This is a genomic window from Xenorhabdus vietnamensis, from assembly GCF_002127535.1.
GTDB lineage: Bacteria > Pseudomonadota > Gammaproteobacteria > Enterobacterales > Enterobacteriaceae > Xenorhabdus > Xenorhabdus vietnamensis.
This window is the reverse complement of the sequence record NZ_MUBJ01000002.1, coordinates 231930-289600: the sequence shown is the minus strand read 5'-3', so window position 1 is coordinate 289600 and position 57671 is coordinate 231930. Positions and strand designations below refer to the sequence as shown.

Genomic DNA, 57671 nt, shown 5'->3' with positions numbered 1-57671 from the left:
AACAGGAAATGAAGTTTGGCACCGTATCGAATCAGGTAACTATGCGCTATTTCATTTTGGAGAAAAAATAGTCTGATTTACGGTTCCAAAAGGAGTGTCGGTTTTTGGGGTTTTACGTTAACAACATATTGCCCGCCTATTACGCTAACAGTGGCTGGAATGCTATTTTGGGCAAAATACTCATAGGCGGGCTGTAATTCTTTCCAAAACAGATAATTATCGTTATTTTGATGTCGCTTCATATTTTGTGGAGTCATCTTAAAAGGGTAAATATTGATTTCTATTTCATTCTGTCCATGATGAAGTGCACTTTCTGCATACTGATATATTTCATCCATATAACGGTTGGTCATGGCATAACAACCCATTGATTTACATTCACCATGAATCATTAAATTACTGCCTGAATATCCTTTGGATTTATCAAATTTATTGGGAAAGCTCAGATTAATGGCTCGATAACCTTTCTTTTTCATAACGTAATCGGGCGGTTAGATGAAATATGAGTATTAGAACTGTAATGTTTCGTAGAAATTATGAGTAAAAGATAGCAGTGATATTCTGCTCTTGCGAAGTTATTTTTCGATTGTAATTCACTTTGTTGTAGGGAAAAGTGATGAGAGCATTCGTCTTTCCCGAGTAGTTAAGATTTAGACGAGTAATTATTTTTATTTGCTTGAGCTATGTCACTTGATTAATCAGACAGTCAGTGGGCGAGATGTTAGAATTGCCGCTGGCAAAAATTAAGAGAAAATTGTAACGATTATCGGAGTGAATAACTTGAGGCATATATCGCTCAAGGTGTTTTTTTATTACTGAAGTAGCTGCATTACCCTAAGGGAATACCGTAGGGCTATCTGTAGTATATGATTTAACTGATAAACTTGTGCAAATCTTATGATAAAAATTAAAAAAGGACTCAACCTCCCGATAGCAGGAGAGCCTGCCCAAGTTATAGAAGACGGTCCAACCATTCGCCATGTCGCTTTACTGGGCGAAGAATATGTTGGAATGCGTCCTTCTATGCTGGTTAAGGAAGGTGAGCATGTTAAAAAAGGGCAAATTCTTTTTGAAGACAAGAAGAACCCAGGGGTTGTTTTCACTAGTCCTGCAAGCGGTAAAATTGTAACCATTGGGCGTGGTGAGCGCCGTGTTCTGCAATCTGTCGTTATTGAAGTGAGTGGTGATGAGAAAGTTACGTTTGATAGCTATGAACGTGCTGAACTTACTGACTTGAGTCGTGAACAGGTAGAGAAAAACCTGCTTGCTTCAGGTTTATGGGCAGCACTGCGTACACGTCCTTTCAGTCGTTCTCCTGTTCCCGGTTCCATACCAAAGGCAATCTTTGTCACGGCAATAGATACTCAGCCTCTGGCTGCTGATCCTTTAGTCGTTATTGCAACTCAGGAAGAGGCTTTTGTTGATGGCCTGAATGTTCTGTCAAAATTGACAGACGGAAAAATCCATATCTGCCACGGCGCTGGAAATATTCCAACAACAGGAAATAATGATCAAATCACATATAACCGGTTTATAGGCCCACATCCAGCTGGTTTGGTTGGTACTCACATTCATTTCATTGAACCTGTCAGTGCCAAAAAAATGGTATGGCATCTGGGTTATCAGGATGTTATTGCCATTGGTAAACTATTTACTACGGGCGAGCTTTACACTGATCGTGTGGTATCTCTGGCAGGGCCGCAAGTTAAATCCCCACGCTTGGTGCGCACTCAGCTGGGCGCTGATTTGCTGGAGTTGACGCAAAATCAGTTGAAAGAGGGTGACAACCGTATTATTTCTGGCTCCGTATTGTATGGTACAAAATCAGATGATGCGCGCCATTACCTTGGCCGCTTCCATACGTTAGTTTCCGTTCTTGCAGAAGGTCGGGAAAAAGAGCTGTTCGGTTGGATCGCCCCGGGCATTAATAAGTTTTCCATTACCCGTACCACAATTGGGCATTTCCTGAAAAAGAAACGTTTTGCTTTCTCAACCACGACAAATGGTGGGGAACGTTCCATGGTGCCAATTGGTAACTATGAGCGAGTAATGCCACTGGATATCATGGCAACGCACCTATTGCGTGACTTGCTTGCTGGCGATACTGACAGTGCTCAGGCGCTGGGTTGTCTGGAGCTGGATGAAGAAGATTTGGCATTGTGTACCTATGTTTGCCCCGGCAAATATGAGTATGGTCCAGTACTGCGTGACGTGCTGACTAAGATTGAGCTGGAAGGGTAACTCATGGGCCTGAAAAATTTATTTGAAAAAGTAGAGCATCACTTTGAGGCCGGCGGCAAACTGGAAAAATATTATCCTCTCTATGAGGCAGTAAGCACCGTTTTCTACACGCCGGGTACAGTGACAAAAGGGCGTGCTCATGTTCGTGATGCCATTGATCTCAAACGCATGATGATCTTGGTGTGGTTATCTGTTTTCCCTGCGATGTTTTGGGGAATGTATAACGTCGGGAATCAGGCAATACCAGCCCTGACTCATTTATATAATGGAGATGCCTTACAGCAGGTTCTGTCTTCTGATTGGCATTATGTACTTGCTCAGTATCTGGGGGCGTCATTGACACCAGATGCAGGGTGGGGCAGTAAAATGCTGTTGGGAGCGACCTACTTCCTGCCAATTTATGCGGTTGTTTTTGTCGTTGGTGGTTTCTGGGAAGTTTTGTTTGCCATTATCCGTAAACACGAAATCAACGAAGGATTTTTTGTCAGCTCTATTCTGTTTGCACTGATTGTTCCACCAACATTGCCATTGTGGCAGGCTGCTTTGGGGATTACTTTCGGCGTAGTGATTGCGAAAGAAATCTTTGGTGGTACTGGTCGTAACTTCCTTAACCCCGCTCTGGCTGGTCGTGCTTTCCTGTTCTTTGCTTATCCGGCACAGATTTCAGGTGATTTAGTCTGGACTGCGGCTGACGGTTTTTCTGGTGCAACGCCTTTGTCTCAGTGGGCAACTGCGGGTGAGCACGGTTTGATGAATACCATTACCGGGCAGCCAGTTACGTGGATGGATGCTTTCATCGGTAACATTCCCGGCTCAATTGGTGAAGTCTCCACTCTGATGATTTTCATCGGTGGTGCCATCATTCTGTTTGCTCGTATCGCTTCATGGCGCATCGTTGCTGGTGTGATGATCGGTATGATTGCAATGTCTTACCTGTTTAATGCGATTGGCTCCAACACTAATCCAATGTTCGCTATGGAGTGGTATTGGCACATGGTTCTGGGAGGCTTCGCTTTCGGCATGATCTTTATGGCTACTGACCCTGTATCCGCAGCGTTTACGGATAAAGGGAAATGGGCATACGGTATTCTGATTGGTGTTATGTGTATTTTGATCAGGGTCGTAAACCCAGCGTATCCAGAAGGAATGATGTTGGCGATTTTGTTCGCTAACCTGTTCGCGCCACTGTTCGATTATCTGGTGGTACAGGCCAATATTAAGCGGAGAAAAGCCCGTGGCTAATGATAAACCGAAAAATAATGACAGCATCGGCAGAACATTCCTCGTTGTTTTTGTACTGTGCCTTGTATGTTCAATTGTGGTGGCTGGGTCGGCCGTAGGCTTGAAAGCGCAGCAGCAGGAACAGAAACTGCTGGATAAACAGCGCAATATTCTGGATGTGGCTGGTTTGCTAAAACCGGGTATGACAACTGCGGAAATCAACCAAATTTATAGCAGCCGCATTAAGCCTGAATTGCTTGATTTGAAAACGGCAACACTGGAAAAAAGCAGCGGTAATTTCGACCTGAATAATGCTCTGCGCAGTGACGAAACCAGTATCGCTTTATTACCAGATCAGGATCTGGCGAAAATTCGCCGCCGTGCCAATATGGCAGAAATTTATCTGGTTAAGGATGAGCAAGGCAAAACGATTGAACTGGTTCTGCCGGTATACGGTTCTGGTCTGTGGTCAATGATGTATGCCTTTATTGCCATTGATGTAGATGGTGTGACATCCCACGGCATTACTTACTATTCTCATGGTGAAACCCCGGGTTTGGGGGGTGAGGTTGATAACCCACAATGGCGCAAGCAGTGGGTAGGTAAAAAACTTTATAACCCACAAGGTGTTCCAGCACTTAAGATCGTCCGTGGTGGAGCCGGTGATAACCCTTACGGTGTAGATGGCCTGTCTGGAGCGACTCTGACTTCTAACGGTGTTCAGCATATGTTTGATTTCTGGCTGGGTGATAACGGTTTTGGCCCGTACCTGAAAAAAGTACGCGAGGGAGCCTTGAAAGATGGCTGATAGTAAAGAGATAAAACGCGTCCTGCTTGGGCCGTTGTTTGATAATAACCCAATTGCATTGCAGGTTTTGGGAGTGTGTTCAGCATTGGCGGTTACCACCAAACTTGAAACTGCGTTGGTTATGACCATTGCTGTGACATTAGTGACGGCATTTTCTAACTTTTTCATTTCATTGATCCGTAACTATATTCCTGGCAGTGTGCGAATCATTGTACAAATGGCGATTATTGCATCGCTGGTTATCGTGGTAGACCAAATTTTGCAGGCTTATGCTTACGAAATCTCCAAACAGCTATCGGTGTTTGTTGGTTTGATCATCACGAACTGTATTGTAATGGGGCGTGCTGAAGCTTATGCCATGAAAGCACCACCAGTTGAAAGTTTCATGGATGGTATCGGTAATGGTTTGGGCTATGGCGTCATTCTGTTGCTGGTTGGTTTCTTGCGTGAACTGTTTGGTTCAGGAAAATTGTTCGGTATGACGGTGCTGGAGTCTGTCAAAAATGGCGGTTGGTATCAACCAAATGGTTTGTTTCTGCTGGCACCGAGTGCGTTCTTCATTATTGGTATGCTGATTTGGGGTCTGCGGACTCTGAAACCTGCGCAGGTTGAGAAGGAGTAACAAACAAAATGGAACACTATATTAGTTTGTTTGTCCGCGCAGTCTTTATCGAGAATATGGCGTTATCTTTCTTTCTCGGTATGTGTACGTTTTTGGCGGTGTCGAAGAATGTTAAGACAGCTTTTGGCCTAGGTGTAGCTGTAACTGTTGTATTGGGTATTTCCGTTCCTGCCAATAACCTTGTCTACAATCTGGTACTCCGTGATGGAGCCTTGATGGATGGGGTGGATTTGAGCTTCCTGAACTTCATTACCTTTATCGGGGTAATTGCTGCACTGGTACAGATTCTGGAAATGATCCTAGACCGTTATGTTCCGGCACTGTACAACGCGTTGGGTATTTTCCTGCCGTTGATCACGGTGAACTGTGCGATTTTTGGTGGCGTTTCATTCATGGCACAGCGTGACTATAACTTCGGAGAGTCCATCGTATACGGTTTCGGTTCAGGTATGGGATGGATGCTGGCGATTGTTCTGATGGCTGCGATCCGTGAAAAAATGAAATATGCGGATGTTCCGGCAGGTCTGAAAGGATTGGGAATCACCTTTGTCACCACCGGTTTGATGGCATTGGGCTTTATGTCCTTCTCCGGTGTGCAGCTCTAAAGGCGAGAAGAATTCATGGATATAATCATTCTAGGCGTAGTAATGTTTACCCTGATTGTGTTGGTGCTGACGGCAATGATTTTGTTCGCAAAATCCAAGTTAGTGAACACAGGGGATATTAAAGTTGAAGTCAATGGCGATGAAGATAAAAGTTTTTCTGCTCCCGCTGGTGACAAATTGTTGAATATGCTTTCCAATCAGGGGATTTTTGTTTCCTCTGCTTGTGGTGGCGGTGGCTCTTGTGGTCAGTGCCGTGTGAAAATCAAGGAAGGTGGTGGTGATATCCTGCCAACGGAACTTTCCCACATCAATAAGCGTGAGGCTAAAGAAGGCTGTCGTCTGGCATGTCAGGTTAATGTTAAACAAGATCTGAAAATCGAATTGCCAGAGGAGATCTTCGGTGTCAAGAAGTGGGAATGTGAAGTTATCTCCAACGATAATAAAGCAACTTTCATTAAAGAATTGAAACTGAAAATTCCTGATGGGGAAGTCGTTCCATTCCGTGCGGGTGGTTACATTCAGATTGAATGTCCTCCACATGTTGCCCGTTATGCGGATTATGATGTGCCACAGGAATATCGTGAAGATTGGGATAAATTCAATCTGTTCCGTTATGTCTCTGAAGTCAAAGAGCCGACAGTTCGCGCATATTCAATGGCGAATTATCCGGAAGAGCATGGCATTATCATGCTGAACGTACGTATTGCAACGCCTCCGCCAAGAAACCCAGATGTTGTTCCGGGTATCATGTCTTCATACATTTGGTCACTGAAGGCGGGTGATAAGGTAACGATTTCCGGCCCATTTGGTGAGTTCTTTGCGAAAGATACTGATGCAGAGATGATCTTCATCGGTGGTGGTGCGGGCATGGCTCCAATGCGTTCTCATATATTTGACCAGCTTAATCGTTTGAGTTCCAAGCGTAAGATCTCTTTCTGGTATGGTGCACGTTCTAAGCGTGAAATGTTCTATACCGAAGATTTCGATCAGCTGGCGGCAGAAAATGAGAACTTTACATGGCATGTGGCACTGTCAGATGCTCTGCCGGAAGATAATTGGGATGGTTATACAGGCTTTATTCATAATGTCCTGTATGAAAACTACCTGAAAGATCATCCGGCACCAGAAGACTGTGAATTCTATATGTGTGGGCCTCCAGTCATGAACGCCGCAGTTATTAAGATGCTGAAAGACCTCGGCGTAGAAGATGAAAACATCATGCTGGATGACTTCGGCGGCTGATGTTTGTAACATTCTGATTTAATGATAAGCGCCCACTTTTGTGGGCGCTGACGATTCAGAAAGAGCTCAAATAAGCCAGAAAGAGTAAGTTATGCTGAGTAAAAAAATTATCCACTGGAGTGTATTGTTATTTTCGGTTGTACTGCTGGCAGCCTGTGGTGGCCCAGAGCAGCAAAACCTGAATGGGCAAACAATGGGAACGTATTACTCCGTTAAATATGTTGCTGACTCATCTTCACCTGCCCCAGAAAACCTGCAAAAAGAGATTGATCGGTTGCTGGAGGAGGTGAATGATCAAATGTCCACTTATCGGCCAAATTCTGAATTGAGTCGTTTTAATCAAAGCCGTGAAGTGAATAAACCATTTCCGGTATCTGCCGCGACAGCGAAAGTTGTCACAGAAGCCATGCGAATCAATAAGCTGACAGAAGGAGCACTGGATGTCACTGTTGGCCCATTGGTGAATTTGTGGGGCTTTGGGCCGGAAGGGCGAATGACTAAAGCACCGACGGATGAAGAGTTAGCGACTCGCAGAGGGTGGACAGGCATTAATCACTTGTCTGTTGAAGGTAATAATCTGATTAAATCTATTCCTGAACTGTATGTCGATCTCTCTTCCATTGCTAAAGGTTATGGTGTTGATGCTGTAGCTGAGTATCTGGAATCTCAGAACATTAAAAACTACATGGTTGATATTGGTGGTGAAGTGCGCACATTGGGCAACAATGGCAAAGGCAATCCATGGCGGATAGCAATAGAAAAACCATCGGATAGTGGTATGGCACAGAACGCCCAGGAGATCATTGAACCAGGCAATATGTCTATAGCGACATCGGGTGATTACCGAAATTATTTTGAACAGAATGGAGTGCGTTACTCTCACACCATTAACCCTAAAACCAGCAGGCCGATAACACATAATTTGGTTTCAATTACTGTGATAGCGCCGACCTGTATGAGTGCAGATGGATTTTCTACAGGCTTGGATGTATTGGGGCCAGAGAAAGGAATGGAAGTAGCGGAAAAGCTGAATATTCCGGTCTTTATGATTGTCAAAACCAAAGAGGGTTTTGAAGAGCGCTATAGCACGGCTTTTAAGGCATACTTGCAGAAGAAATAAAAGAAGGAGAAAGGTTATGGAAGTCTTTATTGCTGCTTTTATCTTTTTCCTATTGGCATTTGCGGGAATGGCATTGGGCTATATTTTTAAGCGCAAGAGCATTCAAGGAAGCTGTGGTGGCTTGGGAAGTATCGGCGTAGAAAAAGTTTGCGATTGTCCTGAACCCTGTGATGCGCGTAAAAAACGCATGGCAAGGGAAGCTACCCGTCAAGCACAGTTGGAAAAGAATCGTATTCTGTGATGCTGTTTTACAATCCAGCTAATTTTCGATTAGAAAAAAGTAACCCGCTGCCAGATAAACAGCGGGTTTTTGTTGTCTATTCAGAAAAGTTTATTCAAGGCATTTTGCTCAAGACATATCGAAAAGATGGCATTTTCTGTGGGCTTGGTGTAGGTAATTTTTCACTGAGCTTATTGAAATACCTAAATCTTTTGCAACCTCTTTGTAACGTAGGCCTTGTAGTTGAGTGAGTAGAAATGCCTGTCGAACTTTTGTCGGAAGTTCATCCAGCGTTTTATCTATCTTTTCTAACTGTTCTAACAGCACGAGTTGATTTTCAGAAGGACGTGATGAGATTTTGGGCAGTTCACTAATGTATTCCAGATAATTATCTTCTAGTTTTTTTCTGCGCCAGTAATTGGCAAGGGTTCTACGGGCTATCGTCATTAAAAAGGCTCTTGGCTGGCGAATATTCTCAAGATCCGAAGATTGCATCAATTTAATGAAAATCTCATGAGCGAGATCTTCGGCATGATTTGGACAAGCACTGTTTTGTTTGATCCAGTTACATAACCAGTGATGGTAATCGGAATAAAGTTTCTGGGCGATTTGACTGTGCCCAAATGTGCTTTTTTGCACCACCATGATGATATTGCCTGATGGGATAGGATAAATATGATAATGATTATTATTTGTATTTATTCGGAAGAAGTCAACGCAGCATTCTAGATCTAACCCCCTTAAAAATTAAGAGGGTTAGCGATCGAGTGGTTAAATGTCAGTTAGAACTGTTGTGAAATACTGAACTTGTAATTACGGCCAATTCCGGAAACTGCTTCTCCCAAGTACGGATAGTAATCACGATTGAACAGGTTATCGATGGTGATCCGTGCTTCAAATCCTTTCATATAAGGAGGGCGCCAGCTTGCAAACAAGCCGTGTAAGGCATAACCGCTACTTTTAGGGAATGACCAAGAAATAGCCATTGGATCATCATCCTTTGGTGAACGGTCTTGTTTACGGACAAAATCGCCTTTCCAACCCATTGCCATCTGCCATTGTGGAATCTTGAATCCCAACATGGCATGTGCAGATGTTGGTGGTATTTCTGCAATCCAGGTTTTACGACCTAGCCATGGATCGCGCATGGAAGCATCACGCTGGCCGCGCATAGTAGAGAACGAGAATTTTCCGAATAGCGTTCTACTATCATAGAACGTCTCAATTTCCAGCCCTTCAATGGTATAACCTGATAGATTGCGATAATTTGCCAGAGGCTTTTCACATGAGTTGCTCGAACCACTTTCAATCTGATCTTTACAATAAATTCCACGTCTTTTAAAAATTTCATCTGTACCGCGGTTACGGAATAGGGTGGTGCGGATTTGCAGGCTATCATCTTCAAACATCAGATTATCAAAATTGAGAATGGTTCCAAGACGAATTCCTGCCATCCTTTCAACATCAAGATTACGACTGGAACCAGGAAGACCACCTGTTGACTGTACTTCATATTGCTCATCTATTACTGGAGCACGCCATGTACGGCTGATATCTGCAAATAGTGACAGATGTTTGTTGGCTTGCCACATCATACCTAGATGGGGTGTCCAGCCAGTATAAGTTACCTTGCTATAGTCATGATTTATTTCAGGTGATTTGTTGTTATATATCGGGGCATTATTTTCTTTACCTACATTTTTGATATGGTCATAACGGACGCCAGGTGTGATGGTAACACTACCTAATTTTAGTGAATCCTGAATATAGAAACTGTAAGTTTGTTGGTCTCCAGCTGGCATATAACCAGGTTGATAATAGCCGTAATTAAATGCTGGATCGTCCTTTTTATTCTTATCGAGTATCAAAATATGGCGTTGGTTTTTATGCCAACGAGCACCCATCAATAATTCGTGTTCTACTGTGCCAATTAAAAATACACTTTTATTATTTATATCAGCTAGTTGATCAACATATTTAATCCAACTTCTTTGCCCCATAATTCCTGCAAGTGCGAGGTTAACACCTTCTATTTCAGGGCGACGATCATTTTGTTCAGTATTCGAATAGGCATAAGTCATCGTCAGATTTAGCCATGGATTATCTTCTGGAGCGATATTCCATTTGGCAGAATAGTTTTGATCGACTTGATCACGAAAAACCAGTTTTGTCTTCCATGCCTTGTCCAGACCATATTTTTTTATTTCACTGGTGGAGGGAACATTCATTTTATCCCGTTTAGCCGCCCACGGTTGCCAACCATCTGATTCAGAGCGCATGGCAGATAAACTGATAGTATGTGCGTCACTGGGATAAAAGTTGGTTTTCAATAAATAGGCGGTTTGGTTGTTTTGAGAGTACTCAAAACGGGTGCCATCAGGGCGTTTGATATTGTGTCCATCACGTTTACTGACATAGAGTAAGCCATCAACAAAACCGTTGGGATCTCTGCCATATATTGCGCCACTGTTGATCCATTGTCTGTCATTGGTGTGGTAGCTTTGTTTGACAAAACCGCCCCAATCCTCATCTGGCCGCAACAAATCGCCAGCATCTTTTGTTACAATTTTGACAGAACCACCAAATCCACCGTTGCCGTTCAGCAAATTGTGTGGCCCTTTATCAACGTCTACACGTTTGATTAATTCAGGTTCAATAAAGACGGAACCCTGACGATATTTCTCGAATCCTTTTGGCGCATCGTCCAGCGTGATTTTGATATCTTCTTGGTCTCCCATTCCCCAAATATTCAGGGTTTGCCCGCCGGGACGCGGAGAGCCTGACATCGAAACACCGGGAAGTTGGTCGAGTAATTGAGCAATGTTATCTGCCTGAGTCCGGTCAATATCCGCTTTTTTGAGCACTGAACTTCCCGCACTGGTGCTATTGTGTAAACTTTCAACGACTGAAAGTGTAGGTAATTTCATCACCTCATTTTTCTTTTCAGCTTTTTGCTCTGTTGAATTTTCGATAGCATAAACAGGGCTGGCAAAAGCTGCCCCTAATACAAATGTCCCTGAAAGTGCGCCGCTTAAGATTTTTTGAATCATGGTCGCGATTGGGCGTTTTTCTAATTTTTGACTATTATTTTTCATAAATTCCCTGAAATATGATCAAGTAAATATTCTTTAATGTAATAAGTCACTTGAGAAATCAAAACGGACAAATAAAAATGAGAATTATTTTTATTTTTTGATGGAGCCACTATTTATTGCAGATGTTTTAAGAGTAACTTATTGAAATAATTTCTAATTTTTTTAAATCTTATCAATTGCTAACTATGTTGACGTTGAGATTCTCATTTCCATAAGTGCAAGCTCTTTAAGTTCAATTTCTATAAGTACAAGGGGTTAGTCAATGAAGAAAAAGATTCTTGGTTCTCTGATCTTGGCAGGTATCGTGGCACTGATTGCTGGCTGTGATGATGCATCTAAAAAAGCAGAAAATACGGCACAGAAAGTTGAAGAAAACGCAGTGCAAATGAAAACTGACGCTGAAAAAACAGTCACGGGTATCACTAATAGTACAAAAGAAAAATCACAGGAGATAAAGGAAAACGTTTTGCGTGAAGGTCGTAGTGCGATTGATAAATCTAAGGAAGTGCAAAATCACATCACTCATTCTGCCAATGAGGTCGCTGAGAAAATGAAATCCAAGGTGGCTGATGTGCAGAATCAGGCGACCAAAACAGCGAGTGATGTGATGGATACGATGAAAGCAAAAGCAGATGATATACAGCATCAGGCTAGTGACAAGATCGATCAGATTTCAGATTCCATGAAGTCAAAGACGGGGGAAATAAAATCTGAAGCTGATAAAAAGGCGGATGATTTAATCAATAGTTTTAAAGGTGACAAGGATAAAAAAGAGGAAAAATAATTTATCATTTTAATTCAAGGTGTTGCTGATTTTAAATGGATTATGTCAGAAGGGTGATCTAAAAATGATCACCCTTAATTATTTATACAACTTAAGCTAAATTTTATTTTTCACTGGCGGACAGGTGCATTGTTGGCGACAAAATATTTTGCTTGACTTTGTGGCAGAGGTGAAATTTCTCTGATTTTATCGGCAATTTTCTCGGCCATCATGATCGTTGTGGCATTCAAATTACCGGTAATGATTGTTGGCATAATAGAGGCATCAATAACACGTAAATTCTCAATGCCATGTACACGCCCTTGGCCGTCGACGACTGCCATTTCATCCGTCCCCATTTTACAACTGCATGATGGGTGAAATGCTGTTTCGGCATGTTGACGAATAAAGGCATCCAATTGTTCATCGGTCTGGATTTCAATACCTGGGCTGATTTCACGTCCACAATATGGAGCCAGCGCTGGCTGCGCCATAATTTTCCGCGTAATGCGAATAGCTGTGCGGAATTCCTGCCAATCTTGTTCCGTTGACATATAGTTGAATAAAATACTTGGATGTTGACGTGGGTCTCGTGACTTAATTTTCACTCGACCACGGCTTGGGGAGCGCATGGAGCCAACGTGCGCCTGAAAACCATGTTGATTGACGGCATTGCTGCCGTTGTAATTAATAGCAACAGGCAGAAAGTGAAATTGAATATTTGGCCAGGTAAATTTTTCATGGGTACGAATAAAACCACCTGCTTCAAATTGATTGCTGGCACCAATGCCTGTTCCTTTGAATAACCATTCAGCGCCAATTTGGGGCTGGTTATACCATTTTAACGCTGGATAGAGGGAAATGGGTTTGAGACATTCATACTGCAAGTACATTTCAAGGTGATCTTGTAAGTTTTGCCCAACGCCGGGTAAGACATGTACCGCAGGAATAGCAAATTCATTCAATACTTCTTCTGGGCCAATGCCTGAACGTTGCAAAATCTGTGGCGATGCGATCGCTCCAGCACAGAGCAAAACTTCCTTACGCGTTTTTGCTTGTATTAAAGCTGAGCTATTGCCTTTATGAAAATTGACGCCGACGGCTGTTTTTCCTGCAAATTCGAGGGTATCAGTCAAAGCATGGGTAATGATAGTAAGATTGGCACGTGATCGCGCTTGATCCAGATAGCCACGGGCTGTACTGGCGCGGCGTCCTTTAGGGGTAACAGTGCGATCCATTGGCCCAAAGCCTTCTTGCTGATAGCCATTCAGATCATCAGTACGCGGATAACCCGCCTGGACGCCTGCTTCTACCATCGCGTGAAAAAGTTCATTATTACCCGCTTTGGGAGTTGTGACACTGACTGGCCCATCACTGCCATGATAGTCATTGTCGCCAATATCCCGTGATTCAGCTTTGCGAAAATAGGGAAGGCAATCAAGATAAGTCCAGTCTTCCAACCCCGGTTGTGCTGCCCAATGATCAAAATCCATTGCATTGCCACGGATATAGCACATGCCATTGATCAGCGAGGATCCACCAAGCCCCTTGCCGCGTCCGCATTCCATGCGTCGATTATTCATATGGGGTTCAGGATCGGTTTCATACGCCCAGTTATAACGGGTTCCCTGCAAAGGATATGCCAGCGCCGCTGGCATTTGAGTACGGAAGTCGAATCGGTAATCTGGCCCGCCTGCTTCCAATAGCAGAACAGTTACATTCGGATCTTCCGTCAAACGGGTTGCAAGCACGTTACCCGCTGAACCAGCACCGATAATAATGTAATCAAAAACCATTGTTATCTCCTCTGTTTCAGACATGGATTAAAATAGGGATTCAAAATTGCCCAGTTCCACCTGTATTGATTTGGTTTGAGTGTAATGTTGCAGTGTGATCAGTCCATTTTCCCGGCCAATACCAGAATGTTTATAACCACCGACAGGCATGGCGGCTGGAGATTCACCCCAAGTATTGATCCAGCAGATTCCGGCTTCTAGTTGGTGGATCACACGATGTGCGCGGGAAAGATCTTTTGTCACTAATCCTGCCCCCAGTCCATAATGTGTATTATTGGCACGGGCAATAACTTCATCTTCAGTGTCATAAGTCAGGATAGACATCACTGGCCCAAAGATTTCTTCCTGTGTAATCAGCATATCATCGGTACAGTCACTGAATACTGTTGGTGCAACAAATGCACCTTTCGCCAATTTGCCTTCCATCAGACGCTCACCACCACACAGCAGGCGGGCATTACTGTTTTTACCGCTGTCTATATAGCGTAAAACAGACTCCATGTGTGGGAAGCTCACCAAAGGTCCAAAATTCGTGTTGGGGTCGAGAGGTGAACCAATTCGAATGCGTTTAACACGCTCAAGAATTTTTGCTTCAAATTGTGAGAGTAGAGCCTTAGGTACAAAGACGCGTGTTCCGTTTGTACAAACCTGACCTGAACTGAAAAAGTTTGCCATCATGGCAATATCAGCAGCACGTTCCAGATCTGCATCATCAAAAATGATTAGCGGAGATTTGCCACCCAATTCCATCGTGACTTCTTTTAGGGTTGAGCCTGAAGCATTTGCCATGACTTTTTTGCCTGTCACAATCCCGCCGGTGAAAGACATTTTGGCGATTTTAGGGTGCATGGCCAGATAATGTCCTACTTCATGACCGGTTCCTGTCAAGACATTGAAAACACCATCAGGTAAGCCTGCCTCGGTGTAGATTTCAGCCAACTTCAAAGCGGTGAGGGAAGTGATTTCACTTGGTTTGAAAATCATGGCATTGCCGGCCGCCAGGGCGGGGGCTGATTTCCAGAGGGCAATCTGAATAGGGTAGTTCCATGCTCCAATGCCGGCTACGACACCCAATGGTTCACGGCGTGTATATACAAAAGAAGATTCACGTAGTGGAATTTGTTGGCCTTCAAGGGCTGGAATTAAACCCGCATAATATTCCAGTACATCAGCGCCCGTGACAATATCAACTTGCTGAGTTTCAGAAAGTGGTTTGCCGGTATCCAGTGTTTCCAATTCAGCAAGCTCATCATTGCGTTCACGCAAGATATTTACAGCTTTATGTAAGATCCGGGAACGTTCCACCGCAGTCATGGCTGCCCAAATTTTCTGTCCCTTATGAGAACTTTCTACAGCAATATCAACATCTTGTTCTGTTGCGGACTGAAATTGAGCAATAACCTCTCCAGTAGCCGGATTAATTGCATCAAAAATTGTGCTATCAGGTCCGGTATTATCGAGTTTGGTGTTATTAAAACTGGTGCTATCAGCATAAGCACCGTGGATATAAAGTTTTTGTAATCCAAAATGGGTCATAGATTCTCCTCAAGAGCCTGTCCACAGGTTATAAGCCTTAAGCCAGAACTCAAGCTATATAGGATGTCCCGAGTTTCTGTTCGATGTAATCAATGGTGATTCTGAACGTCCCTTCTATGTCAAAAGGCTTGCTACTTAATGCACTTCTCAGCCAAATGCCGTCAATCAATGCTGCAAGACCTTGTGCAGCCAGCCGTGCTTCTGCTTTTGGCATGGCACGTTTAAATTCAACACAGATATTGGAATACAAACGGCGTTCATTGACTTGTTGTAACCGATACAATTTTGGTTGGTGCATACTGCTGGCCCAGAATGCCAGCCAGGTTTTCATTGCTGCACCGCTGATCTGACTGGGATCGAAATTCCCTTCGACAATGGCCTTCAGCCTTTGAGTCGGGGTTGCATTTTCAAGCAGGCGTATTCGGCGTGCTACTGCCATTCTCAGTTGATGTAAGAGATAGCGCATGGTCGCTTCCAATAGCCCGTTTTTATCCTTGAAATAGTGGCTGATAATTCCGTTAGAAACCCCTGCTTTTCGCGCTATTTGCGCAATGGTTGCTTCCTGCATTCCAACTTCATTAACAACGATTAATGTTGCATCAATGAGTTGCTGTTTTCTTATCGACTGCATTCCAATTTTTGGCATGGTTTTATGCTCAGAAAATCAATCATTCGGCAGTATTAAACTTTTTTTTAATTGAATGTTCAATCAAAATTAAATATGTTTTATTACAATAATTTTACAAGAGGTAATTGGATTTATTTAACGTGGCTTAAATTTTATTTTTAATTCAATTGGTTATATGAATTATTCTTTTCATCCATTTTAATTGCATTAATTTCAGGAACTGCCTATGAACACCCAAGACAGTCCAAAAAACACTCAGAAGGATACTTTGAACTCTGTCGTTTTTTTCACCTCTGCTGGACTGATTATCGTATTTTCTCTATTCACTATTTTTTTCACTGATGCAACAAGTAATTGGATAAAAAACACACTGAATTGGGTGTCTAAAACTTTCGGTTGGTACTATTTACTGGCTGCGACGCTTTATATCGTGTTTGTTATTTTTGTTGCCACTTCCCGTTTTGGTTCAATCAAATTGGGGCCAGAGCAATCCAAGCCAGAATTTAGTTTGCTTAGTTGGGCGGCGATGTTGTTTGCCGCCGGGATAGGCATTGACTTAATGTTTTTCTCGGTGGCTGAACCTGTTACGCAATATATGCTGCCACCAACAGGTCAAGGAGAAACAATTGAAGCAGCCCGTCAGGCGATGGTGTGGACGTTGTTCCACTATGGCCTGACGGGCTGGTCTATGTACGCCTTGATGGGAATTGCCCTAGGGTATTTTAGCTATCGTTATAACTTGCCTTTGACTATTCGTTCGGCACTTTATCCTATTTTTGGTAACCGTATTAAAGGCTGGATCGGTCATACGGTGGATATTGCGGCAGTCATAGGGACAATTTTTGGTATTGCAACGACTCTGGGAATTGGAGTTGTGCAGTTAAATTATGGCCTGAAAGTACTTTTCGGATTACCGCAAGGGTTAGGGGTTCAGGGGGGATTGATACTACTGTCTGTGGTGATGGCAATTGTCTCTGTGACTTCCGGCGTTAACAAAGGAATTCGATTTTTGTCGGAATTAAATGTACTGCTGGCTCTTGGTCTGGTTTTGTTTCTTTTATTTGTTGGCGATACTGAATTCCTGCTCAATGGATTAGTGCAGAATGTCGGGGATTATATCAGCCGTTTCATGGGTATGACGTTGAACAGTTTTGCATTTGAACGCCCAACTGAATGGATGAATAGCTGGACACTGTTTTTCTGGGCATGGTGGGTGGCTTGGTCGCCGTTTGTGGGATTGTTCTTGGCGCGTATTTCTCGTGGCAGAACCATTCGCCAGTTTGTTATGGGAACATTAGTCATTCCATTTGTTTTTACCCTGCTGTGGCTATCAATATTTGGTAACAGTGTGCTGTATGAAATTATTCATGGTAATCGTCAATTGGCTGAAACAGTGTTGCAACACCCAGAACAAGGTTTTTATAGATTGCTGGCGCTTTATCCGGCATTCACGTTCAGTGCCTCTGTTGCCACAATTACGGGATTGCTGTTTTATGTCACATCGGCTGATTCTGGTTCATTGGTGTTAGGGAATTTCACCTCTAATCTCAGTGATATCAATAATGATGCACCGAATTGGTTGCGCGTTTTCTGGTCTGTAACAATCGGTGTATTAACATTAGGTATACTCATGACTGATGGTATTTCAGCTTTGCAAAATACTACAGTCATAATGGGGTTACCTTTCAGTTTTGTGATTTTCTTTATCATGGCAGGGTTGTATAAATCCTTGCGAGTGGAAGATTTCCGCAAGGCCAGCTCGTTGCATAGTACTTCACCTACGCTTGTACATGACAATGGTTCATTGAACTGGAAGCAGCGTCTAAGCCGTATGATGCATTTTCCTGGTACGAAAAATACTCAACGGATGCTGGATATGGTATGTCGTCCAGCTATGTTGGAGGTCGCTAAAGAGTTGGTGGTGCGTGGTGCGAAAGTTCAGTTTAATGTCCTGCTGGCAAAAGATGATAGTCGGCTGAATCCACTAGAGCTTATTGTTGATTTAGGTGATGAACAGAATTTTATCTATCAAATCTGGCCGCAGAGTTATTCTGTCCCCGGATTTACCTATCGGGCGAGATCGGGCAAGTCTCACTATTACCGACTGGAAACTTTTCTGATGGAAGGGACACAAGGTAATGATTTGATGGACTATACGAAAGAGCAAATCATTAGTGATATTCTTGATCACTATGAAAAGCATTTGAATTTTATTCACCTGAACCGAGAAGCACCGGGGCAGACTTTGATTTTTCCCAGTTGAGGGTAAATAGAAGACGAGTGAGATATAGTGGAATATAAAGAAAATTAATAAAAAATCGCCTGTATTATACGAAGTTACAGGCGGCTTTTTTACTAAAATCGATCTAATTGTATAATTCAATCTTCATTATTGAGATTTTTATCCATTTTTTGAATGATAGGCTTCAGGATAGATTTTACCATAATAACCATCCAATTGAGATTCTGACATTTTTGATATTTCTATATATTTTGGTGAGAACAAAACGAAGAATGACATTAATCCCATTAAGACAGAAAAGATGAGTAATAAAGATCTTATATCATAACTTTCTACCATGTAGGTTGCAGATACCATTCCCAATGGTATTGAAATTATACAGATAGCAAGAAATTTAGATTCCATTGTATTACGATGAGACTCAGGTGTTGCCAGACATCGGATTGAAGTGGTATTTATATTGTAAATAACCAAACCGATTCCACTGATTAGCATATAACTACATAACCCAATTAATGAGGTTGCTGTGGATATGCCAGCTATACAAGCAGCGATTGTGAAGGCTGAAATAAAAGCACCATGGGCTTTACAGAAGAATTTATTCATATATTTAATAATGATGATGCTGCCAATCATCATACCTACACCAAACGTTGCTTCGGCAATTCCCACTTGTAAAGCACTTAGCTTAAACTCGTTTATAATAATAAGTGGTGTAATATAGGTTACTAATGGAACTATAGTAAAATTAAAAAAGGAAGAAACAATAACTAAGCTTGCTTCTGTGGGATTTCTAGTAATAATTTTAATGCTTCCTATATTATTTTTATTTTGTTGCGATGGCTTTTCTTTTTGCTGGTTTTTTATAAAGTAAAAGCCAATTATTGATAAAATTGACATTAAAGAAATAAATATTAGAGCTCCATCTATTTTTAAATAGTGGATAACAATCCCCGATATTGCAGGGCCAAGGATAATGTTAACTGAATTAACAATCCCTCTATATTTAAATGAAGACTCCAATCTGTTTTTATCACTAATTTCTGGTAGGATGCTTGTGCCAATGGGTTGAATTAGTATGGCTGAAATAGAAGCGAAAATATATATAATTCCTAATGGGATATACAGGTTTTTATCTATAATATTGGCGAGAATAAAAAGTAATGAAGTTGGTATTATGCAAAATAATACGATATTTTTTTTATTGAACCTGTCACCAAGATTACTCATGAAGACAAGAAAGAATACTTGTAAAAACCATGATGAAAAAATAAACCATCCAAGTTGAAAATCTAGATTTAGTACTTCAATCATCCACCATGAAAATAACATACCGAATGCTCTTGTAGAGGATGTGAACAAAATATCAGATATTTGATATAAAAAAAATGAAATATTATTTTTCATTACTACCCTTATTTTTATTAATAACCATATTATTGATAAATTTAGCTAATGATATATATGAAATGTATTTATGTCACTGATATATTGGATTTAAGCGATAGATTAAATTGGTTATCTGTGAATTTTATGGAATATATGGCTAGTAAATTATCAATAAAAAGATATTTTATAATTTTCTTCTTAAATGTGCTGTTTATTTCGATATTTTTTGCTGTGATCTATTTTTATTAAATATTCGACAAGAAATTAACCCGTTGAATTTTGGCTGAGAAATTCACTAGAGTTTCATGATCTTTTTCTGTGTTTTTATACAGTATTTTGTGTGGAGAGATCAGATGCGAAAAATTATTCATATCGATATGGACTGCTTTTTTGCTGCTATTGAAATGCGGGATAATCCATCACTCCGTAATATCCCTATTGCTGTAGGGGGAAGAGCTGATCGAAGAGGGGTAATTAGTACGGCAAATTATCCCGCACGCCGTTTTGGGGTGCATAGTGCGATGTCTACGGCCATGGCATTAAAACTCTGCCCTCAATTGAAAGTTATTCCCGGTAGAATGGTGGTCTATAAAGAAGTTTCTCAACATATCCGGGAAATTTTTTCCCGTTATACTGAGCTGATTGAACCCCTCTCCTTGGATGAGGCCTATCTGGATGTAACGGATTGCCACCATTGTTATGGTTCTGCCACTTTGATTGCTCAAGAAATCCGTCAGGTAATTTTTGATGAATTGCAGTTAACGGCCTCTGCTGGTGTAGCACCAGTCAGATTTCTAGCCAAAATAGCCTCTGATATCAATAAACCCAATGGGCAATATATTATCTCTCCTGAGCAGGTAGAGTCTTTTGTTAAGTCGCTGCCTTTACGCAAAATTCCCGGTGTTGGAAAAGTTACAGCTAAGCGTTTGTCAGACATGGGGTTGGAAACCTGCTCTGATGTTCAACATTACGATAAGCTGGCATTACTCAAAAGTTTGGGTAAGTTTGGTTTATCACTTTGGGAGCGCTGCCATGGCATTGATGAACGACAGATTACGCCAGAACGCTTGCGTAAATCTGTTGGGGTGGAAAAAACGTTGGCTCAGGATATTCATGAGTGGCATGAATGTGTTGAACTGATTGAAAAACTTTATCCTGAGCTGGAAAAGCGGTTGGAAAAGGTAAAATCCGATCTTCGTATTGCCCGTCAAGGTATCAAATTAAAGTTTGATGATTTTCAATTGACGACACAGGAACATGTCCATCCTGTGTTGGATAAATCCGATCTAATTCAAATAGCAAAACAAGCCTGGGAAACACGTCGGGAAGGGCGAGGGGTCAGGTTGGTTGGGTTGCATGTGACATTACAAAATCCACAACTGGAACGTCAGCTTTTATTGGAGTGGTAAAGTTGGAATGATAAAGTAAAGCGTAAATGAAATGCGGATATGGAATCTCTCCCACAAGCAGATGGCAGGGGAGAGACAATATATATTTATTCTTTAGCCGGAATAGCTTTTAAGATTGCAGTGAGTAGTTGCCAATATTGGCCAACACTTTTAATGTGAACTTTCTCATCAGGGGAGTGAGCGCCTCGAATGGTTGGGCCGATAGAAACCATGTCCATATCAGGATACGGTTTTTTAAATAGACCACACTCCAAACCTGCGTGGATCACCATGATATTTGGAACCTTCCCGAACAGTTGTTGATAAGTGTCACTCACTAAATGCATGATTGGAGAATTGGCATCAGGCTGCCAGCCCGGATAGCTGCCGCTTGCGACTGTTTCTGCTCCAGACAGTTTTGCCAGAGAACGCAGTATTTCAACCACATAAGTCTTGCCACTTTCTATCAGTGAACGGATCAGGCAAATAACCTCGACTTTTTCTTCATTCATTGTCACAACGCCTACATTCAGCGAAGTTTCTACAACGCCTTTGGCGACATCGCTCATACGAATAACACCATTAGGCATGCTATTGAGCATGGATACGAAACGAGTCTGACAATCCGTTGTTAATGCTTGTGATGATACTTCGGTTTCATCCAACAAAAGAGTGAGATAGTTTTCAATGGCAGCATATTCATTTTTCAATGTTTCCAAATAGTTATCTTTCAATTGATACAGTTTTTCTATTTTATCGGCAGGAACAGCAATCATAGTAGAACCTTCACGAGGAATGGCATTGCGCAGGGTTCCACCTTGCAGGTGAATTAATTTCAATTCCAACTCATCGGCATATGCAGCCAGAAAACGAGCCAGCAATTTATTGGCATTGCCTAATCCCAGATGAATATCACCACCAGAGTGGCCACCTTTTAAGCCCTTAATGGTCAGTTGCAGGGTTTTGTAGTTAGCAGGCAAATTTTCACGGGACAATTGCAAGGTTGTGACAAAATCAATGCCACCAGCACAACCCATGTAGATTTCGCCTTCTTCTTCTGAGTCGGTGTTGATCAGAATATCAGCTTGCAACCAGCCAGATTTCAGACCGAATGCGCCATCCATCCCTGCTTCTTCGGTCATGGTCAGTAAAACTTCCAATGGGCCATGTTTGACGGACTCGTCAGCCAGTACTGCCAGAGCGGAAGCCATGCCGATACCGTTATCAGAACCCAGAGTTGTACCATCAGCCGTAACCCAGTCACCATCAATATAAGGACGGATAGGATCTGTTGCAAAATCGTGTACGGTATCGTTATTTTTCTGCGGAACCATATCTAAGTGTGCTTGAAGTACGACAGCCTTGCGGTTTTCCATGCCTTTTGAAGCGGGCTTTCTGATCAAAATATTGCCGACTTCATCTTGTTCTACATGGAAATCTTTGCTTTTTGCCCATTCAATGATATGGGATGCCAGTGCTTCTTCATGATAGGAAGGGTGAGGAATGGAGCAGATTTTGGAGAAAATATCCCATAATGGTTGAGGGGATAATGTTGATAATTCGGACACGGCGAATCTCCTGTAACTACATTTTGGTAAGATGAAAATGGTAATGTTTGATACATTAGGGTGATTACTGTCATCGGCGTTGTCCTAATGTTCATGTTATGCCTGAGAATATCATTTTATTGCTTGCGATGTGCAGTCAGAATGAGCGCTTACCTTGTTTTTACTGGTTTTTGTCTGTTCAAGTCACTATACTCTCGCGCAACCTTTTTTCCGCAAAAAAACACTTTTCTGAAATATTCTTTAGTTTCCAGGATCAAATTTTATGAGTGAAAAATATGTTGTAACGTGGGATATGTTGCAGATACATGCCCGTCAATTGGCACAACGTTTACTTCCTGTAGAGCAATGGAAAGGTATTATCGCTGTTAGCCGTGGTGGTCTTGTGCCGGGGGCGTTGCTGGCTCGTGAATTAGGCATTCGCCATGTCGATACTGTCTGCATTTCCAGCTATGACCACGATAATCAGCGTGAGTTGAACATATTGAAAAAAGCGGAAGGTGACGGCGAGGGCTTCATCGTTGTTGATGATCTGGTTGATACTGGTGGCACTGCTCAGGCAATCCGTGAAATGTATCCGAAAGCCCATTTTGTAACGATTTTTGCAAAACCGGCTGGTCGCCCTCTTGTTGATGATTATGTTGTCGATATCCCTCAAAACACATGGATTGAGCAGCCATGGGATATGGGAGTAATGTTTGTTCCGCCTATTTGTAATAAGCAATAAAGTTTTCTTTTGTCATGACTAAAAAAAACCTTTCAGAATCGTTGTTTAAGCCTCAGTTTAAACATCGTGAGACCTCTACGCTGGTAAAATATATTCGCCCACAGTTTATAACTGCCAGTGATAGTATGCTTGGTGGGAAACGCCGCGAGCGTTGGTATCGAATGATTAATTGGCTCGCTTGGATCTGGAGGGGAATAAATCCGCTGGAAATTCAAGATGTCCTCAGCCGGATTGCGGTGACAGATGCCGAGCGCAGTACTGAACATTTGTTGGATACTGTGATCGGCTATCGTAAAGGAAACTGGGCATTTGAGTGGTCTCAGCAGGCAATGCACTGGCAACAGGAGGCCTTGCATACAGAGGATACAGAAAAAGCCAGTGCATGTTGGTTAAAAGCTGCGACGCTATACAGCATTGCGGCTTATCCTCATTTGCGCGGTGATGAACTGGCAGATCAGGCCATGGCTCTGGCCAATAAAGCTTATGAAAACGCAGCGCGTTTTTCTGACTATGAATTGAAAAAATTGGAATTCCAGCTAGAAGGGGGCAAAATTGTCACTGGGTTATTGCACCTTCCTTCCCATGTACAGGGGCCTTGTCCAACGATATTAGTTTGTGCCAGCCTTGATAATGTACAGAATGATTGCTGGCGGTTATTCCGTGAACATTTTTCACCTCTTGGTTTTGCAATGTTAACGGTGGATATGCCTTCTGTTGGTTACTCCTCTAAATTTACACTGACGCAAGATACTTGTGCACTTCATCAACAAATTCTACAACAACTGCATAGTGTGCTTTGGGTTGATCATACCCGTGTCGGTGTATTTGGTTTTCGTTTTGGTGCAAATGTCGCTGTTCGTCTTGCTTATCTAGAACCGAAACTTATTAAAGGAGTATCGGTAATTGGCCCGATTGTTCATGAATTACTGCATGATGAAAAATTACAGCAGAAAATTCCGTCAATGTATATTGACGTATTGGCCAGTCGCTTGGGTATTTATCACGTTGATGAAGAGAGATTACGTTCAGAACTGAGTTGCTATTCATTGAAAAAACAAGGGCTGTTGGGACGTCGTTGTAGTGTGCCCATGCTTTCGGTGTATTGGGAAGATGATATTTTCAGCCCAAGGAAAGACTCTAGATTAATTGCGATGTCATCAATGGATGGTTCACTGCGGGCTATTTCTGCTACATCAGTTTATAGTGGTTTCAATAAGGCATTACACGAAATAAGTGTATGGATGAAAGATAAAGTTTTATAAAGCTAAATTTATTACTTGATATTTTTTAATCATTTGATACAAAGGTGTTCTGTGTATAAGGAGACCTTTGTATGACTTTACCTGCAAGTTATTCTAAAAATAGGTTGTTGAAGCGTTTTTCTGCATTAGGACCGTATGTACGTGAATTAAAGTGCAAAGATGGTTATTTTTTCTTTGACTGTTTAGCGGTTTGTGTCAGTGCAAAAGTGGCTCCGGAAAAACGTGAGTTTTGGGGATGGTGGTTAGAGTTAGAAGAGCAGGATCAGGTTTTTGTTTTCAACTATCAGATAGGTTTATTTGACAAAAATAGTGAATGGCATGCCATGGGGATCAAAAAAAAGGCTGATCTTGAGCACATTGAATCAACTTTGCAGGCATTCCACGAACGTCTGATCGATTCTTTTGATATTCTTAAACTTACGTTGATCCCATCAGAAAACACTGCCACCTTCCGAACGCAAGTTATGGCATGACTTTGCTTTTAACCTGCTTTTTTTAAATTTTGCGTTATGTCAGTTGGCATAACGCTTCTCTCCTGTTAAAACTGAGCATCGTTTTTTCAAATTAACTGTAATGGCAGAAATATGATGAATGGCAGCCAAACATTGGTTGTGAAACTGGGGACGAGTGTATTGACTGGTGGCTCTCGTCGTTTGAATCGTGCCCACATTGTGGAGCTGGTTCGTCAATGTGCTCAACAACATGAAAAAGGCCACCGTATTATTATTGTGACTTCTGGTGCGATTGCTGCTGGGCGTGAGCATTTAGGTTATCCCGATCTTCCGGCAACTATTGCGTCAAAGCAATTGCTGGCAGCCGTTGGACAAAGTCGCCTGATTCAATTGTGGGAGCAGCTTTTCTCTATTTATGGTATTCATGTCGGGCAAATGCTCTTGACCCGAGCGGATTTGGAAGACCGTGAGCGCTTTCTGAATGCACGGGATACTCTTCAGGCATTGCTCGATAATCATATTGTTCCAATTATTAATGAAAATGATGCCGTTGCGACAGCAGAGATTAAAGTGGGTGACAATGATAACCTTTCTGCGCTGGCAGCGATTTTGGGCAGTGCAGATAAATTATTGCTCCTGACCGATATCGAAGGACTTTATACCGCAGATCCCCGCAGTAACCCTGATGCAAAATTGATCTCTGAAGTGCATGACATCAGTGATGAGCTGAAAATGATGGCAGGGGACAGTGTATCCGGTTTAGGCACGGGAGGAATGGCGACAAAACTTCAGGCCGCAGGTGTGGCTGGACGTGCTGGAATTGATGTTATTATCGCTGCGGGTAACAGGCCGGATGTTATTGCTGATGTTATTGAAGAAAAATCGGTTGGAACACGTTTTCATGGACTGACCAGTCCGATGGAAACCCGCAAACGTTGGATCTTTGGTGCGCCTCCGGCGGGGGAAATCATCGTCGATCATGGTGCAGAGGCAGCGATTACGGGAAAAGGCAGTTCGTTGCTGCCAAAAGGAATCAAAAACGTTAAAGGTGATTTTTCCCGTGGTGAAGTCATTTGCATCCGCAGTTTATCAGGCAAAGATTTGGCTCATGGTGTGTGCCGTTACAACAGTGATGCTTTACGTTTGATTGCAGGCCATCATTCACAACAAATTAGCCAGATATTGGGTTATGAATATGGCGCTGTTGCGGTTCACCGTGACGATTTGATTGTAATTTAATGAATTGATCGTGAGTTGAGGATTTCACCATGCTAGAGCAGATGGGAAAAGCAGCCAAAGCAGCATCATGGCAATTGGCGCAATTAAGTACCAGCCGGAAAAATCAAGCGTTGAATCATATTGCGGATTTGCTGGAAACAGAGATTGACGTGATTCTTGCTGCCAATCAGCAAGATATGAAGCAAGCCCGTGAGCAGGAAATGAGTGAAGCGCTGCTCGATCGGTTATTACTGACGCCTGAACGGATGAATGCTATTGCCAATGATGTGCGCCAGGTCTGTCGTTTGGCTGATCCTGTAGGGCAAGTCATTGATGGGCAATTATTGGATAGTGGATTGCAATTGAGCCGTCGCCGGGTTCCCTTGGGGGTGATTGGCGTGATTTATGAAGCTCGCCCCAATGTTACTATTGATGTGGCATCTTTATGCCTGAAAACAGGTAATGCAGTGATACTGCGTGGTGGCAAAGAGACTCATCATACTAATCAGGCGATGGTTAAAGTCATACAGCAGGCTTTGGAACAAAGTGGTTTACCGGCTGCTGCGGTTCAAGCAATTAATAAGCCAGATCGTGAATTAGTGGCTGAATTACTGAAAATGGATCGCTATGTTGATATGTTGATCCCTCGTGGCGGTGCTGGATTGCATAAATTGTGCCGGGAACAATCAACTATTCCTGTGATTACTGGCGGCATTGGTGTTTGTCACACGTTTGTGGATGAAACCATCAATGTTGAAAAAGCATTAAAAATAATTATTAATGCAAAAGTTCAGCGTCCAAGTGCTTGTAATTCATTAGAGACATTGTTGGTACATGAAAAAATAGCGGCTGATTTCCTACCCATTTTGAGTACCAAAATGAAAGAACAGGGCGTGACATTACACGCAAGCAAATCAGCAATGGTATTGTTGAAAGATGGCCCTGCAACTGTTGTTGAAGTTGTAGAAGAAGATTACTGCGATGAATGGTTATCTTTGGATATGAATGTGGAAATTGTCAGTGATATCGAGCAAGCTATTGAGCACATTCGTACTTATGGCACAGCCCATTCTGATGCGATCCTGACAGACTCTTTACAGCAAGCTGATTACTTTGTACGCCATGTAGATTCAGCCGCGGTATATGTAAATGCAAGTACTCGTTTTACTGATGGTGGGCAATTTGGTTTGGGAGCTGAAGTGGCTGTTAGTACTCAGAAGTTACACTCCAGAGGCCCAATGGGGCTTGATGCACTGACAACGTATAAGTGGGTTGGTTATGGTGATTATTTGCCTCGCAGTTAACTGTATTCTACTTTAATTAGAATTTACTTAACTATGTTGAGTCACACTTAATTTTAAGTGTGACTTTTTGTTCAATCAATAATATCTTTTTACACTAGTGTAAATATTTGGTTACTATACTTTATATTTAGGCTTAATTTTACAGATTCTTCGGGAAAACAACGAAATGAAACAGACTCTATTCATCGTAGGTGCGCGAGGTGCAGGGAAGACGACAATAGGTAAGTTGTTGTCTGAAGCATTATCGTATAAATTTATTGACACTGATGAGAGTATTCAGGCTATTAGTGAAATGACGATTGCTGACCTTGTTCAACAACATGGCTGGGAATATTTTAGAAAGTTGGAGAGCCAAACGTTGAAAACAGTTAGCCAGGGTGAATGTATCATTTCAACGGGTGGAGGAATTGTGTTGTCGTCTGAGAATCGTCGATATATGCACCAAAATGGTATTGTGATTTATTTGCAGACGTCGGCAGAAGTTTTGAGTAAACGGTTATCACTCAATCCAGAAAATTCACAGCGTCCCAGTCTAACAGGAAAGTCCATCATAGAAGAAATCAAAGAAATCTTGGTTGAAAGAGAACCATTATACCAAGAGTGTGCCGATTTCACTGTCGATGCTAATCTTGCAACAGAAGATATTGTATCTTGTGTTAAATCTTATATTTTAAACCAGCAAAGTAAACTAATTTAATATATTAAGAATTTTTAAGTTTATTTTTTATTTAGCAGGGAAATCTTATATATCAGATTGCTTATACAAATTATAGTATCATTCTATTTGCTCACTTTAATTTTATTTAATTATATTTGAGATATGGATATGCTCTTAAATTTTATTCGGTTACTTATTCGTGTTTTCTTTAGAGTTACAGTTGAAGGGGATGATAAGCAGTTAAAACATCCCAAATGCATTATTACTCCCAATCATATTTCGTTTCTGGATGGCCTGTTAATTGGGCTATTCTTGCCAGTAAAGCCTGTATTCGCTATCTATTCTAATATTGCGAGCCGCAGCTTCCTCAAATTTATTAAGCCTTATGCTGATGTTGTACCTCTGGATCCTACTAATCCAATGGCAGTCAGAACATTGGTTAAAGAAGTGGATAAAGGACGCCCAATTGTAATTTTTCCCGAAGGAAGGATCACTGTGACCGGTTCCCTCATGAAAATTTATGATGGTGCCGCTTTTATTGCCGCGAAATCAGGAGCAAAAGTAGTTCCAATTCGAATTGATGGGGCAGAACAAACATTTTTTGGTCGGTTAAAAGGAATTATGAAGTTACATTGGTTCCCGAAAATCACCATCAAGATTTTATCCGCCGTTGATTTGCCAATGCCGGATGCACATGATTCAACAACACGTCGCCGTTTAGCAGGAGAGCACCTCCATGCCATTATGATGACAGTGAGGATGCAGACGCGTCCAAAGGAGACATTGTTCAGCGCTTACCTTACTGCGCAAAAACGTTTCGGTCGCTTTAAGCCCTGCATTGAGGATGTGAACTTTAAAGAAGATAGCTATCACTCATTACTGAAAAAAATATTGGGTGTCAGCCGAATTTTAGAACGCTTTACACAAGAGGGGGAACGAATTGGTTTGTTATTGCCGAATGCTACTGTGATGGCAGCTGCCGTTTATGGAGCTTCATTAAAAGGGCGAGTACCGGCTCTTCTTAACTATACGGCAGGAAGCAACGGTATTAATAATGCCATGCAGGCGGCAACCATAAAAACCATCGTAACATCCCGCCAATTTCTGGAAAAAGGGCAATTAACCCATTTGCCAGAACAGGTGACAGAGGCCAATTGGGTATATCTCGAAGATTTAAAAGATACGATCACTCGGGAAGATAAACTTTGGATATTGTGGCATTTGATTTTCCCTTCCAAAGCCATTTTGGCTTCGCAAAAACCGGATGATGATGCTTTGATCCTGTTTACGTCAGGCTCAGAAGGTGCACCAAAAGGCGTTGTCCACAGTCATGCCAGCTTGCTGGCGAACGTTGAGCAGATAAAAACGATTGCTGATTTTACCCCGCTAGACTGTTTTATGTCTTCTTTACCACTGTTTCATGCTTTTGGCCTGACGGTAGGTTTATTTACTCCGTTAATGACGGGCAGTCGCGTGTTTCTTTATCCAAGCCCGCTGCATTATCGTGTTGTACCTGAACTGGTTTATGACCGTAACTGTACTGTGTTGTTCGGAACTTCGACTTTCTTGGGTAATTATGCTCGTTTTGCTCATCCTTATGATTTTGCCCGTTTGCGCTATGTGGTGGCTGGGGCAGAAAAACTGTCAGAAAATACCAAGCGTGTTTGGCAGGATAAATTTGGTATTCGGATTTTAGAAGGTTATGGGGTGACTGAGTGTGCTCCGGTAGTGGCGATCAATGTGCCTATGGCAGCGAAACCGGGAACAGTGGGTCGAATCTTACCAGGAATGAAAGCCCGTTTATTGCCTGTACAGGGTATTGAAGAAGGTGGGCGTTTACAGCTACGTGGGCCGAATATCATGAAGGGCTATCTGCGAGTTGAAGCGCCTGAGCATCTTGAGCCACCATCTGCAGAAGATGCAGAAGGAAACAATCAAATTGGCTGGTACGATACCGGGGATATTGTTTCTATTGATGACGAGGGTTTTTGTACGATCAAAGGGCGTGTGAAACGATTTGCCAAACTTGCGGGGGAAATGGTTTCTCTCGAAGTGGTGGAACAAATAGCCACTCGTGTTTCTAGTGATGCGCTACATGCGGCTACAGCCAGAAAAGATCAAAGCAAGGGTGAAGCATTAGTATTGTTCACAACAGATATAAATCTGAATAGAAATACAATGCTGGGAATAGCCCGTGAAATGGGAATGCCGGAATTATCGGTTCCACGAGACATTCGTTATGTGAAGCAACTTCCTTTGCTTGGCAGTGGCAAACCGGATTTTGTCGCACTGAGAAAAATGGCAGAACAGGAGTAAGGAAATGAATGTTACTGTGGAAACACAACCGTTGTTAAATCGCGGAATGAAAGCAGTATTGCTGTCGCAATTTCTCTCTGCTTTTGCCGATAATGCGCTGTTTTTCGCCGTATTAGCCCAATTGAAAGCAGAGTCTTATCCAGAGTGGAGCTGGCCGGCTCTGCAAATTGTTTTTGTCCTGACTTATATTGTACTTGCCCCCTTTGTGGGGCAAATTGCTGATCGGTTTTCAAAAGGACGTGTCATGCTCTTTTCTAATGGCATCAAATTACTTGGAGCCATCAGCATCTGTATCGATATAAACCCTTTTCTGGGTTATACCCTGGTGGGAATTGGGGCAGCAGCCTATTCTCCCGCTAAATACGGAATTTTGGGTGAACTGACAGATGGTGGGCGTTTGGTAAAAGCTAATGGCATGATGGAAGCCTCGACTATTGCAGCTATTCTGGTTGGTTCGGTTGCTGGTGGCTTCCTTTCTGATGTTAATCTAGTATTGGCATTGGGGCTTTGCGCCTTATTGTATAGTGTCGCGGTTGTGTCTAATTTCTATATCCCTCATCTGGCTGTGGCCCGTGAAGGCAAAGGTTGGAATCCCAAAAAAATGTTAGTGGATTTCATGGCGGTTTGTGCTTCACTTTGGCGTAATCAGGAAACACGATTCTCACTGGTGGGCACCAGCTTATTTTGGGGGGCTGGCATCACACTACGCTTCCTGTTGGTTGCATGGGTTCCGATTGTTCTGGGAATTGATGGTAATACGACGCCGACATTAATGAATGCAGTAGTTGCTATCGGTATCATTGTTGGAGCAGGTTTGGCCGCGCGGTTTATTACATTGAAAACTGTTCGTCGCTGTATGCCTGCGGGGATCTTAATTGGATTCATGGTCATTTTTTTTGCTACTCAGCAATCAATAATATTTTCCTACTTAATTCTGATTGTCCTCGGGGTATTTGGTGGACTTTTTGTCGTTCCATTAAACGCATTACTGCAAGAACATGGAAAGCATGCGATGGGAGCAGGTAAAGCCGTTGCTGTGCAGAATCTTGGCGAAAATAGTGCCATGTTGGTAATGCTGGGGCTGTATTCCATTTCCATCATGTTCGGAGCGCCGGTTGTTGCTGTCGGTATTGGTTTTGGTGTCTTGCTTTCTTTGGCAATTGGGGGCTTATGGATTTGGGATCTGCTTCGGAAAAATTAATTTATTATAGAATTGAAGGCCTGTTATGGATGAAAAAATCCTGAATCAGCTTAGTATTGAGCTTGGAAAGAGATTAAAACAGCGAAAATTATCCGTGACCTGTGCAGAATCGTGTACAGGAGGTTGGATAGCCAAAGTTATCACAGATATTGCGGGAAGTTCAGCCTATTTTAATCGTGGTTTCGTGACTTACGGTAATGATACTAAACATGAAATGCTGGGCGTTTCACCAGAATCATTGGCACGATTTGGTGCAGTCAGTGAACAGGTTGTAAAAGAAATGGCAGCAGGGGCATTAATAGCCGCTAAGGCTGATGTTGCTGTTGCTGTCAGTGGTATTGCTGGGCCGGATGGTGGAAGTGAGGAAAAACCGACTGGCACAGTTTGGTTTGGGTTTGCCTTTCATGTTGATGAGGGCATACAGACGGTGGCATATCATCAGCATTTTTCGGGTGATCGCAATGCAGTGCGTCTACAAGCCGTCATTTTTTCTTTAAAAACCTTGTTGGAAGAAATCATAAAAAATTAGCTTGATGCTGTATGATTATACAGTATAATCATGTGGCACTTTGGTATCAGAAACAGTTTATCAGCAGTGGGGCAGCCCCTTCATTGCTTGCGAAGGAGTAAACATGGCTAACGATGAAAACAAACAAAAAGCACTAGCAGCAGCGCTGGGTCAAATTGAGAAACAATTTGGTAAAGGTTCCATCATGCGTTTGGGTGAAAACCGCTCAATGGATGTTGAAACAATCTCTACCGGTTCCCTGTCACTGGATATTGCATTGGGTGCAGGTGGTTTGCCAATGGGCCGTATTGTTGAAATATATGGGCCAGAATCTTCCGGTAAGACAACGCTGACATTGCAAGTAATTGCTGCTGCCCAGCGCGAAGGCAGAACTTGTGCTTTTATTGATGCCGAACATGCTCTTGATCCGGTTTATGCGAAAAAACTGGGTGTAGATATTGATAATCTGTTGTGTTCTCAGCCTGATACTGGTGAACAGGCATTGGAAATCTGTGATGCTTTATCACGTTCTGGTGCTGTTGATGTCATTATTGTTGACTCTGTTGCAGCATTAACGCCGAAAGCAGAAATTGAAGGTGAAATCGGCGACTCTCACATGGGTCTGGCTGCACGTATGATGAGCCAAGCTATGCGTAAGTTGGCGGGGAATTTGAAAAACTCGAATACTCTGTTGATCTTCATCAACCAGATTCGTATGAAAATTGGTGTGATGTTTGGTAACCCTGAGACTACCACTGGTGGTAATGCACTGAAGTTCTACGCATCCGTCCGTTTGGATATTCGTCGTACTGGCTCGGTGAAAAATGGCGATGAAGTTGTTGGTAGCGAAACACGTGTGAAAGTGGTCAAGAACAAGGTTGCTGCACCATTTAAGCAGGCAGAATTCCAAATTCTTTATGGTGAAGGCATTAACACTTTTGGTGAGTTGATCGATCTGGGTGTTAAACACAAAATGGTGGAAAAAGCTGGTGCATGGTATAGCTACAATGGCGACAAAATTGGGCAAGGTAAAGCCAATGCCACTATCTATCTGAAAGAACACACAGAAATCGCTTCTGAGTTGGATAAGAAATTACGTGATTTACTGTTGAATAATGCAGGCGGTTTCAATAGTGCTGCTACGGATTATGTGACAGACTATGAAGACAACGGTAATAGTGAAGAGGTGAATAACGAAGAGTTTTAATACTTTTCATTCACTTTCTATATTCAGTTGCAATACAGGATCAAACTGGCTTTTAAAAACCACATCTATATCGGGTGTGGTTTTTGTTTTTATGAGAGAAATAAACATCCTTGAAGTAATTGTATTAAAACAGGTATAACGAACAGACTTTCAGAAAATCCCTAGACGAATTACAATGTTGAAAAGCGAATGGATTTATATGGGATTTTACTTCTTACGGAAGACATTCTATCTTAACCCTACTTTAATTTGTTCGTGAGTTGAAATGGTAATGCAAGATACCACTTCAACCATTCATAAATCTGTATTTTCAGCTTGATTTCAGGACAATTATGAGCAAAAGCACCGCTGAGATCCGTCAAGCGTTTCTTGACTTTTTTCATACTAAAGGGCACCAGATAGTACCAAGCAGCTCGTTGGTGCCAACCAATGATCCAACATTGTTGTTCACTAACGCAGGAATGAACCAGTTTAAAGATGTCTTTCTAGGATTGGATAATAGATCTTATTCTAGAGCAACAACGGCTCAGCGCTGTGTTCGTGCTGGCGGCAAGCATAACGATTTAGAAAATGTGGGTTACACGGCCCGTCACCACACTTTCTTTGAAATGTTGGGTAACTTCAGTTTTGGCGATTATTTTAAACAAGATGCAATTAAATACGCATGGGAACTGCTGACCAGCGAAGAGTGGTTCAACCTGCCGAAGGAAAAACTGTGGGTTACTGTCTATGAAACAGACGATGAAGCTTATGACATTTGGCATAAAGAAGTTGGTGTTCCGACAGAAAGAGTCATTCGTATAGGCGACAATAAAGGTGCTCCATATGCGTCAGATAATTTCTGGCAAATGGGAGATACTGGCCCATGTGGTCCTTGTACGGAAATTTTTTACGACCACGGTGAACATATTTGGGGAGGTCCTCCAGGCAGCCCAGAAGAAGATGGTGACAGATATATTGAAATTTGGAACATTGTTTTCATGCAGTTCAATCGCCATGCTGATGGTACAATGGAGCCATTGCCAAAACCCTCTGTTGATACTGGCATGGGCCTTGAACGCATCACTGCAGTCTTGCAGCATGTTAACTCTAACTACGAGATTGACCTATTCCAAAACTTAATTGCTGCAGTTGCAGAAGTCACAGGAGCAACGGATCTTACCAATAAATCTTTGCGTGTTATTGCAGATCATATCCGTGCATGTGCATTCTTGATTTGTGATGGTGTTATTCCATCTAATGAAAACCGCGGGTACGTACTTCGCCGTATCATTCGCCGTGCTGTTCGTCATGGTAATATGTTGGGGGCGAAAGATGTTTTCTTCTACAAATTGGCTGCTCCATTGATCAAAATCATGGGGGTGGCTGGTGAAGATCTGAAACAGCAACAGGCCTTGGTTGAGCAGGTATTGAAAACAGAAGAAGAACAGTTTGCTCGTACTTTGGAACGTGGTTTGCAGCTTTTGGATGAAGAGCTAGCCAAACTATCGGGTGATACTCTCGGCGGCGAAACCGCTTTCCGTTTGTATGATACTTATGGCTTTCCTGTTGATTTGACTGCGGATGTTTGTCGCGAACGTAATATCAAAGTTGATGAAGCAGGTTTTGATGTGGCGATGGAAAACCAGCGTCGTCGTGCTCGTGAATCCAGTGGCTTTGGTACAGATTATAATGAATTAATAAAAGTTGATGGTCGCAGTGATTTCTGTGGTTATGAGCATAATTCACAACAAGCTGCTGTTATCGCTATTTTCCGTAATGGCCAAGCTGTTGAGCAAATTCATGAGGGTGAAGAAGCTATCATTATCCTTGATAAAACCGCTTTCTATGCTGAATCAGGCGGACAAGTTGGTGATACGGGGAAATTGTCGAATGACAATGGTGTATTTGATGTTCTCGATACACAAAAATATGCTCAGGCAATTGGTCACATTGGTAAATTGACAAGTGGTAGATTGAGCGTTAATCATACAGTTAATGCTGAGATTGATGTGATACGCAGAGATGCGATCCGTTTGAATCATTCGGCGACTCATCTATTACATTCGGCATTACGTCAGATTTTGGGAGAACACGTTGCCCAAAAGGGTTCTTTGGTAAATGATAAGTATCTGCGCTTTGATTTCTCTCACTTTGAGGCCATGAAGCCAGAACAGATCCGTCAAGTCGAAAACTTGGTGAATGAAGAAATTCGCAAAAATTCACCAGTTGTTACAGAATTAATGGAGCTGGAAGAAGCAAAAGCCAAAGGTGCCATGGCACTGTTTGGCGAGAAGTATGACGAAAAGGTGCGTGTACTTAGCATGGGCGGGTTTTCTACCGAACTATGTGGTGGTACTCATGCGAGCCGCACAGGTGATATTGGGTTGTTCCGTATATCCAGTGAATCAGGTACAGCTGCAGGAATTCGCCGTATTGAAGCCATTACGGGGCAAACTGCGCTAAGCTCTATCTATCAGCAGGCTGATTTACTGCAAGATATTGCTCATCTGGTGAAAAGTGATATCAGTAGCTTGAATGAGAAAGTGAAAACAACACTGGATAAAACGAAGCAATTGGAAAAAGAGTTGCAGCAGTTAAAATCTCAGCAAGCAGCTCAGGAAAGTTCCTCTTTGGCAAATCAAGCCAAGGAAATTCTAGGTGTTCGTTTACTGGTGACACAATTAGGTGATATAGAACCGAAAATGCTCAGAACGATGATTGATGATCTAAAAAATCAATTGGGATCAGCAATTATTGTGCTTTCTACAGTTACTGGTGATAAAGTCAGCCTAATTGTTGGTATAACAAAGGATTTGACTGCTAGAATAAAAGCAGGCGATTTAATCTCATTTGTTGCCCAACAAGTCGGAGGTAAGGGAGGAGGACGTCCTGATTTGGCTCAGGCTGGTGGGACTGATGTAGAAGCTCTTCCTTCCGCATTAAATAGTGTAGAAGAGTGGGTGACATTGCGGTTATAGTTTTGGTATTGCCGTGAAGCTGCGGCATCATGAAAGTTTTTTTATGGTGCCGAATGTTTTTTGTTGTGAAATTGTTGAAATGTTGGGCACATACTTATATTTTAGCTATTCTATAGATATAGGAAATGTGTTCAAAACTGCTTATACTTTAAGTAGATATCATTGCTTTACGTTTTCACGGTGTTTGATGGATAATAGCGGGGAAACCTAGAGACCCGACTCTTTTAAATTTTCAAGGAGCAAAGAATGCTTATTCTGACTCGTCGAGTTGGTGAAACACTCATGATAGGCGATGAGGTAACAGTCACAGTACTGGGAGTTAAAGGCAACCAAGTTCGCATTGGTGTAAATGCACCCAAGGAAGTTTCTGTTCACCGTGAAGAAATTTATCAACGGATTCAGGCAGAGAAATCTCAGCCTACAACTTTTTAATTCAAGAATGGCGTCCATGCTTTTTTAAGACTTGGGCGCTACTCTACTTTTTTTCGCTTTCTATTTTTATTACTTCCCACTTTCTTTTTTACTTCACTGTCTTATACACCTATCGCATTTATCTCTTTTTGATACCTTGATTCTATTCTCTCATGTCTTTTTATTTTCTATCTGTTGAAAAGACATCGTTCATGAGGCCATAGTGTTGAATAATAATTTTCGTAAACTTTATGACTTTTAGATGATTTCACTGTTGATAAAACAGCCCTTTAGATGCTAAACCAAGCGCTTTGGGTGTTAAGTGCGCAAACGAAAAAAAGTTGCGAAAAATTGTTTGACTTATCAGGCAGGGAAAGTAATATGTGCGCCATCGCAGCGACGAAGTGCTTGAAGAAAAACTTCTAAATAAGTATCAGAAGTAAAATTTCTAAAAGCTACAAAGTGAAAACTTATGAGTCGCAAGTTTTAAAGCGTGAGTATATAGTTTACGATTTTAAGACAAAAGGTGAGGTGGCCGAGAGGCTGAAGGCGCTCCCCTGCTAAGGGAGTATGTGGTTAAGAGCTGCATCGAGGGTTCGAATCCCTCCCTCACCGCCATTTAAAAAATGCATCCATAGCTCAGCTGGATAGAGTACTCGGCTACGAACCGAGCGGTCGGAGGTTCGAATCCTCCTGGATGCACCATTTTAAACACCGCGATTTTTAAGTATCTCAATTCTGTTTGGTCAGAAAATTATTAGCACCTGAACTGAAATAGAGAACCGACAATGCATCCATAGCTCAGCTGGATAGAGTACTCGGCTACGAACCGAGCGGTCGGAGGTTCGAATCCTCCTGGATGCACCATATTTAACACTGTGATTTTTAAGTATCTCAATTCTGTTTGGTCAGAAAATTATTAGCACCTGAACTGAAATAGAGAACCGACAATGCATCCATAGCTCAGCTGGATAGAGTACTCGGCTACGAACCGAGCGGTCGGAGGTTCGAATCCTCCTGGATGCACCAGCTTAAACCCTTACCTTAATCAAGGTAGGGGTTTTTCTTTTTTATTTCTGCTCAATCATAATATTTGTCTTATTATTTTTTGTTTGCAAATTAATCATTAATATATTGCCACCTCTATGTAATCAGCGACAACTTGGCTTCTTTCATATAAAGTAAACCTTTAGTAATAATCTTTTTAAACTCCACGGGAGGACAAATTGATCCCGGACGTATCAAAAGCATTGTCATGGTTAGAGGCAAACCCTACCGTATTAAATGGTATTTGTCGTGGCATTGAACGTGAAACATTGCGTGTTACTCCAGACGGTCATTTAGCTAAGACGGGGCATCTAAAATCACTTGGTGCTTCTTTAACGCATAAATGGATTACAACTGATTTTGCTGAATCTCTATTGGAGTTTATTACCCCTGTTGATAGTAATATAAATAGAACCATTGCTTTCCTTAAAGATTTACACACCTATACAGCTCGGCATCTGGGCAATGAAAAAATGTGGCCTTTAAGTATGCCATGTTTTATTGACGAAGAAGAAAATATCACTCTGGCTCAATATGGCACGTCTAATGTAGGCCGTTTTAAGACTCTGTATCGTGAAGGATTAAAAAACCGTTATGGCGCACTGATGCAAACGATCTCAGGTGTGCATTATAACTTTTCTCTGCCAATGAGTTTCTGGCAAGCATGGTTAGGAATTAAAGACGCCGAAACAGGAAAAGAGCAGATTTCAGATAGCTACTTTCGTTTGATCCGTAATTATTACCGCTTTGGATGGGTAATCCCTTATTTATTTGGTGCATCACCTGCAATTTGTCCTTCGTTCTTACGTGGACGAAATTCAGCACTATCTTTTGAGGAAACAGAAAAAGGGACTTGTTACCTGCCTTACGCGACTTCTTTGAGGATGAGTGACTTAGGATATACCAACAAATCGCAAAGTGATCTGAATATTACTTTTAATCATCTTCATACATATGTAGAGGGGCTTAAGAAAGCAATTCATAAGCCATCGGCAGACTTTGCGGCAATAGGTATTAAAAAAGGGGATAAATACCTACAGCTCAACACTAATGTCCTTCAAATTGAAAATGAGTTATATGCACCGATACGTCCCAAACGGGTCACAAAAGAAGGGGAGTCACCTTCAGATGCTTTATTGAGAGGTGGTGTAGAGTACATTGAAGTACGTTCTTTGGATATTAACCCTTTTTCTCCTATTGGGGTTGATGAAACCCAAATTCGTTTTCTTGACTTATTCTTGATATGGTGTGTTTTGGCTGAAGCTCCTGAAATGGGAAGTGAGGAGCTTAAATGTTGCCGTGGAAACTGGAATAAAGTTATTTTAGAAGGGCGTAAGCCTGGATTGTCTATTGGTCTTGGTTATGGAATTGAACAACAGCCGCTTAAGGTTGTGGGACAGGAGCTATTCAGGGATTTAGAGCGAGTAGCAGAAGTCTTGGATATCTGTTCAGGAACCCAATACCAATCAGTCTGTAAAGAATTGGTTAATATGTTTGAAAATCCATCACTAACGTTTTCTGCTCGTGTCTTGGATAAGATGAAATCTCAGGGGATAGTGGGTTTTGGATTGGAGCTGGCAAACCAGTATCACCATGAATTGGCTGAAGAACCTTATTCAATTCTGAATGATGAAAATTTTTCGATTGAACGTGAGGCTTCTATAGCTCGCCAACATGACCTTGAGCAACAAGATAAAATGAGTTTTGAAGAGTACTTAAAACTTCATGCAGGGCGTTAAAAAAAGAAAATGGCCACAAGTGGTGGCCGAATAAAATATCTTAGAGAATAGGGATGATAACAATTTTGCGCGTCTTCATACCTTATGACCGGCCGCAAATGAAAAGGTTTCATTTATCTGAAAAATTTTTCGTAAAAAATCTGATTCCTTAGGAGGTAGAGTAATGCCTTTATTAGATAGTTTTACAGTTGACCATACTCGTATGGCTGCACCTGCTGTTAGGGTGGCTAAAACAATGACAACGCCTCATGGTGATACCATCACGGTATTTGATTTACGCTTTTGTGTTCCCAATAAAGCAGTGATGCCAGAAAGAGGTATCCACACACTTGAACATTTGTTTGCGGGTTTTATGCGCAATCATTTGAATGGTTATGGTGTTGAAATTATTGATATTTCTCCAATGGGGTGTCGTACTGGCTTTTATATGAGCTTGATCGGTGCTCCAGAAGAATTGAGAGTGGCTGAAGCTTGGAAAGCTGCTATGGCTGATGTGCTAAAAGTTCAAGATCAGAGCCAGATCCCAGAATTAAATATTTATCAGTGTGGTACGTATGAGATGCATTCATTGAAAGAAGCTCAAGATATTGCTCAGAGTATTCTTGATGCTGATGTTCGTGTCAATCAGAACGATGAGCTAGCATTGCCAGAAGAAAAACTCGTAGAGCTACAGGTATAGATTGCTTGTAAGTGAGGAACCGGATTATGTATTAATAATATGCTGAATTCTCGCTGTCTATTCTGGTTGTAAATTTTTTGTTAGTCGACTAGAGTTAGTTTATATTTTCGAGGGCTGGTTTGTTTTGCTGGCCCTCTATGGATTACTGGATTAATATCATTTTTTAAGAATCTTCATAAGGAACTGTTTGGGGCTATTCGTTTGTTTTTATGGAATAAATAAATTTTTTTCATGAATATTGATATTCAAACACTCTGATATTTGATGATTTTTCTATTGTCGCTGAATAATTGTTAAATTATTCACTAGATTTTATGTTTTATCCTGTATCTTTATTCAGTGGTGTTACACGAACCTGTTTGATAACATTATCGTGTACTGCAAGAATCTCAAAATGGTATCCATTAATTTGCACTTGAGCATTCAATTCGGGAATTTCGCCCAGTTCTTCCAAAATCATTCCATTCATTGTTCTTGGCCCATCTTCTGGTAGCTCCCAATTGAAAGCTTTATTCAATTCACGGATATTGACTGTACCATCAACCAGAATGGTGCCATCATTTTGCGGAAGGACTTCTTCTGCCAAGGTCGGAGACATGGAAGTGGTAAAATCGCCGACAATTTCTTCCAAAATATCTTCGACAGTGATTAGCCCTTGGATATCTCCATATTCGTCAACGATTAAGCCCGCTTTTTGTTTATTGCGTTGAAAGTTAATAAGTTGGATATTTAATGGAATACTAACAGGAATAAAGTAGATTTTATCTGCGGCTTTGATCAAATTTATTTTTGTGAATTCTTTTTTCTCCATCATCAGCCGATACGCTTCACGTACTCGGAGCATACCGATAGCATCATCAAGGGAGTTTCGATATAGCACAATGCGTCCATGTGGGGAGTGTGTCAGTTGTCTGATAACAGATTTCCAGTCATTGTTAATGTCAATACCGACAATTTCATTACGCGGGATCATAATGTCACCAACAGTGACTTTCTCAAGATCTAATATTGAGATCAGCATGTCCTGATTGCGGCGTGATAGGTTAGTGTTTGATTCATTTACGATAGTGCGTAGCTCATCTTTGCTGACAGCATCACTGTTGTGGATATTAGAGGTTTTGATTCCCATACAACGCATAAACAATAAACTGATCTTATTAAATGACCAAACAAGAGGCAGCATAATTTTTTCTAGCGGGCGTAGCAGAAAGCTACTTGGGAATGCAATTTTTTCAGGATAAAGTGCTGCGATGGTTTTTGGCATCACTTCAGAAAACATGAGAATAACGAATGTGAGTACACCTGTTGCAATGGCAACACCTGCATCGCCATAGAACCTTATGCCAACGACAGTAGCAAGAGAGGACGCCAGAATGTTAACGAGATTATTACCGATAAGGATCAGACTGATAAGTCTATCTGGATGGCGCAATAGAGATTCAACTCTGCGTGCGGGACTGCTCCCCTGTTTAGCTAAATGTCGCAAGCGATATCGGTTGATTGTCATCATGCTAGTTTCTGAAGCAGAAAAATAGGCTGAAGCAATAACCATGACAACAAGAATTATAATCAGTGTGCTTGTTGATATTTGACTCAAAACAGAATTCCTTCCTAATATTTATATAAATCTATTATGGTGATAATTTGAACTATTGATAAACCATCATTTCCTGTAATAACCTGCTACCGAAAAAAGCAAATGTCAGAATAAATGCGCCAATCAGATTGAACCAAATAACGCGCTTGCCACGCCACCCTTCATGATAATGTCCCCAAAGCAAAATAACGTAGACGAACCAAGCAATGATAGATAAAACAGACTTATGAATATTTTCTTTACTAAAAACATCATCCATATACATGATGCCAGTGCATAGCGTTAATGTTAGTAAAATTACACCGACCTGGGTAATGTGAAACATTTTCCGCTCAATTGTCATCAATGGAGGGATACCAGAGGTAAAGGTGAGCTTTTTCTTTTTAAGCTGATAATCTAGCCAACCAAGTTGCAATGCATAAAGCGCTGCAATGAGTAAGGTGGCATAGCCGAGTAATGCCAACCCAATATGAATGAATAATTCAACACTATCTTCAAGATGAGTAATGAATTCTCCCGGCATCATACTGGCCAATACCAAATTGATCATAGCGAAACTATAAACAACTGGCAGTAAAAACCATGCACGCCCACGGAAAGCGACGATTGTCATGATAAGGCACACAAGCAAGCTGACAATTGAGCCTAGATTCAAGAGTGTCAGATTTTGCCCGCTGCTGACATGAAACACTTGATATTTCAATGCAACGGCGTGGGTTGTTAACGCTATAATTGCGAAAGAAAGTGCCAGCCTTTGATAACTGTTTTGTTGGCGAATTAAGCCTGGCACGATGAGCATCAGGCTAATGAGATAAGCAAGTAAAGCAATAATTGAAAATATCAGCATAACGTTTATCGTTTTCGCAATAGTGTTGAATGTTAACTCTTTACCTTTCAAGCGACCGTTTTGTTGGCTGTATTTAATCCTTCTGGTCACATATTCTTTTGATTACATATTCTTTGCTTATACAGTTAGTTATGTGATTATGGATAAATACTCTGCCATTTTATAGTGTAACTTGAAATCCATTGGATATGGATTGAGTACAAAATTTTAGTATACCGTTAGCAGGAGTAGCCTCCAACCGTTGTTAATCATACTTGGGAATCTCTTTGCAGAGATCACATAATCATCGTGTTATAATTCGTGAAATTTGCCTTACAAGTAGATCCACTTGTAGATATCAGAGCTGAGACAATGTTTGATAATTTAACTGACAGACTATCGCGCACATTGCGCAATATCAGCGGTCGCGGACGGCTGACAGAAGATAATATTAAAGATACGCTGCGCGAAGTCCGTATGGCTTTGCTCGAAGCGGATGTTGCATTGCCTGTTGTGCGTGATTTTATTGCACGTGTCAAAGAAAGTGCGGTGGGGCATGAGGTTAACAAAAGCCTTACCCCAGGTCAGGAGTTCGTCAAAATCGTTCAAAATGAATTGGTTAAGGCGATGGGAGAGGTTAATAGTGAACTGAATCTTTCCACACAGCCTCCTGCTGTGGTTCTTATGGCTGGTTTGCAAGGTGCAGGTAAAACTACCAGCGTTGCTAAATTAGGTAAGCTGCTGAAAGAAAAAAACAAGAAAAAAGTTTTGGTTGTGTCTGCCGACGTATACCGACCTGCAGCGATCAAGCAGCTTGAAACCTTGTCTGAAACGGTTGGAATTGACTTTTTCCCTTCAGAACCACAGGAAAAGCCCGTTGATATAGTCAATAAAGCGATCCAACATGCTAAGCTGAAATTTTATGATGTCTTGTTAGTCGATACAGCAGGCCGTCTGCATGTTGATGAAGCTATGATGGATGAAATCAAAGCGATTCATGCGGCTATCAATCCTGTTGAAACCCTGTTTGTTGTTGATGCGATGACAGGTCAAGATGCGGCAAATACCGCTAAAGCATTCAATGAAGCATTGCCACTAACCGGGGTTGTACTGACTAAAGTAGATGGTGATGCCCGTGGCGGTGCCGCACTCTCCATTCGCCACATCACGGGTAAGCCTATTAAATTCCTCGGTGTTGGTGAAAAGACGGATGCGTTGGAACCTTTCCATCCAGATCGCATTGCATCCCGTATTCTAGGTATGGGAGATATGCTTTCATTAATCGAAGAAATTGAAAGCAAAGTTGATCGCACCCAAGCGGAAAAACTGGCATCTAAACTGAAAAAAGGTGACGGTTTTGATTTAAGCGATTTTCTCGAACAACTTAAACAGATGCGTAACATGGGCGGAATGACCAGCATGTTGAGCAAAATGCCGGGAATGACGCAGATCCCTGATGCTGTTAAATCCCAAATGGATGACAAAATTCTGGTCAAAATGGAAGCCATAATTAATTCCATGACTCGTAAAGAACGTGAAAAACCAGAAATAATCAAAGGTTCTCGTAAACGCCGTATTGCAGTGGGATCGGGCACACAGGTGCAAGATGTCAATCGTTTGCTGAAACAGTTTGATGAAATGCAGCGCATGATGAAAAAGATGAAGAAAGGTGGTCTGGCAAAAATGATGCGAGGCATGAAAGGTATGCTTCCACCTGGATTTATGGGGCGATAATCAATAAAGTTGCGAAAGAAAATGTTCTTTGGATTGCTTTTTGCGCCAAAGTGAGTAAAATTTTCGGGCTTTTTAATGGACAGCCGGACTCCATTCCTCGATGGAGTCTGGTTGTTTTGCTAACTAATGAGGATGTTATGGTAACAATTCGTTTAGCTCGTGGCGGCGCAAAAAAGCGTCCGTTCTATCAAGTAGTCGTGACCGATAGCCGCAATGCGCGTGACGGTCGTTTTATTGAGCGTGTTGGTTTCTTCAACCCAATCGCTTCAGGAAATGCAGAGGCTCTGCGTTTAGATCTGGACCGTATCGAACACTGGGTTGGTCTGGGTGCATCTGTGTCTGATCGTGTTGCTGCACTGATCAAAGACGCTAAGAAAACAGCTTAATCTGTCGCGGTGGTAACAATGAGCAAACAATCTGGCCTAAAGCCCCCTGTTGAGCCAATCGTATTGGGGAAATTGGGTTCTGCGTATGGCATTCGTGGTTGGCTCAGAGTTTTTTCTTCCACCGAACATGCCGAAGACATTTTTGAATATCAGCCGTGGTTTATTCAACGTTCAGGCCAGTGTCAACATGTTGAACTGGAAGCGTGGAAATACCACAATCAGGATATTATCGTCAAAATTAAAGATATTGACGATCGGGATGCTGCGAATTTACTGACTAACGGTGAAATTATAGTCGATTCTAGCCAATTACCAGAGCTGGGAGAGGGTGACTATTACTGGAAAGACCTTATGGGGTGTCAAGTAATAAACATTGCTGGTTATAACCTTGGAACCATTCATGACATGATGGAAACGGGTTCTAACGATGTAATGGTAATAAAAGCAAACCTGAAAGATGCATTCGGTATCAAGGAACGGTTGGTTCCGTTTCTTGATGGGCAGGTTATCAAGAAAGTCGATCTTGCTACCAAAACAATTGAGGTAGATTGGGATCCTGGTTTTTAATCTCCGGTAAATACGGTTTAAATGAGTGGGACGCAGTATGTGGATTGGGGTTATTAGCCTGTTTCCTGAAATGTTCCGCGCAATAACCGATTACGGGGTAACTGGTCGGGCAGTAAAGAATGGCCTGCTGAGTATCGAATGCTGGAGTCCACGGGATTTTACCTATGACCGGCATCGTACTGTTGATGACCGTCCATATGGCGGTGGTCCAGGCATGCTGATGATGGTGCAACCATTACGGGAAGCCATTCATGCAGCCAAAGCTTCGGTGGGTGATGGTGCAAAGGTGATTTATCTTTCACCTCAGGGGCGCAAACTCGATCAACAAGGAGTTTGTGAACTAGCGACAAATGAGAAATTAATTCTGGTTTGCGGTCGTTACGAAGGTATTGATGAGCGTGTAATCCAAACCGAGATTGACGAAGAATGGTCTATCGGTGATTACGTTCTTAGTGGAGGAGAGCTTCCTGCAATGACGATGATTGACTCTATATCACGGTTTATTCCGGGAGTATTAGGGCGTCAAGCATCAGCAGAAGAAGACTCATTCGCTGATGGATTATTGGATTGTCCTCATTATACTCGCCCTGAAGTGTTAGATGGTATGGAAGTCCCTCCGGTTTTGCTGTCGGGAAACCATGCTGAAATTAATCGCTGGCGAATGAAACAATCGCTTGGCCGAACTTGGTTAAGAAGGCCCGAACTTCTAGAAAGCCTAGCTCTGACTGACGAGCAAAGGATGTTGCTATCTGAATTCCAACGGGAATATCAAGATCAGGCAACGAATTAATCCAGACATGTCCCGTGAAGGAATGTCTTTGATATATCAGTTTACCTAGGGTAAGAGAGTTATTATGAGCAACATTATTAAACAACTTGAACAAGAGCAGATGAAGCAAGACGTACCTTCATTCCGTCCGGGTGACACCGTGGAAGTTAAGGTATGGGTCGTTGAAGGTTCTAAAAAGCGTCTGCAGACATTCGAGGGCGTGGTTATTGCGATTCGTAACCGCGGTCTGCACTCTGCATTCACTGTTCGTAAAATTTCTAACGGCGAAGGCGTTGAGCGTGTATTCCAGACTCACTCCCCAGTCGTAGACAGCATCAACGTTAAACGTCGTGGTGCTGTTCGTAGAGCTAAACTGTACTACCTGCGTGAGCGTTCTGGTAAAGCTGCTCGTATTAAAGAGCGTCTGAACGCAAAATAATACGCTTTTGCTACATCCGAAAGTTATCGTTAAAGGCCAGTATATTCGCTGGCCTTTTTACATTCTAAATCAGATTATTTATTTGCTTTAGTTTTAAACTGGTTAAGGGGTATGACCAGCAGCAATTAACACCAACGAGACTACGGCAACAGATACAGGAGAAGCGATCGGAAACATACTATAGATTATATGATCAGAGGGTTTACCTGATTTCAAACCAAATACAAATGTTAGTATAAAAAGCCCAATCACAAATTAACCCCAACCTTACATAACGTGTACCGAGCAATAATCATATGATTATTATGGTAAATTACAGCGTTATCATATCTATCCTTAATAAAGAATATAAAAAATAGATAAAAGTTAGTAATACAGGTTTTTGCATCTAGATGGCTGATGCCTTCATCCCCCCAAGCTGATGATTGTAGCTTAAAACCCATTAGGTAAAGTTAATAATTATGTCTTTATATTTTTATAATAATATATCAATCCACTAATGATATTAATATAAAAAGGGGATTGGTTCTTATCTTTATCAGTTGATCTTAAATAATATTTATTGTATTTGTGATTAAATTTCAAGTAATTAATAAAATATTTCTTATTTGGATAAAGATGATAAATATGATTTACAATGAACTAATTTTAAAAATTGTTTATATATTTCTATTTGTAACTAAGGCTCGATGACTTATTGATACATTGATAGTATCAGTATTACTTAATGTAAATAATTATTTACATTAAGTTGGTGGTATTTACATTTTTGGATTGTATTCTTTACAATGCGTGGTATGTTATCCACCAGACACTCAGGAAAACATTAAACAGATAAAACTAAAGCAAGGCAGGTAGAGAAATGATCATGCAAAAAGACGCTCTTAATAACGTTCATATCCTTGATGAACAGGTTCTTATCACTCCAGAAGAGTTGAAACAGAAATATCAGTTGAATAGCAATGATCTACATGCCATTACAAACGCACGTAATACTATTGCTGATATTATTCAGCATCGTGATCCTCGTTTATTAGTGGTATGTGGTCCATGTTCAATTCATGATGTGGACGCTGCCCTAGAGTATGCTCACCGTTTGAAAGCGCTTTCTGCCGAATTAAGTGATTGCCTGTATATTGTTATGCGTGTCTATTTTGAAAAGCCCCGTACAACAGTTGGTTGGAAAGGTCTCATTAGTGATCCCTATATGGATGGCTCCTTTGATATGGACTCTGGGTTGCATATTGCTCGCCGCCTATTGTTGAACTTGGTAGAAATGGGATTACCTTTGGCTAATGAAGCTCTTGATCCCAATAATCCACAATATTTGGGAGATCTATTTAGCTGGTCAGCAATTGGCGCTAGAACGACTGAATCTCAAACTCACCGTGAAATGGCATCAGGCTTATCTGTATCAGTTGGGTTTAAAAATGGCACAGATGGTAATTTGAATACTGCAATTAATGCTATGAAGGCAGCAGCAATGCCTCATCGTTTTATGGGAATAAATCAGTCTGGCCAAATTTGTTTGTTACAAACTCAGGGTAATCCGAATGGACATGTAATATTGCGTGGTGGTGCAGTGCCGAATTACAGTGCAGAACATGTTGCTGACTGTGAAGGCCAAATGATTAAAGCAGGGCTGATACCATCACTGATGATTGATTGTAGTCACGGTAATTCCAATAAAGATTTTCGTCGTCAAAACGTTGTTGTGGATTCTGTTGCTGAACAAATTATGTCTGGAAATCAATCCATTATTGGTATTATGTTAGAAAGCCATATTAATGAAGGCAACCAATCTTCCGAACAACCTCGTGATGAGATGAAATATGGTGTTTCGGTAACTGACGCCTGTATTAGCTGGCAGGTTACGGAGCAGATATTGAGAAAACTGCATCAACAAATTGCTCCACATTTGACCAATCGAAATATGATGATGGAAAAAGCAGGATAATCAATATGGCAGCAGAATTATCACAGCTGAGAGCTCAAATTGATGAGGTGGATAAAACCTTATTATCTTTGTTGGCAAAAAGAATGAATTTAGTAGCTCAGGTTGGCGAAGTTAAGAGCCAGCTTGGTTTCCCGATTTACGCACCTGAGAGGGAGGCAGCAATGTTAGCTTCCCGTCGTCAAGAGGCGGAAAATATGGGAATTCCGCCTGATTTGATTGAAGATATATTACGCCGAATTATGCGTGAGTCTTATGTAAGCGAAAATAACAAAGGCTTTAAAAAACTGGGCACTCATTTGGGACCAGTGGTCATTGTAGGCGGCTCAGGCAAAATGGGGAAATTATTCAGTCGATTTTTGGCGCTATCTGGCTATGAGGTTAGAGTGCTCGAAACTGATGATTGGGATAATGTTGAACATATATTGGCAGGAGCAGGGATGGTCATAGTCAGCGTTCCCATACATTTGACTGACAAGATTATTCGTCGATTACCTCCTTTGCCAGAACAATGCATTTTAGTTGATTTGGCTTCCATAAAACAAAGGCCGTTAAATGCGATGCTTGATGTACATCAGGGGCCTGTTTTAGGGTTGCACCCTATGTTTGGGCCAGATGTAGGCAGCTTTGCTAAGCAAGTGGTTGTGTATTGTGATGGGCGTTATCCAGAAGCATATCAATGGTTTTTGGAGCAAATATCGGTATGGGGAGCGAAATTACATCAAATAAACGCAGATAAGCATGATAAAAATATGGGCTTCATTCAGGCGTTGCGTCATTTCACTACCTTTTCTTATGGACGACATCTTGCAAAAGAAAATATCGACTTGCAACAATTACTGTCACTATCTTCACCAATATATCGATTGGAGCTGGTGATGGTGGGACGATTATTTGCGCAGAATCCTCAGTTGTATGCTGATATTATTATGTCTAGCCCTGAAAACATTGAACTTATTCGTCAATATTACCAGAGTTTTGGGCAGGCTTTGGAAATATTGGAACATCAAGATAAGTCAGCTTTTATTGAGAGCTTTAACCAAGTGAGTGATTGGTTTGGCGATGAAGCAGCTCGATTTATGGAGGAAAGCCGAGTGCTTTTACAGCAGGCTAATGATAATCGAGTATAGATATTGACTGGATATAGTGCATTGAAATATATAAGAATATTAAAACCGGATGGAGACATCCGGTTTTTTATTTTAGGTGGGATCAATAGGGATTACATTTTCTGATGGATAAGATCCCAATACTTTCAGAAAACGAGTAATTTTTGTCAATTCTTTCAATGCTTGTTGCATTTTTATAGAGCGCAGATTGATTTGCACATCAATATAAAACATCTCTTCCCACGGTTTACCATTTATTGGACGAGATTCTAATTTACTCATGGGAATATCATGTTTCTTTAAGATAATCAGTGTATCAACCAAAGCCCCTGCTTGCTGTCCAGTTGACATAATAAAGGTGGTTTTGGCAGGAACTTGATCGGATACTTCAATAGGTTTACGGGCAACAACAATAAAGCGAGTGCTATTCTCTTGCTGATTTGCCAAGTTGTTTTCTAAAACATGTAATCCATAGAGCGCACCGCCAGCCTCACTTCCTAACGCAACGGATTCTGGTGAATTGAGTTCAGCCACTTTTTGCATAGCAGCAGCAGTGCTTTCACAGTAGATAATGTTCCATTCGGGATATTTATTGAGATATTGGCTACATTGTTGGAAAGGTTGGGAATGGCTATAAACGGTTTTTATTTTTGAGATATCAGTTTGCCCGGAAATCAATAGACAGTGGTTTATGGGGAGGGTGATTTCTCCAACAAGCGATAAAGGGGTATGCTGCAATAAATCATAAACCTCATTGATTGCCCCTGAGCTGGTATTTTCCAGTGGCAGAATGCCGTAATCAGCCTGACCAATCTCAACCAATGAAAAAATATCTGAGAATTTATGGCAACTGCATTCAATCAGCTGGTTAAAGTGACGGGCAGCAAATTGCCGAGCTGCAATATGAGAATATGAACCTTTTGGTCCTAGAAAAGTAATGCGGGCAGAATCGTAAGGTGTTTGATTCAGATGTTGCTGTAATAAAGCTTGTTGAGTAAGAACTGAATCCTCAATGATCATCTGAAATAGCCGAGTTATATAAAAACCGTCTAATCCACATGCTTTTCCTTTATTAATCAATGTATTCAATAATTCTCGTTCACGATTTTTATCTCGGATAGGATGATTATCGAGCAATTTTGTCTGAGCGATGTTACCAGCTAACTCCCGGCGTTTGGCGAGTAGATCCAGTAAATCTGCATCAATATTACTAATTTCTTCTCGTAAGTTAACTAAATCTCGTTCCATAGCATGTTCCTGACATTCTTATTATGAGCATAGTTTGTGTATTGTGGATATTTTTACGATCAGTAAAACAAAAAACCTCCCTGCTGGTGGGAGGTTTTTATTCGTCTTCTTACAATTCTTTTTTGAAACGAAATAACCTCCTCATGAGAAGGTGAAAAAAAAGAAAAAGAATAAAAAAGACGGTTTGATGATCATTTGGCCTGTTAGCACACTGTTTGGTTGTTTCAATGATGTATTTTAATTAACCTATTTAGAATGGGGTGTCAACAGAAGGATTTCCATCTTTCAAACTAGTTTTTAATAATTATTGGCATACAGTTAGATTGGCTAAGCAAACAGCGAATAAAATAGAAGATAAGTCCAATAGGTGAAACAACGGTAAAAACGCGCTCATTGAGCGCGTTAGAGCAAGAATAAGGGATGATTATACTTCTAGGTTGAAGTTGGACTCTTTAACACTATTATCTGCACGTCGAGCTTCTGCTTTATGCTGTACTTTATTGAGTTGTCGTTCTAATTTTGTCAACAGCTCATTGATAGCAGCGTACATATCTTCATGTTTGGCACTGGCCACTAATGTGCCATTCGGTGTACCAATTGTGGCATCAACCAAGAATCCTTGCGGTTCTTTTGATAGTACAATATGTGGGTTAATTAGAATGACTTGCCACTTACTCAACTTATTTAGACGGTCTTCTACGTGGCTACGAATTGCGGGGGTAATTTCCATTTGTTTGCTGGTAATGTTTATTGACATATAGTTACCTCTTTAATGTTGCTCCGTCTTTAATGTACCCAGCATAGCGCTCTTTCGCGTAAAAAGAATGATCTAAATCACTTTTGCTGTGCGGTTTTGGAAGTAAGTGGCAGAATTGTGATAATCAAGGAAGATATGGAGAATATTTGTTGCTAAGAAAGACATTGTGCGTCATTATCGATCAGTTACGGAATTATAATCTAGTGAAATAATTTTATTGAGTAAGTTATTTTTAGGCTAAAAACAATAGAAATATAACCAAAACGTATTCGATTTGTTGCCTAAACAGAACAAAAAGATAAGCCTAGCAAAAACTACATTCCCGGCAGTTTATCTCCTTAACAACGACACTACACATACTGTAATAAATCAAAAACAGCAGCTGTTTAGCTGCCATTTTTGATCGGCTGTTCAAATCTAACGATATTGAATTTTATGCGGGGTTGGCAGTTATCAGCTGTGCCACTTTATTTGCTTCGGCTGTCAGGCCTAATTCCTTATAAGCTGACTCCATATAAGGAAGCGCTTCCCGAGTTGCGCTTGTATTAGGATAGTCTCGTAGCATTTGTTCTACACGATTGACGACAGCTACATAAGCGCTGCGTGTAGTGTAGTATTTCACAACTGCAAGTTCATATTTGGCTAAACGTTCTTTAAGGAATACTAGCCGCTTGATAGCATCAGCTGAATACTGGCTGTTTGGATAGTAACGTGCCAATTGGTTGAAATCACGGAGTGCGGCACGGGCATGTTCAGGATCACGATTTGATCGATCAATGCCGAGAAAGCCTTGCAATAGATTATCATCCAGAGCCTGTGAAACCAAACCACGCATATACAGCACATAGTCAATATTAGGGTGGGTTGGGTTCAGGCGCATGAAACGGTCGATAGATGCGAGAGCCAGTGGGTATTCTGCTGATTTGTAGTAGGCATAGATCAAATCAAGCTGAACCTGTTGGGAATACGGCCCAAAAGGATATCGGTTATCAAGGGATTCCAATTGCTTAATAGCCGTTTTATAGTTACCTTCTTGCAGCTTTTCCTGCCCAATTGAATAAATTTGAGATGGCGGGATATCAGGAACAGCATCCTTATTGCTGGAACATCCAGATAAAACCAGGCTCAATGTGGTCGCTGCCACCAGATATTTCATGCGAATCATCACGTGTTGATTATCCTCTGAGTATTTTCTGGGAGACTGTCCGTGAAGCTCCCGGCAAAATATAGGGTTACAATAGCACACTATTTTAAATGAAACGGCCTCGCCGTCAAAACTCAACGTAAAATATAGAAATTATATATGGCACAACAAATCCGACTTAATGCAATAGTCGCTGAATCTCAGCTTGGTCAACGTTTAGATCAAGCTTTGGCTGAATTGTTCCCTGATTATTCAAGGTCACGTATAAAAGAGTGGATCTTAGATAATAAAGTTCAAGTTAATGGCAAATTAATTAACAAACCGAAAGAAAAAGTTCTGGGCAGTGAAGAAATTTTCATTGATGCTATCATTGAAGAGGATGCACGTTGGGAGCCTCAGGATATTGAACTAAATATTGTCTATGAAGACGACGATATTTTGGTAATCAATAAACCACGTGATTTAGTCGTTCATCCGGGAGCAGGTAATCCTGACGGCACAGTATTGAATGCCTTGTTATACCGTTATCCTGAAATTGCAGATGTTCCCCGTGCAGGCATTGTTCACCGTCTTGACAAAGATACAACCGGGCTAATGGTTGTGGCAAAAACGGTTCCAGCACAAACTCGTTTGGTGGAATCTTTGCAATTACGTGAAATAACCCGTGAATATGAAGCGATTGCTTTGGGATGCATGACAGCCGGAGGAACGGTAGAAGAACCCATTTCTCGCCATCCAACAAAGCGGACACATATGGCAGTACACCCTATGGGAAAACCTGCTGTTACCCATTATCGAGTAATGGAACATTTCCGAGCATATACTCGTTTGCGTTTGCGTTTGGAAACAGGCAGAACACACCAAATTCGTGTGCACATGGCACATATAAAACACCCGTTGGTGGGAGATCCTCTGTACGGTGGTCGGCCTCGTCCATTAAAAGGAGCTTCTGATGAATTTCGCGAAGTGATGCGCAGTTTTGATCGTCAGGCATTGCATGCAACTATGTTACGTCTTTACCATCCGATTACTGGAATTGAGATGGAATGGCATGCCCCATTACCGGATGACATGATTAAATTAATTGAAGTGATGAAAGCGGATGCTGAATCTTTTAAAGATGAGATGGATTGGTAATTAAATGACACCACTGATTTTTCCTGATTGGCCACAGCCTGATAATGTTGGTGCTTGCAGTACTACCCGCTTGGGTGGAGTAAGTTTACCTCCATATGACAGTTTAAATCTGGGGAATCATGTCGGGGACGTTCCAGAATATGTGGAGCGAAATAGAACCTTATTGGTTGAATACGCCCAATTGCCGCAGCAACCTATATGGTTGGAACAAGTACATGGAACACGTGTTATCACACTTGATGGTCAGTCATTGGTAAACAATCGGGCCGATGCCGTTTACACAAATATACCCGGGCAGGTTTGTGCTGTGATGACCGCAGATTGCTTGCCAGTTCTCTTTTGCAGTATTTCTGGTGATGAAGTTGCAGCAGCCCATGCAGGCTGGCGTGGATTATGTTCAGGAGTGCTGGAGAATACTGTGTCTCGATTTAGTGCAAAGCCTGACATGATCCGTGCATGGTTGGGGCCCGCTATTGGCCCTGAAAAATTTGAGGTGGGGAGTGATGTTAGAGAAACCTTCATTACGGCCAATTCTGATCTAGAGCAAGCTTTCACACCGTATGGTGACAAGTTTCTGGCAAATATTTACTTACTGGCTAAATTAAAGTTGCAGTCAGTAGGAATAACAGAAATTTTTGGTGGAACCGAATGTACTGTCTCGGAGGAAAAAAACTTTTTCTCCTATCGTCGAGATGGTAATACAGGGCGAATGGCAACTTTAATTTGGTTGCAATAGCCTACTTCATAGGACGATCTTTGGCGCATACATAGAAGTAAGTTTCCAATTAACTTTTCAGAAGACCTTGAATATTTAAGGAATGACCTTATCTAGTTTTCAGTAACTAATTCTGACCAGTATTGGAGGTGTTATGCGTCTGGATCGTCTTACTAATAAATTCCAGCTTGCTCTCGCTGACGCCCAATCCCTCGCATTAGGGCGTGATAATCAATTCATCGAACCTATCCATTTGATGAGTGCATTACTCAATCAAGAAGGCGGCTCAGTTCGTCCTTTATTAGCCTCGGCAGGGGTGGATACGGGAAGCTTCAATAATCAACTGAATCAGGCTCTGGACCGATTGCCAAAAGTAGAGGGCAATGGTGGAGATGTGCAGGTATCCAACGAACTGGGACGTTATCTAAACCTGTGTGACAAACTTGCACAAAAAACAGGTGATAATTTTATTTCTTCTGAACTCTTTGTTCTGGCAGTGATAGAAGAACGTGGAACGTTAAGTGACATGCTGAAAGCTGCAGGAACAGCTAAAGATAAAATCACTAAGGCAATAGAACAGATGCGTGGTGGTGAAAAAGTGTATGATCAAGGTGCAGAGGATCAGCGTCAAGCGTTAAAGAAATATACAATTGATCTGACTGAACGTGCTGAACAAGGCAAGTTGGATCCTGTTATTGGACGTGATGAAGAAATCCGTCGAACCATTCAAGTATTGCAACGTAGAACCAAAAATAATCCTGTTCTTATTGGTGAACCCGGAGTTGGGAAGACCGCAATTGTCGAAGGCTTGGCACAGCGTATTGTTAATGGTGAAGTTCCAGAAGGACTGAAAAATAAACGTGTCCTATCTCTAGATATGGGGGCGTTATTAGCTGGTGCTAAATACCGTGGTGAATTTGAAGAGCGCTTGAAAGGTGTTTTGAACGATCTTGCCAAACAGGAAGGTTCAGTCATTCTGTTTATTGATGAATTGCATACCATGGTCGGAGCAGGCAAAGCCGAAGGCGCAATGGATGCCGGTAACATGCTGAAACCCGCATTGGCTCGTGGTGAACTGCATTGTGTCGGGGCAACAACACTTGATGAATATCGGCAATATATAGAAAAAGATGCAGCTTTGGAGCGTCGTTTCCAGAAAGTTTATGTGGCAGAACCCACTGTTGAGGATACGATTGCTATCTTACGTGGGCTAAAAGAGCGATATGAATTGCATCATCATGTTCAGATTACAGATCCGGCAATCGTTGCAGCGGCAACGTTGTCTCATCGCTATATTTCTGATCGTATGTTGCCTGACAAAGCGATTGACCTGATTGATGAAGCCGGGGCGAGTCTTCGTATGCAGATGGATTCTAAACCAGAAGCACTGGATCGCCTTGAGCGTCGCGTTATTCAATTGAAGCTTGAACAGCAGGCACTGAAAAAAGAGTCTGATGATGCCAGTAAAAAACGTTTAGAAATGCTGAACGAGGAATTAGCAGAAAAAGAACGTGAATACTCTGAATTGGAAGAAGAGTGGAAAGCAGAGAAAGCTGAACTTAGTGGCACTCAGAATATCAAAGCCGAATTAGAGAATACTCGTATTGAATTAGAAAAGGCACGGCGTAACGGTGACTTGGCCAAAATGTCTGAAATTCAGTACGGAAAAATTCCAGAACTGGAAAAACGTCTGGCAACAGCAACAGCAACGGAAAATCGTCACATGAAGCTGCTGCGTAACAAAGTTACGGATGCTGAGATCGCTGAAATACTTGCTCGTTGGACTGGAATTCCTGTATCGAGAATGTTGGAAAGCGAAAAAGACAAGTTACTGCGCATGGAGCAAGAATTGCATAAACGTGTGATTGGGCAGAACGAAGCTGTTGATGCCGTATCGAATGCAATTCGTCGTAGCAGAGCGGGGCTATCTGATCCCTATCGTCCAATCGGTTCTTTCATGTTTTTGGGGCCGACTGGGGTGGGTAAAACTGAATTATGTAAGGCATTGGCTAATTTCTTGTTTGACAGTGATGACGCTATGGTGCGCATTGATATGTCGGAATTTATGGAAAAACACGCAGTTTCAAGGTTGGTGGGAGCTCCTCCCGGATATATTGGATATGAAGAAGGTGGATATTTGACAGAAGCAGTGCGCCGCCGTCCTTATTCTGTCATTTTGCTGGATGAAGTAGAGAAAGCACACCCGGATGTTTTCAATATCTTGCTGCAGGTATTGGATGATGGTCGTCTGACTGATGGTCAGGGGAGGACTGTTGATTTTCGTAACACAGTTGTGATTATGACCTCTAACTTGGGGTCCGATATGATTCAGGAGCGTTTTGGGGCACTGGATTATGCGGGTATGAAAAATATAGTAATGGAAGTGGTGAGCCATCATTTCAGACCTGAGTTTATCAACCGTGTTGATGAAGTTGTTGTGTTCCATCCGTTAGGAAAAGAACATCTGACATCTATTGCGAATATTCAATTGCAACGTTTATACCAGCGTCTGGAAGAGCGTGGCTATCAGGTAGAGATGACACCTTCAGCACTGGTAAAACTAAGTGAAGCGGGCTTTGATCCTGTATATGGCGCTCGCCCATTGAAACGAGCTATTCAGCAAGAGATTGAAAACCCGCTGGCTCAGCAAATTCTTTCTGGCAAGTTGCTTCCGGGTAAATTAGTGACTTTGGAGCTAGAAGGCGATCGTATTATTGCAAAGCAATGACATTGTTTGCAGAGGAAATCTTTAACTATAAAATTATATAGAAGATAAATTTGCGTTGAGATCATCAAAAGAGGTGTAAAAAACACCTCTTTTTTCTTTATAGTAGGTTGGAAAAAAAACAAATTAAGGTGTTTTGTGTAATAAATGCGCGATTGGGGCTTTTTTTTAAAATAATTGTTGCCAGTATCACGAAAGTCCCTATAATGCGCTTCCGTTGTCACGACAAACACACAAATCTGTCGGGGTGACAAAGTGAAAGACCTTGAAAAATAAGGCTTGACACTGAAAGAGGAAAGCGTAAGATACGCAGCCTCGCAACCGGGAAACGAATCATCGGTTGCAATGCTCTTTAACAATTGAATCAGACAATCTGTGTGGGCACTCGCAAGAC

48 protein-coding genes, 4 tRNA genes and 1 pseudogene (1 of these 53 only partly in view) are annotated in these 57671 nt (G+C 41.7%); 40 read left to right on the top strand and 13 right to left on the bottom strand.

The features are described 5' to 3' along the window. A protein-coding gene (locus tag Xvie_RS03455; RefSeq protein ID WP_086107967.1) for a class II glutamine amidotransferase crosses the window boundary here: on the top strand, window positions 1-76 show its 3' end. It extends 692 nt beyond the left edge of the window; the window shows 76 of its 768 coding nt (coding positions 693-768); its start codon lies beyond the left edge, outside the window; its stop codon occupies window positions 74-76. Between the two features lies 1 nt (window position 77). Here Xvie_RS03455 and Xvie_RS03450 read toward each other — a convergent pair. Further along, window positions 78-467: pseudogene (locus Xvie_RS03450) on the bottom strand (L,D-transpeptidase family protein); the annotation flags it as partial. Between the two features lie 430 nt (window positions 468-897). On the opposite strand from Xvie_RS03450, the gene Xvie_RS03445 reads away from it, so the two are divergent. The 8 genes from Xvie_RS03445 (at window position 898) to nqrM (ending at window position 8100) form a co-directional block, all read left to right on the top strand. Further along, a complete protein-coding gene (locus tag Xvie_RS03445) occupies window positions 898-2241 on the top strand; it encodes a Na(+)-translocating NADH-quinone reductase subunit A (RefSeq protein WP_086107966.1) in 1344 nt (447 codons plus the stop codon). A 3-nt stretch (window positions 2242-2244) separates the two neighbouring features. Further along, window positions 2245-3483 (top strand): NADH:ubiquinone reductase (Na(+)-transporting) subunit B, encoded by a 1239-nt coding sequence (locus Xvie_RS03440; RefSeq protein ID WP_086107965.1) that lies wholly within the window; start codon window positions 2245-2247, stop codon window positions 3481-3483. Then, on the top strand, window positions 3476-4270 hold the full coding sequence (locus Xvie_RS03435; protein ID WP_086107964.1) for a Na(+)-translocating NADH-quinone reductase subunit C: 795 nt from the start codon (window positions 3476-3478) through the stop codon (window positions 4268-4270). The genes Xvie_RS03440 and Xvie_RS03435 overlap by 8 nt, the downstream gene beginning before the upstream one ends. Then, the gene (locus Xvie_RS03430) at window positions 4263-4892 is read left to right on the top strand and encodes an NADH:ubiquinone reductase (Na(+)-transporting) subunit D (RefSeq protein ID WP_086107963.1); all 630 of its coding nucleotides are present in this window, start codon (window positions 4263-4265) and stop codon (window positions 4890-4892) included. The genes Xvie_RS03435 and Xvie_RS03430 overlap by 8 nt, the downstream gene beginning before the upstream one ends. 8 nt (window positions 4893-4900) lie before the next feature. Further along, window positions 4901-5497 carry an NADH:ubiquinone reductase (Na(+)-transporting) subunit E gene (nqrE, locus tag Xvie_RS03425; RefSeq protein WP_086107962.1) on the top strand — a complete coding sequence of 199 codons (597 nt, stop codon included), beginning with the start codon at window positions 4901-4903 and terminating at the stop codon, window positions 5495-5497. 15 nt (window positions 5498-5512) lie between these two features. Continuing rightward, complete coding sequence (gene nqrF / locus Xvie_RS03420; RefSeq protein ID WP_086107961.1) at window positions 5513-6739, top strand: NADH:ubiquinone reductase (Na(+)-transporting) subunit F; 1227 nt, start codon at window positions 5513-5515, stop codon at window positions 6737-6739. Window positions 6740-6830: 91 nt separating this feature from the next. Then, the gene (locus Xvie_RS03415) at window positions 6831-7859 is read left to right on the top strand and encodes an FAD:protein FMN transferase (protein ID WP_086107960.1); all 1029 of its coding nucleotides are present in this window, start codon (window positions 6831-6833) and stop codon (window positions 7857-7859) included. A 16-nt stretch (window positions 7860-7875) separates the two neighbouring features. Beyond that, entirely contained in the window at window positions 7876-8100 is a 225-nt protein-coding gene (gene nqrM, locus Xvie_RS03410) for a (Na+)-NQR maturation NqrM (RefSeq protein WP_086107959.1), read from the top strand. Window positions 8101-8208: 108 nt separating this feature from the next. Here nqrM and Xvie_RS03405 read toward each other — a convergent pair whose 3' ends face one another. After that, entirely contained in the window at window positions 8209-8724 is a 516-nt protein-coding gene (locus Xvie_RS03405) for a sigma-70 family RNA polymerase sigma factor (RefSeq protein ID WP_086107958.1), read from the bottom strand. A 137-nt stretch (window positions 8725-8861) separates the two neighbouring features. Further along, window positions 8862-11174 (bottom strand): TonB-dependent hemoglobin/transferrin/lactoferrin family receptor, encoded by a 2313-nt coding sequence (locus Xvie_RS03400; protein ID WP_086107957.1) that lies wholly within the window; start codon window positions 11172-11174, stop codon window positions 8862-8864. Between the two features lie 262 nt (window positions 11175-11436). On the opposite strand from Xvie_RS03400, the gene Xvie_RS03395 reads away from it, so the two are divergent. Further along, window positions 11437-11958: a hypothetical protein gene (locus Xvie_RS03395; RefSeq protein ID WP_086107956.1), complete on the top strand. Its 522-nt coding sequence runs from the start codon at window positions 11437-11439 to the stop codon at window positions 11956-11958. Window positions 11959-12068: 110 nt separating this feature from the next. Here the strand turns inward: Xvie_RS03395 and betA are convergent, their stop codons facing one another. Genes betA through betI form a run of 3 tightly spaced genes read right to left on the bottom strand, consistent with a single transcriptional unit; the run spans window position 12069 to window position 15915 of the window. After that, window positions 12069-13733 carry a choline dehydrogenase gene (betA, locus tag Xvie_RS03390; RefSeq protein ID WP_086107955.1) on the bottom strand — a complete coding sequence of 555 codons (1665 nt, stop codon included), beginning with the start codon at window positions 13731-13733 and terminating at the stop codon, window positions 12069-12071. 27 nt (window positions 13734-13760) lie between these two features. After that, entirely contained in the window at window positions 13761-15269 is a 1509-nt protein-coding gene (betB, locus tag Xvie_RS03385; RefSeq protein WP_086107954.1) for a betaine-aldehyde dehydrogenase, read from the bottom strand. Between the two features lie 49 nt (window positions 15270-15318). After that, window positions 15319-15915: a transcriptional regulator BetI gene (gene betI, locus Xvie_RS03380; RefSeq protein ID WP_086107953.1), complete on the bottom strand. Its 597-nt coding sequence runs from the start codon at window positions 15913-15915 to the stop codon at window positions 15319-15321. A gap of 208 nt (window positions 15916-16123) precedes the next feature. Here betI and Xvie_RS03375 point away from each other — a divergent pair, with 208 nt between their 5' ends. Then, window positions 16124-18160, top strand: a complete 2037-nt coding sequence (locus Xvie_RS03375; protein ID WP_086107952.1) for a choline transporter — start codon at window positions 16124-16126, stop codon at window positions 18158-18160. Between the two features lie 138 nt (window positions 18161-18298). Here Xvie_RS03375 and Xvie_RS03370 read toward each other — a convergent pair whose 3' ends face one another. Further along, window positions 18299-19546: an MFS transporter gene (locus Xvie_RS03370; protein ID WP_086107951.1), complete on the bottom strand. Its 1248-nt coding sequence runs from the start codon at window positions 19544-19546 to the stop codon at window positions 18299-18301. 335 nt (window positions 19547-19881) lie between these two features. On the opposite strand from Xvie_RS03370, the gene dinB reads away from it, so the two are divergent. Beyond that, window positions 19882-20937 (top strand): DNA polymerase IV, encoded by a 1056-nt coding sequence (dinB, locus tag Xvie_RS03365; RefSeq protein WP_086107950.1) that lies wholly within the window; start codon window positions 19882-19884, stop codon window positions 20935-20937. Between the two features lie 86 nt (window positions 20938-21023). Here dinB and pepD read toward each other — a convergent pair whose 3' ends face one another. Beyond that, the gene (gene pepD, locus Xvie_RS03360) at window positions 21024-22484 is read right to left on the bottom strand and encodes a beta-Ala-His dipeptidase (protein ID WP_086107949.1); all 1461 of its coding nucleotides are present in this window, start codon (window positions 22482-22484) and stop codon (window positions 21024-21026) included. 262 nt (window positions 22485-22746) lie between these two features. On the opposite strand from pepD, the gene gpt reads away from it, so the two are divergent. The 18 genes from gpt to luxS all read left to right on the top strand — a co-directional run bounded on the left by gpt (window position 22747) and on the right by luxS (window position 40170). Further along, window positions 22747-23208 carry a xanthine phosphoribosyltransferase gene (gene gpt, locus Xvie_RS03355; protein WP_086107948.1) on the top strand — a complete coding sequence of 154 codons (462 nt, stop codon included), beginning with the start codon at window positions 22747-22749 and terminating at the stop codon, window positions 23206-23208. A gap of 14 nt (window positions 23209-23222) precedes the next feature. Beyond that, window positions 23223-24470, top strand: a complete 1248-nt coding sequence (gene frsA, locus Xvie_RS03350) for an esterase FrsA (protein WP_086107947.1) — start codon at window positions 23223-23225, stop codon at window positions 24468-24470. A gap of 71 nt (window positions 24471-24541) precedes the next feature. After that, window positions 24542-24943 (top strand): sigma factor-binding protein Crl, encoded by a 402-nt coding sequence (crl, locus tag Xvie_RS03345; RefSeq protein ID WP_086107946.1) that lies wholly within the window; start codon window positions 24542-24544, stop codon window positions 24941-24943. Window positions 24944-25057: 114 nt separating this feature from the next. Further along, complete coding sequence (proB, locus tag Xvie_RS03340) at window positions 25058-26161, top strand: glutamate 5-kinase (protein ID WP_479688389.1); 1104 nt, start codon at window positions 25058-25060, stop codon at window positions 26159-26161. A 29-nt stretch (window positions 26162-26190) separates the two neighbouring features. Continuing rightward, window positions 26191-27444, top strand: coding sequence for a glutamate-5-semialdehyde dehydrogenase (gene proA / locus Xvie_RS03335; protein WP_086107944.1), 1254 nt, complete (start codon window positions 26191-26193; stop codon window positions 27442-27444). Window positions 27445-27610: 166 nt separating this feature from the next. Further along, a complete protein-coding gene (aroL, locus tag Xvie_RS03330; protein WP_086107943.1) occupies window positions 27611-28141 on the top strand; it encodes a shikimate kinase AroL in 531 nt (176 codons plus the stop codon). Between the two features lie 129 nt (window positions 28142-28270). Further along, complete coding sequence (gene aas / locus Xvie_RS03325) at window positions 28271-30418, top strand: bifunctional acyl-ACP--phospholipid O-acyltransferase/long-chain-fatty-acid--ACP ligase (RefSeq protein WP_086107942.1); 2148 nt, start codon at window positions 28271-28273, stop codon at window positions 30416-30418. Between the two features lie 4 nt (window positions 30419-30422). Next, window positions 30423-31619 carry a lysophospholipid transporter LplT gene (lplT, locus tag Xvie_RS03320; protein ID WP_086107941.1) on the top strand — a complete coding sequence of 399 codons (1197 nt, stop codon included), beginning with the start codon at window positions 30423-30425 and terminating at the stop codon, window positions 31617-31619. A gap of 25 nt (window positions 31620-31644) precedes the next feature. Beyond that, on the top strand, window positions 31645-32148 hold the full coding sequence (gene pncC / locus Xvie_RS03315) for a nicotinamide-nucleotide amidase (protein WP_086107940.1): 504 nt from the start codon (window positions 31645-31647) through the stop codon (window positions 32146-32148). Between the two features lie 103 nt (window positions 32149-32251). Beyond that, window positions 32252-33334 carry a recombinase RecA gene (gene recA, locus Xvie_RS03310; RefSeq protein ID WP_086107939.1) on the top strand — a complete coding sequence of 361 codons (1083 nt, stop codon included), beginning with the start codon at window positions 32252-32254 and terminating at the stop codon, window positions 33332-33334. Between the two features lie 332 nt (window positions 33335-33666). After that, entirely contained in the window at window positions 33667-36294 is a 2628-nt protein-coding gene (alaS, locus tag Xvie_RS03305) for an alanine--tRNA ligase (protein WP_086107938.1), read from the top strand. A 246-nt stretch (window positions 36295-36540) separates the two neighbouring features. Further along, on the top strand, window positions 36541-36726 hold the full coding sequence (csrA, locus tag Xvie_RS03300) for a carbon storage regulator CsrA (protein WP_010845367.1): 186 nt from the start codon (window positions 36541-36543) through the stop codon (window positions 36724-36726). Window positions 36727-37230: 504 nt separating this feature from the next. Continuing rightward, window positions 37231-37323: transfer RNA gene (locus Xvie_RS03295), tRNA-Ser, on the top strand. Between the two features lie 10 nt (window positions 37324-37333). Continuing rightward, window positions 37334-37410, top strand: a tRNA-Arg gene (locus Xvie_RS03290). An 85-nt stretch (window positions 37411-37495) separates the two neighbouring features. Then, a tRNA-Arg gene (locus tag Xvie_RS03285) sits at window positions 37496-37572 on the top strand. Between the two features lie 85 nt (window positions 37573-37657). Further along, window positions 37658-37734, top strand: a tRNA-Arg gene (locus Xvie_RS03280). Between the two features lie 197 nt (window positions 37735-37931). Continuing rightward, the gene (gshA, locus tag Xvie_RS03275) at window positions 37932-39491 is read left to right on the top strand and encodes a glutamate--cysteine ligase (protein WP_086107937.1); all 1560 of its coding nucleotides are present in this window, start codon (window positions 37932-37934) and stop codon (window positions 39489-39491) included. 163 nt (window positions 39492-39654) lie between these two features. Continuing rightward, window positions 39655-40170, top strand: coding sequence for an S-ribosylhomocysteine lyase (gene luxS / locus Xvie_RS03270; RefSeq protein ID WP_086107936.1), 516 nt, complete (start codon window positions 39655-39657; stop codon window positions 40168-40170). 319 nt (window positions 40171-40489) lie between these two features. Here luxS and Xvie_RS03265 read toward each other — a convergent pair whose 3' ends face one another. Continuing rightward, entirely contained in the window at window positions 40490-41767 is a 1278-nt protein-coding gene (locus Xvie_RS03265) for an HlyC/CorC family transporter (protein ID WP_139838800.1), read from the bottom strand. A gap of 52 nt (window positions 41768-41819) precedes the next feature. Then, complete coding sequence (locus tag Xvie_RS03260; protein WP_086108073.1) at window positions 41820-42614, bottom strand: cytochrome C assembly family protein; 795 nt, start codon at window positions 42612-42614, stop codon at window positions 41820-41822. A gap of 351 nt (window positions 42615-42965) precedes the next feature. On the opposite strand from Xvie_RS03260, the gene ffh reads away from it, so the two are divergent. The 7 genes from ffh to tyrA all read left to right on the top strand — a co-directional run bounded on the left by ffh (window position 42966) and on the right by tyrA (window position 49572). Continuing rightward, window positions 42966-44327, top strand: coding sequence for a signal recognition particle protein (ffh, locus tag Xvie_RS03255; protein ID WP_086107935.1), 1362 nt, complete (start codon window positions 42966-42968; stop codon window positions 44325-44327). A 137-nt stretch (window positions 44328-44464) separates the two neighbouring features. After that, window positions 44465-44713, top strand: a complete 249-nt coding sequence (rpsP, locus tag Xvie_RS03250; RefSeq protein ID WP_047961642.1) for a 30S ribosomal protein S16 — start codon at window positions 44465-44467, stop codon at window positions 44711-44713. Between the two features lie 18 nt (window positions 44714-44731). Continuing rightward, window positions 44732-45280 carry a ribosome maturation factor RimM gene (gene rimM / locus Xvie_RS03245; RefSeq protein WP_086107934.1) on the top strand — a complete coding sequence of 183 codons (549 nt, stop codon included), beginning with the start codon at window positions 44732-44734 and terminating at the stop codon, window positions 45278-45280. A 37-nt stretch (window positions 45281-45317) separates the two neighbouring features. After that, window positions 45318-46070 carry a tRNA (guanosine(37)-N1)-methyltransferase TrmD gene (gene trmD / locus Xvie_RS03240; RefSeq protein ID WP_086107933.1) on the top strand — a complete coding sequence of 251 codons (753 nt, stop codon included), beginning with the start codon at window positions 45318-45320 and terminating at the stop codon, window positions 46068-46070. Window positions 46071-46134: 64 nt separating this feature from the next. Beyond that, window positions 46135-46488, top strand: coding sequence for a 50S ribosomal protein L19 (gene rplS, locus Xvie_RS03235; RefSeq protein WP_010845356.1), 354 nt, complete (start codon window positions 46135-46137; stop codon window positions 46486-46488). 862 nt (window positions 46489-47350) lie between these two features. Further along, window positions 47351-48445 (top strand): 3-deoxy-7-phosphoheptulonate synthase, encoded by a 1095-nt coding sequence (locus tag Xvie_RS03230; RefSeq protein WP_086107932.1) that lies wholly within the window; start codon window positions 47351-47353, stop codon window positions 48443-48445. A gap of 5 nt (window positions 48446-48450) precedes the next feature. Continuing rightward, a complete protein-coding gene (tyrA, locus tag Xvie_RS03225) occupies window positions 48451-49572 on the top strand; it encodes a bifunctional chorismate mutase/prephenate dehydrogenase (protein WP_086107931.1) in 1122 nt (373 codons plus the stop codon). Window positions 49573-49644: 72 nt separating this feature from the next. Here tyrA and pheA read toward each other — a convergent pair whose 3' ends face one another. The 3 genes from pheA to bamD form a co-directional block, all read right to left on the bottom strand. Beyond that, complete coding sequence (gene pheA / locus Xvie_RS03220; RefSeq protein WP_086107930.1) at window positions 49645-50799, bottom strand: bifunctional chorismate mutase/prephenate dehydratase; 1155 nt, start codon at window positions 50797-50799, stop codon at window positions 49645-49647. Window positions 50800-51223: 424 nt separating this feature from the next. Beyond that, window positions 51224-51556, bottom strand: a complete 333-nt coding sequence (gene raiA, locus Xvie_RS03215; RefSeq protein WP_086107929.1) for a ribosome-associated translation inhibitor RaiA — start codon at window positions 51554-51556, stop codon at window positions 51224-51226. A gap of 433 nt (window positions 51557-51989) precedes the next feature. Beyond that, window positions 51990-52712 carry an outer membrane protein assembly factor BamD gene (gene bamD, locus Xvie_RS03210; protein ID WP_208612511.1) on the bottom strand — a complete coding sequence of 241 codons (723 nt, stop codon included), beginning with the start codon at window positions 52710-52712 and terminating at the stop codon, window positions 51990-51992. A 147-nt stretch (window positions 52713-52859) separates the two neighbouring features. On the opposite strand from bamD, the gene rluD reads away from it, so the two are divergent. The 3 genes from rluD to clpB all read left to right on the top strand — a co-directional run bounded on the left by rluD (window position 52860) and on the right by clpB (window position 57280). Beyond that, window positions 52860-53837 (top strand): 23S rRNA pseudouridine(1911/1915/1917) synthase RluD, encoded by a 978-nt coding sequence (rluD, locus tag Xvie_RS03205; protein WP_086107927.1) that lies wholly within the window; start codon window positions 52860-52862, stop codon window positions 53835-53837. A 4-nt stretch (window positions 53838-53841) separates the two neighbouring features. Beyond that, a complete protein-coding gene (gene yfiH / locus Xvie_RS03200) occupies window positions 53842-54573 on the top strand; it encodes a purine nucleoside phosphorylase YfiH (protein WP_086107926.1) in 732 nt (243 codons plus the stop codon). A gap of 133 nt (window positions 54574-54706) precedes the next feature. Then, on the top strand, window positions 54707-57280 hold the full coding sequence (gene clpB / locus Xvie_RS03195; RefSeq protein WP_086107925.1) for an ATP-dependent chaperone ClpB: 2574 nt from the start codon (window positions 54707-54709) through the stop codon (window positions 57278-57280). The last annotated feature ends 391 nt before the right edge of the window (window positions 57281-57671 follow it).

Excerpts from the sequence above, each read along its gene's own strand:
- Xvie_RS03230 (WP_086107932.1), top strand. The coding sequence starts at position 47,351 with ATGATCATGCAAAAAGACGCTCTTAATAACGTTCATATCCTTGATGAA.
- trmD (WP_086107933.1), top strand. The coding sequence starts at position 45,318 with ATGTGGATTGGGGTTATTAGCCTGTTTCCTGAAATGTTCCGCGCAATA.
- ffh (WP_086107935.1), top strand. The coding sequence starts at position 42,966 with ATGTTTGATAATTTAACTGACAGACTATCGCGCACATTGCGCAATATC.
- Xvie_RS03405 (WP_086107958.1), bottom strand. The coding sequence starts at position 8,724 with ATGGTGGTGCAAAAAAGCACATTTGGGCACAGTCAAATCGCCCAGAAA.
- proB (WP_479688389.1), top strand. The coding sequence starts at position 25,058 with ATGAATGGCAGCCAAACATTGGTTGTGAAACTGGGGACGAGTGTATTG.
- frsA (WP_086107947.1), top strand. The coding sequence starts at position 23,223 with ATGACTAAAAAAAACCTTTCAGAATCGTTGTTTAAGCCTCAGTTTAAA.
- Xvie_RS03375 (WP_086107952.1), top strand. The coding sequence starts at position 16,124 with ATGAACACCCAAGACAGTCCAAAAAACACTCAGAAGGATACTTTGAAC.
- csrA (WP_010845367.1), top strand. The coding sequence starts at position 36,541 with ATGCTTATTCTGACTCGTCGAGTTGGTGAAACACTCATGATAGGCGAT.
- aroL (WP_086107943.1), top strand. The coding sequence starts at position 27,611 with ATGAAACAGACTCTATTCATCGTAGGTGCGCGAGGTGCAGGGAAGACG.
- rpsP (WP_047961642.1), top strand. The coding sequence starts at position 44,465 with ATGGTAACAATTCGTTTAGCTCGTGGCGGCGCAAAAAAGCGTCCGTTC.
- crl (WP_086107946.1), top strand. The coding sequence starts at position 24,542 with ATGACTTTACCTGCAAGTTATTCTAAAAATAGGTTGTTGAAGCGTTTT.
- pheA (WP_086107930.1), bottom strand. The coding sequence starts at position 50,799 with ATGGAACGAGATTTAGTTAACTTACGAGAAGAAATTAGTAATATTGAT.
- Xvie_RS03440 (WP_086107965.1), top strand. The coding sequence starts at position 2,245 with ATGGGCCTGAAAAATTTATTTGAAAAAGTAGAGCATCACTTTGAGGCC.
- gpt (WP_086107948.1), top strand. The coding sequence starts at position 22,747 with ATGAGTGAAAAATATGTTGTAACGTGGGATATGTTGCAGATACATGCC.
- pncC (WP_086107940.1), top strand. The coding sequence starts at position 31,645 with ATGGATGAAAAAATCCTGAATCAGCTTAGTATTGAGCTTGGAAAGAGA.
- aas (WP_086107942.1), top strand. The coding sequence starts at position 28,271 with ATGCTCTTAAATTTTATTCGGTTACTTATTCGTGTTTTCTTTAGAGTT.
- rimM (WP_086107934.1), top strand. The coding sequence starts at position 44,732 with ATGAGCAAACAATCTGGCCTAAAGCCCCCTGTTGAGCCAATCGTATTG.
- dinB (WP_086107950.1), top strand. The coding sequence starts at position 19,882 with ATGCGAAAAATTATTCATATCGATATGGACTGCTTTTTTGCTGCTATT.
- nqrM (WP_086107959.1), top strand. The coding sequence starts at position 7,876 with ATGGAAGTCTTTATTGCTGCTTTTATCTTTTTCCTATTGGCATTTGCG.
- Xvie_RS03370 (WP_086107951.1), bottom strand. The coding sequence starts at position 19,546 with ATGAAAAATAATATTTCATTTTTTTTATATCAAATATCTGATATTTTG.
- Xvie_RS03400 (WP_086107957.1), bottom strand. The coding sequence starts at position 11,174 with ATGAAAAATAATAGTCAAAAATTAGAAAAACGCCCAATCGCGACCATG.
- Xvie_RS03260 (WP_086108073.1), bottom strand. The coding sequence starts at position 42,614 with ATGCTGATATTTTCAATTATTGCTTTACTTGCTTATCTCATTAGCCTG.
- nqrF (WP_086107961.1), top strand. The coding sequence starts at position 5,513 with ATGGATATAATCATTCTAGGCGTAGTAATGTTTACCCTGATTGTGTTG.
- betB (WP_086107954.1), bottom strand. The coding sequence starts at position 15,269 with ATGACCCATTTTGGATTACAAAAACTTTATATCCACGGTGCTTATGCT.
- tyrA (WP_086107931.1), top strand. The coding sequence starts at position 48,451 with ATGGCAGCAGAATTATCACAGCTGAGAGCTCAAATTGATGAGGTGGAT.
- betA (WP_086107955.1), bottom strand. The coding sequence starts at position 13,733 with ATGGTTTTTGATTACATTATTATCGGTGCTGGTTCAGCGGGTAACGTG.
- rplS (WP_010845356.1), top strand. The coding sequence starts at position 46,135 with ATGAGCAACATTATTAAACAACTTGAACAAGAGCAGATGAAGCAAGAC.
- Xvie_RS03415 (WP_086107960.1), top strand. The coding sequence starts at position 6,831 with ATGCTGAGTAAAAAAATTATCCACTGGAGTGTATTGTTATTTTCGGTT.
- betI (WP_086107953.1), bottom strand. The coding sequence starts at position 15,915 with ATGCCAAAAATTGGAATGCAGTCGATAAGAAAACAGCAACTCATTGAT.
- lplT (WP_086107941.1), top strand. The coding sequence starts at position 30,423 with ATGAATGTTACTGTGGAAACACAACCGTTGTTAAATCGCGGAATGAAA.
- rluD (WP_086107927.1), top strand. The coding sequence starts at position 52,860 with ATGGCACAACAAATCCGACTTAATGCAATAGTCGCTGAATCTCAGCTT.
- nqrE (WP_086107962.1), top strand. The coding sequence starts at position 4,901 with ATGGAACACTATATTAGTTTGTTTGTCCGCGCAGTCTTTATCGAGAAT.
- Xvie_RS03430 (WP_086107963.1), top strand. The coding sequence starts at position 4,263 with ATGGCTGATAGTAAAGAGATAAAACGCGTCCTGCTTGGGCCGTTGTTT.
- proA (WP_086107944.1), top strand. The coding sequence starts at position 26,191 with ATGCTAGAGCAGATGGGAAAAGCAGCCAAAGCAGCATCATGGCAATTG.
- Xvie_RS03445 (WP_086107966.1), top strand. The coding sequence starts at position 898 with ATGATAAAAATTAAAAAAGGACTCAACCTCCCGATAGCAGGAGAGCCT.
- recA (WP_086107939.1), top strand. The coding sequence starts at position 32,252 with ATGGCTAACGATGAAAACAAACAAAAAGCACTAGCAGCAGCGCTGGGT.
- yfiH (WP_086107926.1), top strand. The coding sequence starts at position 53,842 with ATGACACCACTGATTTTTCCTGATTGGCCACAGCCTGATAATGTTGGT.
- raiA (WP_086107929.1), bottom strand. The coding sequence starts at position 51,556 with ATGTCAATAAACATTACCAGCAAACAAATGGAAATTACCCCCGCAATT.
- Xvie_RS03395 (WP_086107956.1), top strand. The coding sequence starts at position 11,437 with ATGAAGAAAAAGATTCTTGGTTCTCTGATCTTGGCAGGTATCGTGGCA.
- clpB (WP_086107925.1), top strand. The coding sequence starts at position 54,707 with ATGCGTCTGGATCGTCTTACTAATAAATTCCAGCTTGCTCTCGCTGAC.
- alaS (WP_086107938.1), top strand. The coding sequence starts at position 33,667 with ATGAGCAAAAGCACCGCTGAGATCCGTCAAGCGTTTCTTGACTTTTTT.
- luxS (WP_086107936.1), top strand. The coding sequence starts at position 39,655 with ATGCCTTTATTAGATAGTTTTACAGTTGACCATACTCGTATGGCTGCA.
- bamD (WP_208612511.1), bottom strand. The coding sequence starts at position 52,712 with ATGAAATATCTGGTGGCAGCGACCACATTGAGCCTGGTTTTATCTGGA.